The sequence below is a fragment of the Sulfitobacter sp. EhC04 genome, assembly GCF_001650875.1.
In the GTDB taxonomy this organism is placed as follows: domain Bacteria; phylum Pseudomonadota; class Alphaproteobacteria; order Rhodobacterales; family Rhodobacteraceae; genus Sulfitobacter.
In genome coordinates this window covers 113390-169239 of record NZ_LXYI01000034.1, presented here as the reverse complement: position 1 = coordinate 169239, position 55850 = coordinate 113390, and the positions used below count along the sequence as shown (strand labels likewise).

At 62.6% G+C, this 55850-nt stretch carries 57 protein-coding genes (1 of these 57 cut by a window edge); 27 read left to right on the top strand and 30 right to left on the bottom strand.

Annotation, left to right across the window (positions count from 1 at the left end; all coding sequences use genetic code 11):
* The 4 genes in view from A8B82_RS15640 to phnN are tightly spaced (at most 47 nt apart) and all read left to right on the top strand, a layout consistent with a single transcriptional unit that may run on beyond the window.
* On the top strand, nucleotides 1-337 hold the 3' end of the coding sequence (locus A8B82_RS15640) for an alpha-D-ribose 1-methylphosphonate 5-phosphate C-P-lyase PhnJ (RefSeq protein ID WP_067294368.1). It extends 539 nt beyond the left edge of the window; 337 of the gene's 876 nt are visible here — the last part of the coding sequence; its start codon lies off the left edge, out of view; the stop codon is at nucleotides 335-337.
* Nucleotides 334-1104: a phosphonate C-P lyase system protein PhnK gene (phnK, locus tag A8B82_RS15635; protein WP_067294366.1), complete on the top strand. Its 771-nt coding sequence runs from the start codon at nucleotides 334-336 to the stop codon at nucleotides 1102-1104. The genes A8B82_RS15640 and phnK overlap by 4 nt, the downstream gene beginning before the upstream one ends.
* Before the next feature lie 47 nt (nucleotides 1105-1151).
* Nucleotides 1152-1835 carry a phosphonate C-P lyase system protein PhnL gene (gene phnL / locus A8B82_RS15630; RefSeq protein ID WP_443069343.1) on the top strand — a complete coding sequence of 228 codons (684 nt, stop codon included), beginning with the start codon at nucleotides 1152-1154 and terminating at the stop codon, nucleotides 1833-1835.
* Complete coding sequence (gene phnN, locus A8B82_RS15625) at nucleotides 1832-2377, top strand: phosphonate metabolism protein/1,5-bisphosphokinase (PRPP-forming) PhnN (protein ID WP_067294362.1); 546 nt, start codon at nucleotides 1832-1834, stop codon at nucleotides 2375-2377. The genes phnL and phnN overlap by 4 nt, the downstream gene beginning before the upstream one ends.
* Here the strand turns inward: phnN and A8B82_RS15620 are convergent.
* Nucleotides 2359-3027 carry a DUF1045 domain-containing protein gene (locus tag A8B82_RS15620; RefSeq protein ID WP_067294359.1) on the bottom strand — a complete coding sequence of 223 codons (669 nt, stop codon included), beginning with the start codon at nucleotides 3025-3027 and terminating at the stop codon, nucleotides 2359-2361. The two genes, phnN and A8B82_RS15620, sit on opposite strands and share 19 nt — an antisense overlap.
* A 56-nt stretch (nucleotides 3028-3083) precedes the next feature.
* Here A8B82_RS15620 and A8B82_RS15615 point away from each other — a divergent pair, with 56 nt between their 5' ends.
* The 5 genes from A8B82_RS15615 to A8B82_RS15595 all read left to right on the top strand — a co-directional run bounded on the left by A8B82_RS15615 (nucleotide 3084) and on the right by A8B82_RS15595 (nucleotide 7853).
* A complete protein-coding gene (locus A8B82_RS15615) occupies nucleotides 3084-4229 on the top strand; it encodes an alpha-D-ribose 1-methylphosphonate 5-triphosphate diphosphatase (RefSeq protein ID WP_067294357.1) in 1146 nt (381 codons plus the stop codon).
* 345 nt (nucleotides 4230-4574) lie between these two features.
* Entirely contained in the window at nucleotides 4575-5594 is a 1020-nt protein-coding gene (locus A8B82_RS15610; protein WP_067294355.1) for an extracellular solute-binding protein, read from the top strand.
* Nucleotides 5595-5713: 119 nt separating this feature from the next.
* Nucleotides 5714-6532, top strand: coding sequence for a ChaN family lipoprotein (locus tag A8B82_RS15605; protein WP_067294352.1), 819 nt, complete (start codon nucleotides 5714-5716; stop codon nucleotides 6530-6532).
* A 9-nt stretch (nucleotides 6533-6541) separates the two neighbouring features.
* Entirely contained in the window at nucleotides 6542-6853 is a 312-nt protein-coding gene (locus A8B82_RS15600) for an antibiotic biosynthesis monooxygenase family protein (RefSeq protein WP_067294349.1), read from the top strand.
* Between the two features lie 79 nt (nucleotides 6854-6932).
* Nucleotides 6933-7853, top strand: a complete 921-nt coding sequence (locus A8B82_RS15595) for an MBL fold metallo-hydrolase (RefSeq protein ID WP_067294346.1) — start codon at nucleotides 6933-6935, stop codon at nucleotides 7851-7853.
* 16 nt (nucleotides 7854-7869) lie between these two features.
* Here the strand turns inward: A8B82_RS15595 and A8B82_RS15590 are convergent, their stop codons facing one another.
* The 13 genes from A8B82_RS15590 to A8B82_RS15530 form a co-directional block, all read right to left on the bottom strand.
* Entirely contained in the window at nucleotides 7870-8319 is a 450-nt protein-coding gene (locus A8B82_RS15590; protein ID WP_067294343.1) for a methyltransferase family protein, read from the bottom strand.
* Entirely contained in the window at nucleotides 8319-8747 is a 429-nt protein-coding gene (locus A8B82_RS15585) for a DUF302 domain-containing protein (protein ID WP_067294340.1), read from the bottom strand. The genes A8B82_RS15590 and A8B82_RS15585 overlap by 1 nt, the downstream gene beginning before the upstream one ends.
* A gap of 84 nt (nucleotides 8748-8831) precedes the next feature.
* Entirely contained in the window at nucleotides 8832-10097 is a 1266-nt protein-coding gene (locus tag A8B82_RS15580; RefSeq protein WP_067294337.1) for an NAD(P)/FAD-dependent oxidoreductase, read from the bottom strand.
* A gap of 23 nt (nucleotides 10098-10120) precedes the next feature.
* A complete protein-coding gene (locus A8B82_RS15575; RefSeq protein WP_067294334.1) occupies nucleotides 10121-10795 on the bottom strand; it encodes a c-type cytochrome in 675 nt (224 codons plus the stop codon).
* 4 nt (nucleotides 10796-10799) lie between these two features.
* A complete protein-coding gene (locus A8B82_RS15570; RefSeq protein ID WP_067294331.1) occupies nucleotides 10800-11840 on the bottom strand; it encodes a c-type cytochrome in 1041 nt (346 codons plus the stop codon).
* Nucleotides 11824-13104 carry a sulfite dehydrogenase gene (gene soxC, locus A8B82_RS15565; RefSeq protein ID WP_067294329.1) on the bottom strand — a complete coding sequence of 427 codons (1281 nt, stop codon included), beginning with the start codon at nucleotides 13102-13104 and terminating at the stop codon, nucleotides 11824-11826. The genes A8B82_RS15570 and soxC overlap by 17 nt, the downstream gene beginning before the upstream one ends.
* Before the next feature lie 26 nt (nucleotides 13105-13130).
* Nucleotides 13131-14834, bottom strand: a complete 1704-nt coding sequence (soxB, locus tag A8B82_RS15560) for a thiosulfohydrolase SoxB (protein ID WP_067294326.1) — start codon at nucleotides 14832-14834, stop codon at nucleotides 13131-13133.
* 91 nt (nucleotides 14835-14925) lie between these two features.
* Nucleotides 14926-15777 carry a sulfur oxidation c-type cytochrome SoxA gene (gene soxA / locus A8B82_RS15555; RefSeq protein ID WP_067294323.1) on the bottom strand — a complete coding sequence of 284 codons (852 nt, stop codon included), beginning with the start codon at nucleotides 15775-15777 and terminating at the stop codon, nucleotides 14926-14928.
* Between the two features lie 27 nt (nucleotides 15778-15804).
* Complete coding sequence (soxZ, locus tag A8B82_RS15550; RefSeq protein ID WP_067294320.1) at nucleotides 15805-16134, bottom strand: thiosulfate oxidation carrier complex protein SoxZ; 330 nt, start codon at nucleotides 16132-16134, stop codon at nucleotides 15805-15807.
* Nucleotides 16135-16154: 20 nt separating this feature from the next.
* Nucleotides 16155-16571: a thiosulfate oxidation carrier protein SoxY gene (gene soxY, locus A8B82_RS15545; protein ID WP_067294318.1), complete on the bottom strand. Its 417-nt coding sequence runs from the start codon at nucleotides 16569-16571 to the stop codon at nucleotides 16155-16157.
* A gap of 69 nt (nucleotides 16572-16640) precedes the next feature.
* On the bottom strand, nucleotides 16641-17114 hold the full coding sequence (soxX, locus tag A8B82_RS15540) for a sulfur oxidation c-type cytochrome SoxX (RefSeq protein WP_067294315.1): 474 nt from the start codon (nucleotides 17112-17114) through the stop codon (nucleotides 16641-16643).
* A 226-nt stretch (nucleotides 17115-17340) separates the two neighbouring features.
* Complete coding sequence (locus tag A8B82_RS15535) at nucleotides 17341-17901, bottom strand: thioredoxin family protein (protein WP_067294313.1); 561 nt, start codon at nucleotides 17899-17901, stop codon at nucleotides 17341-17343.
* 13 nt (nucleotides 17902-17914) lie between these two features.
* Nucleotides 17915-18655, bottom strand: coding sequence for a cytochrome c biogenesis CcdA family protein (locus A8B82_RS15530; RefSeq protein WP_067294311.1), 741 nt, complete (start codon nucleotides 18653-18655; stop codon nucleotides 17915-17917).
* A gap of 71 nt (nucleotides 18656-18726) precedes the next feature.
* Here A8B82_RS15530 and A8B82_RS15525 point away from each other — a divergent pair, with 71 nt between their 5' ends.
* From A8B82_RS15525 to A8B82_RS15505, 5 genes are all read left to right on the top strand, one after another.
* Nucleotides 18727-19098: a hypothetical protein gene (locus tag A8B82_RS15525; RefSeq protein ID WP_067294308.1), complete on the top strand. Its 372-nt coding sequence runs from the start codon at nucleotides 18727-18729 to the stop codon at nucleotides 19096-19098.
* A 64-nt stretch (nucleotides 19099-19162) separates the two neighbouring features.
* Nucleotides 19163-19498: an ArsR/SmtB family transcription factor gene (locus A8B82_RS15520; RefSeq protein ID WP_067294401.1), complete on the top strand. Its 336-nt coding sequence runs from the start codon at nucleotides 19163-19165 to the stop codon at nucleotides 19496-19498.
* Between the two features lie 307 nt (nucleotides 19499-19805).
* Nucleotides 19806-20861, top strand: a complete 1056-nt coding sequence (locus tag A8B82_RS15515; protein WP_067294307.1) for a YeeE/YedE family protein — start codon at nucleotides 19806-19808, stop codon at nucleotides 20859-20861.
* Nucleotides 20862-21023: 162 nt separating this feature from the next.
* Nucleotides 21024-22190, top strand: a complete 1167-nt coding sequence (locus A8B82_RS15510; protein ID WP_067294304.1) for a nucleotide sugar dehydrogenase — start codon at nucleotides 21024-21026, stop codon at nucleotides 22188-22190.
* A gap of 62 nt (nucleotides 22191-22252) precedes the next feature.
* Nucleotides 22253-23515 carry a glycerate kinase type-2 family protein gene (locus A8B82_RS15505; RefSeq protein ID WP_067294302.1) on the top strand — a complete coding sequence of 421 codons (1263 nt, stop codon included), beginning with the start codon at nucleotides 22253-22255 and terminating at the stop codon, nucleotides 23513-23515.
* A 217-nt stretch (nucleotides 23516-23732) separates the two neighbouring features.
* Here the strand turns inward: A8B82_RS15505 and leuD are convergent, their stop codons facing one another.
* A complete protein-coding gene (gene leuD, locus A8B82_RS15500) occupies nucleotides 23733-24338 on the bottom strand; it encodes a 3-isopropylmalate dehydratase small subunit (RefSeq protein ID WP_067294299.1) in 606 nt (201 codons plus the stop codon).
* Entirely contained in the window at nucleotides 24338-25741 is a 1404-nt protein-coding gene (gene leuC / locus A8B82_RS15495) for a 3-isopropylmalate dehydratase large subunit (RefSeq protein WP_067294398.1), read from the bottom strand. Before leuC ends, leuD begins: the two co-directional genes overlap by 1 nt.
* 120 nt (nucleotides 25742-25861) lie before the next feature.
* Between leuC and A8B82_RS15490 the strand changes: the two genes are divergently transcribed.
* Genes A8B82_RS15490 through A8B82_RS15475 form a run of 4 tightly spaced genes read left to right on the top strand, consistent with a single transcriptional unit; the run spans nucleotide 25862 to nucleotide 31131 of the window.
* Nucleotides 25862-27556, top strand: a complete 1695-nt coding sequence (locus A8B82_RS15490) for a hydantoinase B/oxoprolinase family protein (RefSeq protein ID WP_067294296.1) — start codon at nucleotides 25862-25864, stop codon at nucleotides 27554-27556.
* A gap of 52 nt (nucleotides 27557-27608) precedes the next feature.
* Nucleotides 27609-29663, top strand: coding sequence for a hydantoinase/oxoprolinase family protein (locus tag A8B82_RS15485; protein ID WP_067294293.1), 2055 nt, complete (start codon nucleotides 27609-27611; stop codon nucleotides 29661-29663).
* Nucleotides 29660-30277, top strand: a complete 618-nt coding sequence (locus A8B82_RS15480) for a cysteine hydrolase family protein (protein ID WP_067294290.1) — start codon at nucleotides 29660-29662, stop codon at nucleotides 30275-30277. The genes A8B82_RS15485 and A8B82_RS15480 overlap by 4 nt, the downstream gene beginning before the upstream one ends.
* The gene (locus tag A8B82_RS15475; RefSeq protein WP_067294288.1) at nucleotides 30274-31131 is read left to right on the top strand and encodes an isocitrate lyase/PEP mutase family protein; all 858 of its coding nucleotides are present in this window, start codon (nucleotides 30274-30276) and stop codon (nucleotides 31129-31131) included. The genes A8B82_RS15480 and A8B82_RS15475 overlap by 4 nt, the downstream gene beginning before the upstream one ends.
* Nucleotides 31132-31314: 183 nt before the next feature.
* Here the strand turns inward: A8B82_RS15475 and A8B82_RS15470 are convergent, their stop codons facing one another.
* Together A8B82_RS15470 and A8B82_RS15465 are read right to left on the bottom strand one after the other, a co-directional pair.
* Nucleotides 31315-31788, bottom strand: coding sequence for an aromatic-ring-hydroxylating dioxygenase subunit beta (locus A8B82_RS15470; RefSeq protein WP_067294285.1), 474 nt, complete (start codon nucleotides 31786-31788; stop codon nucleotides 31315-31317).
* Nucleotides 31785-33125 carry an aromatic ring-hydroxylating dioxygenase subunit alpha gene (locus tag A8B82_RS15465; RefSeq protein ID WP_067294282.1) on the bottom strand — a complete coding sequence of 447 codons (1341 nt, stop codon included), beginning with the start codon at nucleotides 33123-33125 and terminating at the stop codon, nucleotides 31785-31787. The genes A8B82_RS15470 and A8B82_RS15465 overlap by 4 nt, the downstream gene beginning before the upstream one ends.
* Before the next feature lie 227 nt (nucleotides 33126-33352).
* Here A8B82_RS15465 and A8B82_RS15460 point away from each other — a divergent pair, with 227 nt between their 5' ends.
* The 5 genes from A8B82_RS15460 to A8B82_RS15440 all read left to right on the top strand — a co-directional run bounded on the left by A8B82_RS15460 (nucleotide 33353) and on the right by A8B82_RS15440 (nucleotide 37632).
* On the top strand, nucleotides 33353-33886 hold the full coding sequence (locus A8B82_RS15460; protein ID WP_082899332.1) for a MarR family winged helix-turn-helix transcriptional regulator: 534 nt from the start codon (nucleotides 33353-33355) through the stop codon (nucleotides 33884-33886).
* Nucleotides 33887-33964: 78 nt separating this feature from the next.
* A complete protein-coding gene (locus A8B82_RS15455; RefSeq protein WP_067294280.1) occupies nucleotides 33965-34984 on the top strand; it encodes a TRAP transporter substrate-binding protein in 1020 nt (339 codons plus the stop codon).
* Nucleotides 34985-35034: 50 nt separating this feature from the next.
* Nucleotides 35035-35541, top strand: a complete 507-nt coding sequence (locus A8B82_RS15450) for a TRAP transporter small permease (protein ID WP_067294277.1) — start codon at nucleotides 35035-35037, stop codon at nucleotides 35539-35541.
* A complete protein-coding gene (locus A8B82_RS15445) occupies nucleotides 35534-36847 on the top strand; it encodes a TRAP transporter large permease (protein WP_067294275.1) in 1314 nt (437 codons plus the stop codon). Before A8B82_RS15450 ends, A8B82_RS15445 begins: the two co-directional genes overlap by 8 nt.
* An 11-nt stretch (nucleotides 36848-36858) precedes the next feature.
* Entirely contained in the window at nucleotides 36859-37632 is a 774-nt protein-coding gene (locus A8B82_RS15440; protein WP_067294272.1) for an aspartate/glutamate racemase family protein, read from the top strand.
* Between the two features lie 76 nt (nucleotides 37633-37708).
* Here the strand turns inward: A8B82_RS15440 and A8B82_RS15435 are convergent, their stop codons facing one another.
* The 3 genes from A8B82_RS15435 to dctP are packed head-to-tail and all read right to left on the bottom strand — an operon-like array spanning nucleotide 37709 to nucleotide 40635.
* Nucleotides 37709-39046, bottom strand: a complete 1338-nt coding sequence (locus tag A8B82_RS15435; protein ID WP_067294269.1) for a TRAP transporter large permease — start codon at nucleotides 39044-39046, stop codon at nucleotides 37709-37711.
* Between the two features lie 18 nt (nucleotides 39047-39064).
* Nucleotides 39065-39562, bottom strand: coding sequence for a TRAP transporter small permease (locus A8B82_RS15430; RefSeq protein WP_067294267.1), 498 nt, complete (start codon nucleotides 39560-39562; stop codon nucleotides 39065-39067).
* Nucleotides 39563-39621: 59 nt separating this feature from the next.
* A complete protein-coding gene (dctP, locus tag A8B82_RS15425) occupies nucleotides 39622-40635 on the bottom strand; it encodes a TRAP transporter substrate-binding protein DctP (RefSeq protein ID WP_082899331.1) in 1014 nt (337 codons plus the stop codon).
* A gap of 166 nt (nucleotides 40636-40801) precedes the next feature.
* On the opposite strand from dctP, the gene A8B82_RS15420 reads away from it, so the two are divergent.
* Entirely contained in the window at nucleotides 40802-41887 is a 1086-nt protein-coding gene (locus tag A8B82_RS15420; protein ID WP_067294265.1) for an NAD/NADP-dependent octopine/nopaline dehydrogenase family protein, read from the top strand.
* A complete protein-coding gene (locus tag A8B82_RS15415; RefSeq protein WP_067294262.1) occupies nucleotides 41887-42867 on the top strand; it encodes a 3-hydroxybutyryl-CoA dehydrogenase in 981 nt (326 codons plus the stop codon). The genes A8B82_RS15420 and A8B82_RS15415 overlap by 1 nt, the downstream gene beginning before the upstream one ends.
* A 112-nt stretch (nucleotides 42868-42979) precedes the next feature.
* Here the strand turns inward: A8B82_RS15415 and A8B82_RS15410 are convergent, their stop codons facing one another.
* Together A8B82_RS15410 and A8B82_RS15405 are read right to left on the bottom strand one after the other, a co-directional pair.
* The gene (locus A8B82_RS15410) at nucleotides 42980-44089 is read right to left on the bottom strand and encodes a pyridoxal phosphate-dependent aminotransferase (RefSeq protein WP_067294260.1); all 1110 of its coding nucleotides are present in this window, start codon (nucleotides 44087-44089) and stop codon (nucleotides 42980-42982) included.
* A gap of 1 nt (nucleotide 44090) precedes the next feature.
* Nucleotides 44091-45008, bottom strand: coding sequence for an aminotransferase class IV (locus tag A8B82_RS15405; protein WP_067294257.1), 918 nt, complete (start codon nucleotides 45006-45008; stop codon nucleotides 44091-44093).
* Nucleotides 45009-45146: 138 nt separating this feature from the next.
* On the opposite strand from A8B82_RS15405, the gene A8B82_RS15400 reads away from it, so the two are divergent.
* Together A8B82_RS15400 and rpe are read left to right on the top strand one after the other, a co-directional pair.
* Nucleotides 45147-46508, top strand: coding sequence for an MmgE/PrpD family protein (locus A8B82_RS15400; RefSeq protein WP_067294254.1), 1362 nt, complete (start codon nucleotides 45147-45149; stop codon nucleotides 46506-46508).
* A 146-nt stretch (nucleotides 46509-46654) separates the two neighbouring features.
* Nucleotides 46655-47344: a ribulose-phosphate 3-epimerase gene (gene rpe, locus A8B82_RS15395; protein WP_067294251.1), complete on the top strand. Its 690-nt coding sequence runs from the start codon at nucleotides 46655-46657 to the stop codon at nucleotides 47342-47344.
* A gap of 10 nt (nucleotides 47345-47354) precedes the next feature.
* On the opposite strand, the gene A8B82_RS15390 is transcribed toward rpe, so the two are convergent.
* Genes A8B82_RS15390 through A8B82_RS15360 form a run of 7 tightly spaced genes read right to left on the bottom strand, consistent with a single transcriptional unit; the run spans nucleotide 47355 to nucleotide 55334 of the window.
* Nucleotides 47355-48851 carry a class I adenylate-forming enzyme family protein gene (locus A8B82_RS15390; protein ID WP_067294241.1) on the bottom strand — a complete coding sequence of 499 codons (1497 nt, stop codon included), beginning with the start codon at nucleotides 48849-48851 and terminating at the stop codon, nucleotides 47355-47357.
* Between the two features lie 24 nt (nucleotides 48852-48875).
* Nucleotides 48876-49646, bottom strand: coding sequence for an oxepin-CoA hydrolase, alternative type (locus A8B82_RS15385; RefSeq protein ID WP_067294239.1), 771 nt, complete (start codon nucleotides 49644-49646; stop codon nucleotides 48876-48878).
* Entirely contained in the window at nucleotides 49643-50077 is a 435-nt protein-coding gene (locus A8B82_RS15380; RefSeq protein ID WP_067294237.1) for a PaaI family thioesterase, read from the bottom strand. The genes A8B82_RS15385 and A8B82_RS15380 overlap by 4 nt, the downstream gene beginning before the upstream one ends.
* Complete coding sequence (locus A8B82_RS15375) at nucleotides 50058-51191, bottom strand: acyl-CoA dehydrogenase family protein (RefSeq protein WP_067294234.1); 1134 nt, start codon at nucleotides 51189-51191, stop codon at nucleotides 50058-50060. The genes A8B82_RS15380 and A8B82_RS15375 overlap by 20 nt, the downstream gene beginning before the upstream one ends.
* A 3-nt stretch (nucleotides 51192-51194) precedes the next feature.
* Entirely contained in the window at nucleotides 51195-52388 is a 1194-nt protein-coding gene (locus A8B82_RS15370; RefSeq protein WP_067294232.1) for an acyl-CoA dehydrogenase family protein, read from the bottom strand.
* Nucleotides 52389-52426: 38 nt separating this feature from the next.
* The gene (locus tag A8B82_RS15365; RefSeq protein ID WP_067294230.1) at nucleotides 52427-54517 is read right to left on the bottom strand and encodes a 3-hydroxyacyl-CoA dehydrogenase NAD-binding domain-containing protein; all 2091 of its coding nucleotides are present in this window, start codon (nucleotides 54515-54517) and stop codon (nucleotides 52427-52429) included.
* A 19-nt stretch (nucleotides 54518-54536) separates the two neighbouring features.
* Nucleotides 54537-55334, bottom strand: a complete 798-nt coding sequence (locus tag A8B82_RS15360) for an IclR family transcriptional regulator (protein WP_235604710.1) — start codon at nucleotides 55332-55334, stop codon at nucleotides 54537-54539.
* Nucleotides 55335-55850 lie beyond the last annotated feature (516 nt).

The window sequence follows — 55850 nt, the reverse complement described above, 5'->3', positions numbered from 1 at the left end:
TGTCATGGACCCTTCGCCGATCCCGAAATTCGACAATCCGAAACTGACCATGGATGCCATCCAGCTGTTCGGCGCGGGGCGCGAGCAGCGTATCTATGCATTGCCACCCCATACGCAGGTCGTCAGCCTTGATTTCGAGGATTTCCCCTTTGAGGCCAGCAAGGCGGATCATGCCTGCGATCTTTGTGGGGCCGTGGACAGCTATCTCGATGAGCTGATTGTCGATGACGCGGGGGGGCGATTGTTCATGTGTTCGGACACCGATTATTGCAGTACCCGCCGCGCGGCAGGCCATGTGGGCGCCCAGGGTGTTCCGGTGAAGGAGGATGTGGCATGACCCCGTTGTTGCAGGTTGAAGCCGTTTCGAAATTCTATGGTGCGCGGATCGGCTGCACGGATGTGTCGTTCGACCTCTATCCGGGCGAGGTCATGGGCATCGTCGGTGAAAGCGGATCGGGCAAGTCGACACTGCTCAATTGTCTGGCAGGGCATTTGCCGCCCGACGCCGGTGCGGTCCGGTTTGATACCCGCGCCGATGGATTGCGCGATACCGTGACGATGAACGAACCGGAGCGGCGCATGCTGGGGCGCACCGACTGGGCCTTTGTCCATCAGCATGCCCGCGACGGGCTGCGCATGAACGTGAGTGCCGGCGGCAATGTGGGTGAGCGATTGATGGCGGTGGGCGCACGCCATTATGGCGATATCCGCAACACCGCGACGGACTGGCTGGGCCGGGTGGAGATTGCCGCCGATCGGATCGACGACCGCCCCAGCGCCTTTTCGGGGGGCATGCAGCAGCGGTTGCAGATTGCGCGCAACCTGGTCACCGGGCCACGGCTGGTGTTCATGGACGAGCCGACGGGGGGGCTTGATGTTTCGGTGCAGGCCCGGTTGCTTGATCTGATGCGGGGTCTGGTCCGCGAGATGGGATTGAGTGCCATCATCGTGACCCATGACCTTGCCGTGGTGCGGCTGTTGGCCGACCGGCTGATGGTAATGAAAGACGGTCATGTGGTCGAGACCGGCCTGACGGACCAGGTGCTGGATGATCCCCAGCATGGCTATACGCAACTGCTGGTCTCTTCGGTCCTCCAGGTATGAGACAGGTTTCGCCGCGAAACCTTTCTGTTTGTTAACAACAGGTTAATATGATGATCCAAGTTGAGAAACTCTGCAAGTCCTTCACCCTGCACAACCAGGGTGGCGCGGTCATCCCGGTGATGCAGGATGCGCAGTTTGACGTCGCACCGGGCGAATGCGTCGGGCTGATCGGGGCCTCCGGTGCCGGGAAGTCGACCCTGATGCGCATGCTTTACGGGAATTACCTGGCGGCCTCGGGCCATATCCGGATTGGCGGGGTCGATGTGGCCCGCGCCGAACCGCGCGAGATCCTGGCGCTGCGCCGGGACAGGCTGGGCTATGTCAGCCAGTTCCTGCGGGTGGTGCCGCGGGTGTCCACGCTGGACGTGGTCGCAGAACCATTGCTGCGCACGGGCTGCGCCCCGGAGAGCGCCGGGGCGCGGGCGCGGGACCTTCTGGAGCGGTTGAACATACCCCGGCATCTTTGGACGCTCAGCCCGACGACGTTCTCGGGGGGTGAACAACAGCGGGTGAACATCGCGCGCGGCTTTGCCTATGCCTATCCGGCGCTGCTGCTGGACGAGCCGACGGCAAGCCTTGATGCGGGCAACCGGGAGGTTGTGCTGGCGCTGATCGAAGAGGCCAAGGCGCGCGGGGCAGCCATTGTCGGGATCTTCCACGATGAGGCGGCGCGGCGCAGGGTCTGTGACCGTGAGGTGGACGTGGCCCGCTTTACCCCCGGACTGGCATGAGCATCGGACGCTTCATCGCTGTTGTCGGCCCTTCGGGGGTCGGCAAGGATTCCGTCATGGCCGGGATGGTGGCGCAGGCGCCGTCCCTTGTCGCCGTCCGCCGGGTCATCACCCGGTCGGCGGATGCGGGGGGCGAGGATTTCGACGCCGTGAGCGATGCCGAATTTGCGCGGCGCGTGGCGCAGGAGGCTTTTGTGTTGCAGTGGCAGGCCCACGGGTTGCGCTATGGCATCCCCGCCGGGGTCGTGGATGAGATGGCGCGCGGGCAGGATGTGCTGGCCAACCTGTCGCGGTCTGTCCTGCCAATGGCGCAAGCGCTTTTCGAGCGCTTTGAGGTTCTGTCGCTGACCGCAACGCCGGAAGTGCTGGAGGCGCGTCTGCGCGCCCGTCAGCGCGAGAATGCGGCCCAGATAGAGACCCGGCTGGCACGGGCGGATTTCGCCCTGCCTGCGGGAATCAGCGCCACGCGGATCGACAACTCCGGCGCGCTGCCGGACACTGTTGCTCGCGCGCTGGCGGCACTTTATCCGGTGAGGGCATAGCGTTGCAGGGCCTCGAACATCCCGTCATGACGCTCTCCCGCCAGGGTCAGGCTGTCCAGCAGAAACGGCTGCGGCAGGCAGTCTGCGAAATGCGCGGCGACCAGCGGGAGAGTTTGTTTCGGCTGCTCCACCCGTCCGCTCAGGGTCATGTGGAACCGGAAGGCGTCCAGCACATGGGGGTAACCCCATTCGCGCAGGTTCCGCTCCTGCTGCGGTGTCAGGTGGCGCGCCCGGCGGCGCGCCAGTTCATCTGCACCGGGCGGCGCGCGAAACCGGTCGAGCTGCATCACCGCCTCACCCGCCAGGTTGTTCAACTGCGCCTGATCCCCAACCGGAGTCAGGGCGAGGAAACCGCCCATCTGTGCTGCCTTGAGCCCATCCAGTCTGACCGGAGCAAAATGGGTGCAGAACCGCGCCAGAGCCTGCGACAGACCTGCGACATCGGTGCCTGCCGCAAGGACAAAGGGCGGTTTGATCGTGGCGTGGAACCCATATTTGCGCGGTGTCGCCGTCAGGCTGGCAAGATCCAGCCCGGCGACTTGCGGGTGGTCAGCGGCGCAGCCCGATGCGATATCCCACCCCAGCCATGCGGCCCCTTTGTCCGCCAAGGCACCCTGGGGTGTGAAATAGACCGCAAACCGTTTGAACATGAACCCTTCCTTTCAACTGGCACGCGCAAGCCGTGCCATTCAGATGTGACGTTGCTATGACACAAGAGACCGTTTTGACAAATGCCAGGATCGTCCTGCCGACAGAGGTGATCGAGGGATCGCTTCTGGTGAAGGAGGGGCTGATCGCCGATATCTCTCACGGGGGCAGCGCGGCGACCGGCGCGCAGGACTGTGGTGGAGATTACCTTTGCCCCGGATTGATCGAATTGCATACCGACAACCTTGAGCGCCACATGACGCCCCGGCCCAAGGTGGACTGGCCGCATCGCGCCGCCATTCTGGCGCATGACCGCGAGCTGGCGGGCACCGGGATCACCACGGTGTTTGACGCGATCCGCGTGGGCTCCATCGTGTCGTCCAGCAGCAGGCGGTACGGCAAATATGCGCGCCAGATGGCGGATGAAATCCTGGAAATGCGGGGGGCGGGGGTGCTGAAGATCAGCCACCACATTCACCTGCGGGCCGAGATCTGTTCGGAAACACTGGTGGAGGAGATGGCGGAATTCGGACCGGCGGACAAGATCGGGATTGTCTCGCTGATGGATCACACGCCGGGGCAGCGGCAGTTTCGCGACCTGGGCAAGTTCAGGGACTATGTTTGCGGCAAACACGGCATGTCCGCCGAAGGGTTCGACGAATACCGCGATTTTCTTTACGGGCTTCAGGCCCGGCTGGGGGCGGCCCATGAGAGCGCCGCTGTGGCCGCCGCAAAGCGGTACGGGGCCACGCTGGCCAGCCATGACGACACCACTGCGGCGCAGGTAGACAAGAGCCATGCGCAGGGCGTGAGCATCGCGGAATTTCCCACCACGGTAGAGGCCGCCGAAGCCTGCCACAGGCAGGGGATTGCCACGATCATGGGCGCGCCGAACCTGGTCAGGGGCGGGTCCCATTCGGGCAATGTGGCGGCGCGGGAGCTGGCGGAAGGGGACCGGCTGGACATCCTGTCGTCCGACTATGTGCCCGCCGCGCTGATGCAGGGCGCGCTGATGCTGAACGAGATATGGGGTGATCTGCCCCGCGCGCTGGCCACGGTCACCGCCAATCCCGCGCGTCATGTCGGGCTGGAGGATCGCGGGGCGCTGGAGGTCGGCAGGCGCGCCGATCTGGTGCGTTTCGCGACATTGGGGCATCATCCGGTGGTCAAGGCGGTCTGGGTGCAGGGCGCGCGGGTGTCGTGATGTAAGGTGCCGCCGGAACCGGGGGGTTGCGGTGATTGGTCAGACAGTGATCCGCTAGACTGCTGCCTTGCTGCCTTGCTGCCTTGCTGCCTTGCTGCCTTGAAATCCACACCCGCCACCGACGGCCTGTCCCGTCCTTCCGCCCGGCCAAACTACGCGATCCGGGAGGAGTGCCACACAGCCCACAGGACGACGGCCTATCAAATGCCGCAGCGGCTTATCCTTGTCCGCCAGCCACATTTCCCACTGCCGGGGTATTTCCGAGTATTTCGATAAGTATTGTTGCATCCTTTGTTCAGTCTGGTATCTGATCAAAAAAGTAAGGATTAAAAACTGGAGAGCCCCATGCCATTCAACGTACGTTTTACCCCCCTTGCCCTGACCGCCGTTCTGGTCGCTGGCAGTGCTGCCGCCGAGGGGGATGTGAACCTGTATTCCTCGCGCCACTATGACACCGACGAACGGTTGTATTCCGACTTTACCGAACAGACCGGCATCACCGTCAACCGGATCGAAGGCAACGCGGACGAGCTGATCGCGCGGATGCAGGCGGAAGGGGCCAATTCTCCTGCCGACGTGCTGCTGACGGTCGATACCTCGCGCCTGCAACGGGCCAAGGATGCCGGCGTTCTGCAAACCGTCGACAGCGACATTCTGGAAGACCGCATTCCCGCCAACCTGCAGGACAGCGACAACCAGTGGTTCGGATTTTCCCAGCGTGCGCGGATCATCTTTTACGACAAGAACGATGTGACCGAGCCGCCGATGGACTATCTGTCGCTGGCAGACCCCAAGTACAAGGGCATGGTGTGCCACCGCTCCTCCACCAACGTCTACAGCCAGACGCTGCTTGCCTCGGTGATCGAGAACCACGGCGCGGAAGCGGCGCGTGACTGGGCCGCCGGTGTGGTGGCCAACTTTGCCCGCGACCCCGAAGGCGGGGACACCGACCAGCTGCGCGGGCTTGTTTCCGGGCAATGCGAAATTTCCATCGCCAACAGCTATTACTTTGCCCGCGCGCTGCGCACCGACGTGGACGGCGTGACCGCAGAAGTCGATCGCATCGGCTGGATCTTTCCGGCGCAGGATGCCGAAGGGGCGCATATGAACCTGTCGGGCGGCGGCGTGGCAGCCCATGCACCGAACCGCGAGAATGCGGTGAAGTTCCTTGAGTACCTCGCGTCGGAACAGGCGCAGGAATATTTCTCTGCCGGGAACGACGAATTCCCGACGGTCGCGGGCGTCCCGCTGAGCGAGAGCGTGGCGAAGCTGGGCGAGTTCAAGGCGGATGAGGTGAACCTGTCTGCCGTGGCCCAGAACCTGCCCGAAGCGCAGAAGATCTTTAACGCAGTCGGCTGGAAGTAAGCCAAGGGTCGCATCCGGGCGGGCAAACCCGCGCCCGGATGCGACGTCACAGGGGGGGGGCCGCGCAGCTGCGGCCCTTTTGCATGGACAGCCGTGTCCGATCTTGCAGGGGGGCTGATATGCGCCACTTTCGTCACATGCTGACAGCCTGTCTGGCCGCCGTTGCGGCCAATGCCGCCATCGCAGAGGTTGACGCCGATGACATTGCGCGGATGCGGGCCGCCGATATCGTCCTCCTGGGCGAGGTCCACGACAACGCCGCACATCACCTTGGACAGGCAAAGCTGATGGCAGAGATCGCGCCGAGGGCCGTTGTTTTCGAAATGCTGACACCGGATCAGGCCGCGCAGGTCAATGCCGACAGTCGCAGCGATCTGGATGCGCTGGCACAACAGATTGGCTGGGCCGAATCGGGCTGGCCGGACTTTGCGCTGTACCGTCCGGTGTTCGAGGCGGCAGGGCAGACGCCGGTGTTCGGCGCAGCCTTGCCCCGCGACCGCGTGCGGGCCGCATTCGAGAGCGGTGCAGCCGAGGTGCTTGGGGCCGAGGCGGGCCGTTTCGGTCTGGACGCCCCCTTGCCGCAGGCGGAGCAGGAGGCGCGCGCGGCATTGCAGTTCGCCGCGCATTGCGAGGCGATGCCGATGGAGATGATGGGCGGCATGGTCGAGGCGCAGCGCCTGCGCGACGCCGCCTTTTCCGCAACGACGTTAGAGGCGCTTGCCACCTATGGCGCGCCTGTGGTGGTGATCACCGGCAACGGGCATGCGCGCAAGGACTGGGCCATGCCCGCGCTGATCGCCCGCGCCGCCCCCGATACCACAGTGCATGTGGTGGGCTTTGTCGAGGCCCCCGCAGAGGGCGGTGATCCGCGTTATGATACCACCATCGTCACCGCCCCGGCGGACAGGCCAGACCCCTGCGCCGCATTCAACAAGTAAGGACCTGTCATGTATATCGCGATGAACCGTTTTACCGTGCCGTCGGAAAACGCCGAAGCCTTTGAGGCGCTCTGGCTGGGCCGCGACAGCCATCTCAAGGAGATGGAGGGCTTTGTGGAATTTCACATGCTGCGTGGCCCCGAAAATGACGGCAAGGTGCTGTTTGCCTCGCATACGGTCTGGGCGTCGGAGGAGGCCTTTCGCAACTGGACCCGCAGCGACGCCTTCCGGGCCTCGCACAAGAGCGCGGGCACCACGGCAAAGCTGCATGAGGGTGCTCCGGTGTTCGAAGGGTTTTCGACGATCCAGCATATCGCCTGAGCGCGCCCCGGCAGGCTTGCGCTTTGCCTCCCGCCCCTTCATATTCAAAGTTACGAATTTCTTGAGAGGGGAGCAGGCGATGTCTATCACCAGGCGGAGTTTTGTCGCAGGCAGCATCGGTGCGGCGGGCATGACCGGATTTGGCCTTGGGCCACGGGCCGGACATGCGCAGATTGATCTGGGCAAGGTCCGGCTTGATGTGGTCAGCGACGGCGCGCTTGCCCTGCCGGGCAGCTTTGTCTTTGATCCGATGCCCAAGGATGAATTGCAGGCCGTGCTGGATGCGCAGGGCATTTCGCCTGACGTACTGACACCACCCTGCAATGTGACCCTGATGCGCAGCGGTGACCGGACGGTGTTGTTCGATGTCGGCGCAGGCTCGGATTTTGCGGCGACCGCCGGAACCCTGGGCGCATCGCTTGACGCATTGGGAGTCGCGCCAGAAGAGGTGACGGATGTGGTTTTTACCCATGGCCACCCTGACCACCTGTGGGGTCTGCTGGATGATTTCGGCGACCCGCTGTTTACCGGCGCGCGCTATATGATGGGCCGGGCGGAATGGGACTATTGGCTTGATCCCGAAACGGTCGATCAGATCGGCGAGGCGCGGGTTGCCTTTGCGGTGGGGGCGGAGCGGCGTTTGCGGATGATCGAAGAGGACGTGACCTTGTTCGATGACGGCGACGAGGTCTTGCCGGGTGTCCTGGCCCGCGCCACATACGGTCATACCCCAGGTCACATGGCGCTGGAGGTGCGGGACGGCACGCAATCCGTCATGGTCCTGGGCGATTGCATCGGCAACCACCATGTTGCCTTTGCCAGGCCGGAGTGGCTGTCAGGATCGGATCAGGACCAACAGCTTGCCGCCACAACGCGGGCGGCCCTGCTGGATCAGCTGGCGCATGAACAGACCCGCGTCATCGGCTTTCACCTGCCGCAGGGGTTCGGGCATGTGGAAAAGACCGCAGATGCCTATCGCTTTGTGCCGGGGGTCGGTTGACCGGGGTCAGCGACCGTCAGATCCAGCGTCTGACCCGCGCGCAATAGGCGTCGGCAGCCGGTCCGAAGGTCTGGCGCAACAGTGCCTCTTCCGGTGCGGCAAAGCGACGGTCGAGGACAAGCCAGAGCGCGCCTGCCAGCACAAGGCCCAGCAGCGAGCCTGTTCCCATGGCAAAGGACACTGTGAGCATCACCAGCGCGAGGTAGATCGGGTTGCGGGACCATTGAAATGGCCCCTCCACGATCAGGGTTTTCGGGGTGTTATGCGGCTCTATCGTGGTTTTTCGGGCAAAGAAGTACCAGGCGGACCAGACGACAAGGCCAAGCGCACCAAGAAGCACGAGCCACGACAGGGCATCCAGCCACCAGATATCCGGGTGCAGGCCCGGCGCGATGAATTTGAAAAGGTAGATGGCGGCAATGCTGCCAAGCCACCAGATTGGCGGCAGGTCTGGAAATGCACGCATCAGTCGGCCACGGCCTCTTGCACGATCTCATCCAGCAACGCCTGCACCTCCTGCATCGGGCCTTGCGGGTAGCTGCGATATCCCACGACGACCTGACCCTCGCGGTCAGCGACGAAGATGCCATAGGGGCAATGGGCGATGTTCATCGGGTCCGCCTCCATCACTTTGCGGGACAATACGGCAGAGCAGAACAGGAACACATCCGCCGCATCGAAGAGTTTGGTTTCGCTGCCGACATCACCGGCGGTGCGGTTCAGCATTTCGCCGGTATGGCTCACATAGTCAATGACCAGACCCTGACCGACAATCGCATTTTCCACGCTGAAGGTGGCGTCCTCAAAGCTGCCGTTGAAGGGATAAGTGATCGCCTCCTGTGCAAGCACCGGGGCGGCGCAGCAGATCAATGCAGAAAGGACAAGTGGTTTCATGACGTGTCTCCATTACGCGCGTTCTGCAAAGTGTAGCAGAGAACCGGGGGCGATGGGCAAGGCCAAAGCCCCCGGTCGCGTGTTTCAGCCGAACATGTCCGCGGTGATCCCGGCGTACCAGCCTTCGGATTCCTCGTAAGTCGCCTTGCGCAGTTCCGCGCTTTCCCCGGTTTCGGAGATAAAGCCGTCCACCTGGGCGATCTTTTCATCCGTCGCCTCATAGGTTGCGCCAACCTTGACGCCGTCATCGGTATCGATCAGCGACCAGCAGGTGTTGGAGTACCGGGCCGGGAACACACTGGACCCGGTCAGTGCGCCGCGCACCGCGTTGGCGCAGACCTTGGCCTGCGAATTGGCGGAGAACCCTGATTTCGGCATGTCGCCCTGTTCAGCGGAATCGCCCAGCACATAGATGTCGGGATCAGCCTTGCTGGACATGTCGATGGCATTGACCGGGGCCCAGTTCCCGTCGGTGACGCCTGCCATTTCCGCGATGCGGCCTGCCTTCATCGCCGGGATCACGTTGCAGACATCGACCTTGGTTTCTTCGCCATCAATGGTCAGGGTCATGGCGGCCGGGTCAACCGATACGTTGCCGCCACCGAATTCCTCGCCGATCCAGTCGATCATGCCCGAGTAATGGTCCCCCCACCCTTCCTGAAACAATGCCTGCTTGGAGAATTTCCCCTTGGGGTCGGCCACGATGATCTTGGCAGTCGGATTGTTCGCCTTGAGGTAGTGCGCCACCATCGACACCCGTTCATAGGGGCCGGGGGGGCAGCGATAGGGGTTCGGTGGTGCCACCATCGCGAATGTGCCGCCCTCGGGCATCGCCATGATCTGCGCCTTGAGCAGTTCAGTCTGCGAACCGCCCTTGTAGGCGTGCGGCATGGCGTTCTGGGCCGCTACGTCCCAGCCTTCGACCGCGCCATCAACGAAATCAATGCCGGGGCTGAGGATCAGCTTGTCATAAGGGACCGAACCTCCCCCCGCGAGCGCCACGGTGCGTGCATCGCGGTCCACGCCCACGGCCCAGTCATGCACGACATTCACGCCACCAGCCGCCAGCCCACCGTAGCTGTGACCAAGATCGCCCATTTCCTTGAACCCGCCCAGATAGAGGTTCGAGAAAAAGCAGGTATAGTACATGCGCGTGGGTTCGATCAGCATCACGTCGATTTCGCCCTTGCTGTCCTTGGCGATATAGCGCGCGGCGGTGGCACCGCCTGCGCCGCCCCCCACGACGACAACGCGGGGTTTGCCATGCCCCGCCGCAAAGACATCGGGCGCCGACAAGGCAGCCGTGGCCGCAGCCCCGGTACCGATAAAAGCACGTCTGTTCAGTGTCATGGTCTTCCTCCCTGAAACGACCCCTAGTCGAGGTCCTTGAAATATGCCGCAAGCGCGGCAATCTCCTCGTTCGTCAGACGGCCCGCCATCATCTGCATGACAGGGTGCGGTCTGAGCTTGTTCTTGTAGGCGTGCATGGCCACCACAAAATCCTTGACCGGCCAGCCGGTAATTGATGGGATGCCATCTTCCGCCCCATCGGGTTGGTGGCAGGTCGTGCAATCACCGGCCAAGTATGCGCCGTATTCCACATCCCCCACAAGCGCGAGGATCGCGGGGTCCAGGGCCTGTGTTTCTGGCGCATCCGCCGTGTCGCCCGAGGCGCGCCGCAGAAAAGCCAGCAGATCGGCGCGGTCCTGCGCGTCGTCCAGGCCCGTGAAATTCATCCGTGTCTTCAGGATCATTGCCTTCGGGTTCTTGATAAAGGCGTCCAGGGTCCGATCGCTCCAGGTCAGCCCGTCCTTGCCAGCCCGGACCATGGCGTCGGAATATGTGAAACCGCCGACCGTGCCCGCCACACGGCCATGGATACCGTTCAGATGTGGGCCGACGCGGTTTTCGGCATCCGGCCCGAGCTGATGGCAGGCCGCACATTTGCGAAATACCTTTTCCCCCGCTTCGGCATCCCCTTCGGCCTGGGCCGCGACCGGGCCCAGCAAGGCAAGATACAGCAGTGCCGGGAGAGCGGACCGCGGCACCGGGTCAGTTCCCGACCGACTTGAGGTATTCAATCACCGCGGTCAGGTCTTCTTGCTTGTTCAGCCCACGAAACGACATCCGGGTGCCTTTCATGTAGCTTTTCGGTGCCGCGAGAAAGCTGGACAGTTCCGCCTCGTTCCAGACCAGACCGTCCTTTGCGGCCGATTTCATCGCGCCGGAGTACTTAAAACCGGCCACGGCAGCGGCGGGAGCGCCCACAACATTGGTCAGGATCGGGCCGGATCGGTTCTTGGCTCCCTCGCCGATCTGGTGGCAGGATTTGCATTTGCGAAAGACCTTCTCGCCCGCTTTGGCCAGTTCCGGATCAAAGGCGGCGGCGGCCGATGGCTCAGTTTCGGTACTGTCGGATGCGGCGACAGGCTCAGCGGCGGCTTCGGGTTCGGCTGCTTCCTCTTGCGGGGTCACGTCCAGCACCATGGCGCGCATGGTGACCTTGGCGGGGGCGTCCTTGCAGTTTTCCATACAGGGCGCCCCCTGCCATTGGGCGTATTCGGCTTTGGCCCGGTCATCCACGATGAACCCGTCGGCGTTGGGCATTTTCACATCCAGCAGGTTCTGATCTGACAGTTCAAATTCATCATCGACCAGATCGTTGGAATACAAAATGTAGGCGGTGATCGCATAGACCTCGTCATCGGTCAGCGTGCCTGCGTTGCCATAGGGCATGGACCGGCGGATATAGTCGAAAGCCGTGGTCAGATGTGGCCAGTAGGACCCAACGGTCTTGAGCGGATCGTCACGGTCCAGCGTGCCCCTGCCCCCGGCCAGTTTTGGCCAGTTCCCGATGCCTTCGGCAAAGTCGCCATGACAGGAGGCGCATTTCTCGGCAAAGATTTCCTCACCGCCAAGGACAGTGCCAGCGCCTGTCGGCAGATCCGCGCCGGAGGGGCCGATGTCGTGGTTCCAGGCCGCGATCTCTTCGGGAAGGGCGGGACGGCCAAGGCCGAAACCCTGTGCAAGACCGGGGCTGGCGCTGGCTGCGAGCAGTGTGATGAGGGCTGCGGACTTAAGAAACCTCGACATTCTCCGCCTCCCCGTTGGCGCGCACCAGCCATGTCTGGATGCAATTGTTGTGATAGATCGAATTCAGCCCGCGCACCGCGCGCAGTTGCGCCTTGGTCGGCTGGACATAGCCGGTGTCGTCCATGGCGCGTGATTGCAGCATCATCTCTTGTCCGTCCCAGGTGGTGTCCAGGTAGAAGCGCGTCAGCGCCATCTTTTCCCCCGGCCTGGCCAGGCGCGCGGTTTCCCATGTCATGCCGCCGTCCCTGGAAACATCGACGCGGGTAATCGCACCGCGCCCGGACCAGGCCAGGCCGGTAATCACCAGCGGGCCGGAGCCGTGGGCAATCGGGGCCTGCGGGCTGGGCGACGTGACAACGGATTTTGCATCCATCGCCCATGTCCATTTGCGGCTGGTGCCATCGGCCAGCGTATCGGTGTATTTCGATGTTTCCTCGCGGCTTTCCACCGGGCCATCGGTGACCTCGATCCGGCGGATCCATTTGACCCACATGTTGCCTTCCCACCCTGGCACGACGAGGCGCACTGGATACCCGTGCTCTTTACGCAATGCCTCGCCGTTGGCCTTGAACGCGATGAGCACATCGTCCAGGGCCTTTTCCATCGGGATGGACCGCCCGTTGGAAGACGCATCGGCCCCTTCCACAAAGACCCATTTGTCCTTGAGGTCACCAGCGGCATCCAGCCCCGCTTCCTCCAGCATGCTGCGCAGTGGCACGCCGGTGTATTCCATGTTGTGGATCATGCCGTGGGTGAACTGTGCGCCGTTCAGTTGTGCGCCGGCCCATTCCATCCCGGTATTGGCCGCGCATTCGCAGAAATAGACGTGGTTCTCGCGCGGGAAGCGTTCCAGATCGGCGTAGGTGAAGACCAGCGGTTGATCGACCAGCCCGTTGATCATCAGCCGGTAATCTTCCTTGCGCAGCTCAATCGCGCCCGAGTGGTGCCGTTCAAAAGCGCAGCCCTGCGGGGTGATCGTGCCGTCCAGCGCGTGAATCGGGGTGAAGTTGATGGAACTGACGGTATCGGCGGTCAGCCAATCCACATTGCGGCGGATCACGTCATCTTCGAACCGGATCGGCAGGCCATAGGGGGTCGCATCCACACCGTCACCGAATTCCTGTGCCCAGGGCTGGATTTCGGTGATCAGCGGGTCAGGCGTTTGGGCCCGCGCCGTGCCAGCGGCAAACGCACCGGCACCGGCAGCCGCTGCATTGCGCAGAAAGCTGCGGCGTGTCGATGATGCCTTGGTGTCATCGGTCATGGCGTTGTCTCCCTTGCTCTTCGCCCTCAAATGCCTGTCACGTCGACGGATGTGTTGGGATCAAGGCGCACCGTGCCCTGCTTTGCGATATGCGCCTCGACCACATTCCAGATCGGGGGGCCTTCGGTGCCTTCGTTGACCGATGCCCAGCCCGCGACCTGATAGGTTCTGGCCGGGTCGATCTGTTCGCCGGTCCTGAGCAGGGTCATGTCGGTGATCCGCTCGCCCTGCGGTTTGGTCACGTCGATGCGATAGCCAAGCCCGCCGGTGCGGACCATGTCGCCGCCCTGCTGGTAATAGGGGTCGGGATTGAACAGGTTGTCGGCCACATCCTCCAGCACCACATGCAGGAACTCGCCGGTCATCCCGGTCCGGTACGCCTCCGGGTAGGTCATCGACGTCACGCTCCAGATGTCTTCGCGGGTGATGTCCTGACCGGGCAGGATCGACGGCCCCCAGCGCACACCGGGGCTGAGCGCGATTTCAGCGTCGCGTTCGGACAGCAGGGCATCGCAGATCAGATCGTCCCAGGTGCCGTTGAAATTGCCGCGCCGGTAGAGGGTCTGATCCTCTGCCGTCTTGCCGATCACCTCTGACATCGCATTCAGATAGGGCGCGCGCTGTTCATCAATCAATGCGGTCATCGGCGCATCCGGGGTGATCACGTCGGAAAAGACCGGGATCAGCTTGTGGCGGAAACCCATCATGCGCCCGTCGCGCACATCCAGATCGACACGGGAAACGAATTTGCCGTTGGAGCCGGAGGCGATGATGATCGTATCCGCCACCAGCACCGGTTCGGGCAGGGCGTCATGGGTGTGGCCGGACAGAATCACGTCGATGCCGGTGACCTTGCCCGCCATCTGCTTGTCCACGTCGAACCCGTTGTGCGAAAGGCAGACCACCAGTTCAGCCCCCTCGGCGCGGACCTCATCCACCATTTCCTGCATGCGTTCATCGCGGATGCCAAAGGAATATTCCGGGAACATCCAGCCGGGGTTGGCGATGGGCATATAGGGAAAGGCCTGCCCGATCACGGCGATCTTCACGCCGCCGCGTTCAAAGAACTTGTAGGGCGGGAACAGGTCGGTCGGCTCGTCCCATTCGGCGTCAAAGATGTTCTGGCCCAGCGCGGCAAAGGGCAGGCCCTCGACAATCTCGGTCACCCGGTCAGAGCCAAGGGTGAATTCCCAGTGGAAGGTCATCGCATCCGGTTGCAGCGCGTTCATGACGTTGACCATGTCCTGCCCTTTGGTCTGATAGCAGGTATAGCTGCCATGCCAGGTGTCGCCGCCATCCAGCAGCAGCGCATCGGGGCGCTCGGCGCGGATGGCCTTGACCACGGTCGCCACGCGGTCCAGCCCGCCGACCCGTCCATATTCCCGCGCCAGGGCGGCAAAGTCATTGTAGGTCAGCGCATAGGCAGAGGGGCTGCCGTCGTCGATCCCGTAGAGCCTGCGGAAATCGGCTCCGGTGACATGGGGCACGGCCCCCTTGTTGCCACCGACGCCGATGTTGACCTCCGGCTCGCGGAAATAGACCGGCTTGAGCTGCGCGTGGATGTCCGTGACGTGGATCAGCGACACGTTGCCAAAGGTGTCGAACTCCAGCAGCTTGTCCTGCGTCAGCAGTTGCTGTGCCGCCAGCCGCGACCAGTTGCCAAAGCCGGACGCGCCATAGATCGACGCCGCAGCCATGGAAGTTTGCAGGAAGTCGCGGCGAGAGAACATGGGGGCTCCTTCACGCAGATATATATGCGCATCTATGAATTTGATTCGGGCAAAAAACCCCGTGCGACGCAGCGCACGGGGTCTTCAGTGTTCAGTTGCGGACAGAGGGGCCTTCGACCGAAAGGCCATTGCCCCGCGAGGCCACGTAAAGCTCAAGCGCCACGAACTCCGGGCTGCCGGGCGCAAAGGTTTCGGCGCGGGTGTCGCGGATACAGCCCTTGAAGCGTGAATGTGACCCGTTCAGCTTGGTATTCTTGAGGCGGTAGACCGGAAAGCCATTGATCTGGCCCTGGCTGAGGTGATCGGCGCGGATCATCCGGCCATAGTTGTCTTCGTGACAATTCGAACAGGACAGTTCCAACTGGCCCATGCGGGTGTAGTACAACTCCTTGCCCTGTTCCCAGGTCGATTGGGCCGGGCCGTCGATGGCCACGTTGACCGGCAGGCCGCGCGACACCGATGCAAGTGCGGCTTCCATGTTGATCGCGTCGCCCTTGTCGTATTTCCAGGCTTCGGCCCCCATCCGGTTGGTGCGGCAGTCATTGACCTGCATCTGCAAGGTGCGGACTTCGCCCGCGGCCTCGTTCCATTTGGGATAGGTCGCCTTGACGCCCGCCATGCTGTCGATGTCATTGTGGCAGGACGCACAGGATTTGCCCTCGGTGCCCTCGGCTGTTTCCCAGGCTTCCATCGCCTGTTCGACAAAGATCATGCCGGGATTGTCGAAATCGTCAGCCTGCATGATCCGGGTTTCATCGCCCCGGAACAGCCACCCCGACATCACCTCGTCAAACCTGTCCGAGAGGTGTGCGGGTGCCGCCGTGCGCGTCACCATATCCGTCTCTTCGTTGAGGATCAGCGTATCGTCAACCGGGTCGGCCTGCGCCGTCATCCCCATTGCGATCAGCGCACCCACGCCGGCCATTCTTGCCAGTCTTTTCATTGTCTGTCCCTCCCTGAAACGTACCGTTCAGCCGATCGCGATGGCCTTGGTTTCCTCGTAGACCGAACCGTCATCGTCATACCAGGTGAACTTGAACTCACCTTCCTCGGGCACAATGGCCTCGAATTCGAAGTAGGGGTTCGTGGAAATCGCAGGCTCCATCTTGACGTCGATGACGTTCTCGCCGTTGAAGTCGCAGACAAAGCGGTTGATGATCGAACGCGGAATGGCGTTGCCGTCATCGTCCTTGCGCTGGCCGCTTTCCATCTGGTGGCTGATCAAGGTCTTGATCGTGACCGCCTCTCCGGCGGCCGCCGTTTTGGGGACTTTGACGCGGGGTTTTACACCTGATGCCATGATAATTCTCCTTGAATGCCTTAGCCGCCGCAGCCGCCAATTGTGACCTTGACCGTTTTCGACGTCTTGGCGAAGGAACCATCGGCCATCTTTGCGATGGCGACAATGTCCTGCGTCCCGGCCAGACGAATACGGGTCGACGCCCGCTGGGACGCGGCCAGCTTGCCGAATTTGAAGGTGGCGACGGGCGGGGTCGGGTTGCCCATTGCCAGCACCAGAATCTCACTCGCGCCTTCGGCAGAGACTTCGATGGGCACGGTATTGCCGTTCTCCGCGATTTCGGGGGCCGTTAGCTCGATGCCGCCCTCGGTCATCTCGGCACCACCGGTAAAGGCCGCGATTTCCTCTTCGCCCTTGGCGAAACCCTTGATGGGCAACCCGGCGAGGACTAGGGCCCCTGCCCCGACCGCCAGCGCATTGCGTCGTGTGAATTCCATTCCGATCTCCTATCGTTCAGGCCGCGCCGGGCGCGGTTCGGTCCGTGAGTATGCCGCGCGACGCGCGGATCATTCCTTGAGCGTCGCGAGGTAGGCGACGACATCTTCGATCTGCTGGGCAGTCAGGATGGGACCAAAGGTGTCATCCGCCGCCTCACCCGTATAGGCATTGCCCGGACGGATAAATCCTTCGGTCTTGTAGAAGGAGGGCATCATGCTGTCCTCGAACATCACCTTGGCATTGGCGACGATGCCGCGCAGCTCTGCTTCGGTCCAGCGTTCGCCGGCACCATCCAGCATCGGCCCGATCTCGCCCTGAAAGGGAACTTCCGCCAGATCGCTGACCTGATGGCAGGCAACGCAATTGCCCTTTTTCTTGTTGCCGACGATATCGCGCCCCTCGGCAGGGTCGCCAGGCGCGCCTGTCAATGACGCGGCAATGGCCCCGTCATCAAAGCTGACATTGGTCGGCGCGATGATTTCTGCCACCGCCACGGTTGCCAGCAAGGCTGCGGCACCCGCAACTGTCCCTAGAATTTTCATGGTTCCTCCCTTGCCCTTCGGCTTTTGTCATAGCGTAGCGCACAGGTTCGTGAACACGCAACTACAAATTCAAAAAATCGAATGAATATAAGTTTTGATCACCAGAACCCCTTTGTTCCCAGCCTTTTTTCCTTCGCGTCAAACCTGAATCGCCGGACGCTGCCTGAAATCCTAGATTTCAACGCGTTAGGCGACAAGAGGTGCTTCGAGGAAAACGCGAATCCCCTTATTGGCTTTGCTCGGCGAATTTGCGGGCGTGGTATTTCTGAAAGCTCTCTTCCCCGTCATAGCCTTTTTCGACCACCCAGTTGAACATGTTGAAGGTCGTATGACGACCAAAAGCACCCGGCATCACGGTCACTGCGGCCTGGGCTGCGGTGGCGTCACTGCCCACCGTTTCGGGCATGAACATCACTGTGGGCGTGAACAGGACACCCCATTTGCGCACCATGTCCTTTTCCGGCAGGGCCTCGCCATCGAAATCGGTCACTTCGGTGTCACCGAACATGTTGATCTGCACGACAAAGAAATTCTCTTCGATGTAGGCGGCGATCTCGGGGATCGGATAGACCTCTTCGTGCATTTTGGTGCAATAGATACAGCCGCGCTGCTCGACCATGATCGCCATGCGCTTGCCTTCGCTGTTGGCCTCTGCCAGGTCGTCCGACAGGTCCTTGAAGGTGTCGCGCATCCAGGGGGTCTTGTGCAGCCCGTCATCGCCCACTTCCGCAAAGGCCGCTTGTGTCACTGTGATCAGGGCCGCAAGGGCCAGTGCGATTGGTCGCATGTCGTTCCTCCGGTTAGCGCAGGGTGCCGATGTCGGGCGCGATTTCAAGCATCCACTGCGCGATGTAGTTGATGGTGTTGGTGGCAATCAATATCCCGAACAGGATCAGCATCACACCCATAAGCTTTTCTATCAGGCCCAGGTGGCGGCGGAAACGGGCCATCCATCGCATGAAGGGGCCGATGAACAGTGCCGCAAGGACAAAGGGCGCGGTCATCCCCAGCCCATAGACGAACAGCAAGAGCGCACCGCTGCCCGCCGTATCTGCCCCGGCGGCGGTGAACAGGATCGCCGCCAGCACCGGCCCCACGCAGGGCGTCCAGCCAAAGGCGAAGGCCAGACCGATGACATAGGCCCCCAGCAGGCTGACGTTGGAGGTATCGCCCGCATCGGCGCGGAACTGCCTGTAGAGCAGGCCGATCCGGATCACCCCGAGAAAGTGCAGCCCCATCGCGATGATGATCGCCGCCGCGATCCAGCGCAGGATGTCGAAATATTCCCGCACGATCTGGCCGAATACCGTGGCCGCCGCACCCAGCCCCATGAAAATCGTGATCACCCCTGCCGCGAACATGCAGGCCGCCAGCACCGCGCGCCGCCGCACCGCGCTGTCGATGGGGGCGTCCGCCGATATCTGGTTCATGCCCACGCCGGCCAGATAGCTGAGGTAAAACGGCACAATCGGAAGGATACAGGGCGACAGAAAGGACAATAATCCGGCAATCAGCGCGCCTGCGAGGGTGATATCCATCATGTTCCGGGGTCCGTGCTTGAGTAATTCACATATTCATATTAGGTATTATTTAACGGAAAGGTCAAACCGACATGTTGCTGCGTGCGCTGATATTGCCTGTTTTTGTGGCCATCGGGTGGGTGCAGGTCGCATCTGCAGAGCTTGCGCTTGTGATGGTCGAGGAAAAGGGCTGCATCTGGTGCGCCAGGTGGGACCGGGAAATCGCGCAGAAATACCCAAAGACCCCCGAGGGTCAGGCAGCCCCGTTGCGGCGGTACGACATTCATACGCCGGTTCCCGGCGACCTTGAATTCGCAGGCCGCCTGAGTTTCACACCGACATTTGTGCTCGTTGAGGATGGCCGTGAACTGTCCCGGATCGAAGGATATCCGGGCGAGGATTTCTTTTGGGGTTTGCTGGGTGCGATGATCACCCGCGCCGATCCCGACATCATGATGAACTGACGGTCCGACTGGCAGCGCCGATATGGTCGCTGTCCGGCCCAAAACAACGAAGGATGCAGGTTTGATGGGGTTGCCGGTGTTTCACGACGACATGTGTGAGGAGGATATGGACAGGATGGCCGCCAGCGCGGTGCAGGCGTCCAACTTTCTCAAGGCGATCAGCCACGAGGGGCGGCTGATGATCCTGTGCCACCTCACCACCGGAGAGAAATCGGTGACGGAGCTGGAAGAATTGCTGTCGGCCCGGCAAGCGGCGGTGTCGCAGCAATTGTCGCGGCTGCGGCTGGAAGGGCTGGTCACCCCGCGACGCGATGGCAAGACAATATATTACAGCCTTGCCGACGACCGCCCGAGAAAGATCATGGAAGTGGTGTACGACCTGTTCTGCCAGGAGGATTAGGGCCTGTGGACGTTCATCTTCCGCCACCCGCGCGGGTCGGATTTTGCCGCTGGCGCCCTGATGTGAGCGCAGCAATGTGATCATTGGAAGCGAACATCCGGGATGGCAGAGGCAAAATCCGCCGCGCCCTGCAAGGGTTTCGCCAAAATTGCCCACTTCTGCGTTAAGAGAGCTTGAAATAGCTGGCTATTCCGGCGCTCTCTTGCCTGGAACTGAGCAATTTTGGACTGAAACGGGTGGTGGAAGATGAACGTCCGCAGGCCCTAGCAGGACCTTTTGATATCCAATGCGTGAAGGGAGGGGTCACGTGCTGAATTATCTGACAGAGCCGCAGACCGTAGCCCTGATCGGTGCGCTTGGCGGTCTTTTGCTGGGTCTCGCTGCGCGGATCGGGCGGTTCTGCACGCTGGGTGCCATCGAAGACGTCTATTACGGCAACTCCAGCCTGCGGCTGCGCATGTGGGGCGTTGCAATCGGGGTGGCGGTGATGGGCACCTTCGGGCTGGCCGGGTTGGGCTGGCTTGACCTGGGGCAGACCCTGTATCTGGGGCGCGGCTGGAACCCGCTGGCCTGCGTGGTCGGCGGCCTGACCTTTGGCTATGGCATGGCGCTGGCGGGCAACTGCGGCTATGGCGCGCTGGCACGTCTGGGCGGCGGCGATCTGCGGTCTTTCGTCATTGTGCTGGTGATGGGGCTGGCGGCCTATATGACCCTGGGCGGTCCGCTTTCCGGGTTGCGGTTGTGGCTGTTCGACGCCGCCGACAGGCCCGGCCCGATGCCGGGGTTTGCTGACGCGTTGTCGGCCCTGACGGGGCTGACGGTTCATGCCAGCGGCATCCTGATCGGGGCGCTGATCGTGCTGCTGACGCTGTCCCACCAGCCGATGCGCCAGGCCTATGGGCATGTCTTCTGGGGTGCGGTTGTCGGGATCGCCATCGTCTCGGGCTGGGCGGGTACGCAATGGGTTGCCAACGTCGGCTTTGATGCCACGCCGGTTCTGAGCCACACGTTCTCCGCACCGCTGGGTGAAACCATGCTTTATGCGATGACCTCTTCGGGGAACTCCATCAGCTTTGGCACGGGGTCGGTCCTGGGGGTCCTGTTGGGTGCCTTCGCCGGCAGTCTGTTCAAGGGGCATTTCCGCTGGGAGGCCTGTGACGATCCGCGCGAGCTGGGCCGCCAGATCCTGGGGGCGGGCCTGATGGGGTTTGGCGCGGTGATTACCGTCGGTTGCAGCGTCGGCCAGGGGCTTTCCGCATTTTCGGTGCTGGCCTATAGCGCACCGCTGACCCTTGCCTGCATCATGGCCGGTGCCGCAATTGGATTGCGTCAGCTTATCCTGGGATTCGCACCGGGAATTTGAGCCCGTTTCAGGCGTTAACCGCCACCGACCTGTTCACACCTTGACCTTTCACATCCGGATTTGCGAAAAAAGCCACCGTCAGGCCCGGATCGGATCGCCGGATATTGCCAGCGCGGGCCGAATATGGGAGTAGTTCGCCCGGTATTAATTGAAAGAAAATTAATGAAAATTGCTGTTTTTGGAATTGGGTATGTGGGCTTGTCAAACGCGGTCCTGCTGGCCCAGCACAACAGTGTCACGGCGGTGGATTTGTCGGCAGACCGCGTGGCGCAATTGAATGCCCGGACGTCGCCGATCGAAGACGTGGAACTGGAACAATGGCTGGCCGACAAGGAACTGGACCTGACGGCCACCATCGACGGCGCGGCCGCCTGCCGGGAGGCGCGATTCATCGTGATCGCCACCCCGACGGATTACGACCCCGAGACCAACTTCTTCAACACCTCCTCGGTCGAGGCGGTGATCAAGCTGGCGCTCGACGTCAATCCCACTGCCACCATCGTGGTCAAATCGACCGTGCCCGTCGGCTTTACCGACCGGGTGCGCAAACTGTTCGGGTCCGAGGACATCATCTTTTGCCCCGAGTTCCTGCGCGAGGGGCAGGCCCTGCACGACAACCTTTATCCCTCGCGGATCGTGGTCGGGTCGCGCCGCGAGGAGGCAAAGGTCTTTGCCGATCTGCTGGTGCAGGGGGCATTGGCCACGGATGTGCCGGTGCTTTACACCGGGCCGTCAGAGGCGGAATCGATCAAGCTTTTTGCCAATACCTACCTGGCGCTGAGGGTGGCTTTCTTCAACGAGCTTGACAGCTATGCCCTGGCCGAAGACATGAACGCGCGTGAAATCATCGAAGGGGTCGGCCTCGATCCGCGCATCGGCACCCATTACAACAATCCGTCCTTCGGCTATGGCGGCTATTGCCTGCCCAAGGACACCAAGCAGCTGCTCGCCAATTTCTCGGCGGTGCCGCAGAACCTGATGCGCGCGGTGGTGGATGCAAACCGGACCCGAAAGGATTTCATTGCCGAACGGGTGCTGGCGCGCAAACCCCAGGTGGTGGGGATTCACCGGCTGGTGATGAAGGCCGGGTCGGACAATTTCCGGCAAAGTTCCGTGCAGGGCGTGATCCGTCGCATTCTGGCCGAAGGGATCAAGGTCGTCATCTATGAACCAGCCTATGAGCAGGAGAGCTTTCTCAGCTGTGCAGTTGTGCGCGACCTGGAAAACTTCAAACGACAAAGCGATGTCATCGTGGCGAACCGCGCGTCCGATGACCTGTCGGATGTGGCAGACAAGGTCTTTACCAGGGACATCTTTGGCCTGAGCTGACAGGCAAACGGCGTTGCGGCACCGGCACAGGTGCGCATCACCACGCAAGACAACGAGGGACCATGGCAGAACATCACCGCGCCTTCCTGTCCGGGCTGTTCGATGCGGCGGTTGCCGCCGCCGACCCGTTGAATGCCCTGGGTAGCAACCTGCCCGACGCGCCGCGCGGCCGCACCGTGGTTATTGGCGCGGGCAAGGGCGCGGCCCAACTGGCGCAGGCCTTTGAAGCGCTGTGGGATGCGCCGTTCGAAGGGGTTGTGGTCACCCGCTATGGCTATGGCGCGCCGTGCCAGACGATCCGGGTACTGGAGGCGGCGCATCCGGTGCCGGACGCCGCCGGACTGGAGGCGGCGCAGGCGCTGAAATCGGCAGTCAGCGGGCTGGGGCCGGATGATCTGGTCATCGCGCTGATCTGTGGCGGGGGATCGTCGCTGTTGCCTGATCCGCCCGAGGGGCTGAGCCTGACCGATCTTCAGGAGCTGAACGCCGCCCTGCTGGAATCGGGTGCGCCGATTTCGGTGATGAATGCGATCCGCAAGCGGTTCAGCGGCATCAACGGCGGACGGCTGGCGGAACTGGCCGGGGGCGCGCGCATCTGCAACCTGATCGTGTCCGATGTGCCGGGTGACGACCCCGGCGCTGTCGCTTCCGGACCCACGGTGCCGGGACGGCCAGGCGCGGCAGAGGTCCTGGCCCTGATCGGAGCGCGGGGGTTGGCGCTGCCGCAGACCTGCATGGACCATCTGCGCCAGCAGCCGTCGGACGAGGCTGCACCGCGCACCAATGTCACGACCCGGATCATCGCGTCTGCCGCACAGTCGCTTGAGGCCGCCGCCTGCCGGGCCAGCGCCGAGGGCGTGACGCCGTGGATACTTTCGGACCGGATCGAAGGGGAAGCGCGGGAGGTGGCATTGGTTCACGCAGCCCTCGCGCGGCAAGCGGCCATCGCAGGCACACCCTATCCCGCGCCGGTTGTCCTGCTGTCAGGCGGAGAGACAACGGTCACGCTGCGCCACAAGGGCAAGGGCGGACGCAACAGCGCGTTTCAACTTGCCCTGGCGCTGGCGTTGGAGGGGGAGTCGTGGTTTCACGCGCTCGCGGCGGACACCGATGGGATTGACGGCTCCGAGGACAATGCGGGGGCCTGGGTGGACGGGACAACGGCGGCGCGGATCCGTGCGGCGGGCCTCGATCCCTTGCAGGCGTTGCAGCATGACGATTCCTATTCGGCGCTCAAAGCAGTGAATGGGCTGTTCATGACGGGGCCGACCGGGACCAACGTCAATGACTTTCGGGCCATTCTGATCGGCGCACCCAAAGGCTGATTGTCGGACGGTGCAAGCCCTTGGATGCGCGGCGGCATACCGCTGTTCCCTTGTGCCACCCCCAATGAAGACATGTCAAAAATGACATGTCTTCATTGGGGGTGGCGTATTGGGGCATATCAGGTGTTTCCGTTCACCCATGGACAGGCCGGATGGATGTGATGCACCGTCTGGTCTGAATGATACCGCTCAAGAAACCGAACAGGCACCGCCAATCTCAATCGTCCGGCAAGACCCAGACCGTGTCCGCGACCCGACGGTCCCGAAAAGACGCGATTCGCGCCGCATGCTGAAGCGTCAGGTCAATGTCATCCCAACCCTTGATCAACTTCGTCCGCCACACCTCATCCAGGTCAAAGCCAAATACCTGCCCCGCCACTTGGATTTCCCTGTTGCCCAGATCTATGCAGAGCGGCGCGCCACCATCCCCCAATTCGGCGACCAGTGCCGCAACCTCGCGCTCGCCCAAACGGGCAGGCAACAGGCCGTTGTTGATCGCATTCGCGGCAAAGATATCGCCAAAGCCGGGCGCGATCACGGCCCGAAACCCGGCATCGACCAGGGCATAAACCGCCGCCTCGCGCGAGGAACCGCTGCCAAAGTTCCGGCCCGCGATCAGGATGCTGGCAGGCTCCGGCCCGTTCAACGGGAAATCGGGGCGCAATACGCCTGCATCGTCGCGGCGCATATCATGCAACAGGAAATCGCCATAGCCCTGCACACGGGGCGTCGACATGAACCGGGCCGGAATCAACTGGTCGGTGTCCACATTGTCCTGCGGCAGGTGGACCGCCCTGCCCTCATGTGTGGTCCATCCCGCCATCAGACCCTCTCCTGCATGACTTCGCGCAGATCCGACAGCGCGCCGGTCACCGCCGCCGCCGCGACCATGGCGGGCGACATCAGATGCGTGCGTGCGCCGCGCCCCTGCCGCCCCCTGAAGTTCCGGTTGGTCGATGAGGCGCAGCGCTTGCCCGGTGCCACAAGGTCGCCATTCATGCCGACGCACATCGAACAGCCCGATGCGGCCCATTCCAGCCCGGCGTCCCGAAACACGAGGTCCAGACCCTCGGCCTCCGCTTGTTGCTTGACCAGCGCCGATCCGGGCGACACCAGCCCCGGCACCTGCGCCCTGCGGCCCCGCAGCACTGCCGCCGCCGCGCGCAGGTCCTCGATCCGCCCGTTGGTGCAGGAGCCGAGGAAGACCTGATCAACCGGCGTGCCCTTGATCGGCTGTCCCGGTGTCAGCCCCATGTAGTCATAGGCCGCCTCTGCCGCAGCCGCCTTGCCTGCACCAAGGCTTCCGGGCGCGGGCAGGACCGCGTCGATGCCGATTGCCTGCTCCGGGCTGGTTCCCCAGGTCAGGGTCGGCGCGATGTCGGCGGCGTCAATGATCACTTCGCGGGCAAAATCTGCCCCCGCGTCCGTGCGCAGGGTGCGCCACCCGTCCACTGCCCTCTCCCAGTCGCTGGCCTTGGGCGCAAAGGGGCGGCCCTTGATATAATCGAAAGTCACCTCATCGGGGGCCACCATGCCAAAGCGGGCGCCGCCCTCGATCGACAGGTTGCACAGGGTCATGCGCCCCTCCATGCTCAGCGCCTCGACCGCCGGGCCTGCGTATTCCACCGCATGTCCCTGCGCCCCGCCCGCGCCCAGCCGCGCGATCCACCCCAGCGCCATATCCTTGGCCGTGACGCCCGGTGCCAAGGCCCCCTCAAAAGTGATCCGCATCGCCGCCGGTTTGCGCTGCCAGACGGTCTGGGTCGCCAGCACATGGGCCACTTCTGTCGCCCCGATGCCAAAGGCCAGAGCGCCGAACGCGCCATGGGTCGATGTGTGGCTGTCGCCGCAGTTGATCTGAAGCCCCGGGAGGGTCAGCCCCTGTTCCGGACCGATCACATGCACAATGCCCTGTCGCGGGTCGCTCAGCCCGAATGTCTCAAGACCATGGGTTCGCGCGTTGCCCTCCAGCGTCTCGATCATGCGGGCGATGTCGGGGTCCGTGATCCTGTCGCGCTGGCGGGTCGGGGCATAATGGTCGGTGACGGCAAAGGTCAGGCGCGGCTCTGCCACTTTCTGTCCGCGCGCGGCCAGCTTGGCAAATGCGTGATGCGACCCTTCATGCACCAGATGCCGGTCCACCCAAAGCAGCGAAGTGCCATCTTCGCGGCGCAGAATTTCATGCGCGCCCCAGAGTTTGTCCAGCAGGGTGCTTGGCTTTTCCATGAAAATGCACATAAATGTCCAAAGGCTCAAATGCAACAACATGTCCCGCCTCCACCGGCATCCGGCGCGTTGACGGGCTCGATGAGATTGCAGAGGTCGGCGCAACACAAGGGGAGCAAGATGGCAGACATTGACCCGATCACGCTGGCTGTCCTTGCCGGACGGATGGAGCAGATCGCCGATGAAATGGACGCAACCCTGTTCCGCGCGGCCTTCAACCCGATCATCGCAGAGGCACATGACGCCAGCCATGGTCTCTATCACGCTTCCACGGGCGACACGCTGGTGCAGGGCAAATCCGGGCTGCCGATCTTTGTCGGCGTCATGGCATTCGCGGTCAAGGCGGTGATCGACAAGGCCGCCGCCGACGGTGATCTGGCGGATGGAGACATCTATATTTTCAACGACGCGCATATCGGCGGCACACATCTGTCGGACATGCGCCTGGTGCGGCCCTATTACCGCGAGGGCAAGCTGTTCTGCTACCTCGCCTCGGTCGGGCATTGGCACGATGTGGGGGGTGCGGTGCCTGGCAACTACAACCCCGCCGCCACGGACGTCTTTCAGGAGGCGTTCAACCTGCCTCCGGTCAAGCTGGCCCGCGCGGGCGAGATCAACCAGGACATCATCGACATCCTGCTGCGCAACACCCGGCTTCCGCAATCGGCAATGGGCGATCTGAACGGCCAGTTGGGGGCGCTGGACCTTGGCATAAAGCGGATGGATGAACTGCTGGACGCCTATGGCGCCGACACGGTGCGCGCTGCGCTGGATGCTCTGGGCGACCGGGCGGAGGCCCTGATGCGCGCCGAGCTGGAGGGGTTGCCCGATGGCCGCTGGGAGGCTACCGACTACCTCGACAATGACGGGATCACGGATGAACCTCTGGTCATCAAGGTCGCGCTGGAGATCAGGGGCGATCAAATGGTGCTGGATTTTGCAGGCTCCGCCCCGCAATGCGCAGGGCCGGTGAACATCGCCCTGCCCACCACTGTTGCCGCCGCCTATGTGGCGATCAAGCACATCTTCCCGATGCTGCCCGCCAATGCCGGCGTGATGCGCCCCATCGAGGTGCGCGTGCCGGAAGGGTCGATGCTGGCCGCACAGTTCCCCGCGCCCACCGGCGGCTATACGGAGACGATCCTGCGGATGATCGACGTCATATTTTCCGCCGCCGCACAGGCCGCCCCGGAACGGATCGTTGCCAATGCCTATGGCACGATCAATGCGCTTTCGATTGCGGGCAAGCGCAGCGACGGGCGGCCCTGGGTCATGTTCAGCTTTTACGGCGGCGGGCATGGCGGATCGCTGGAGGGCGACGGGCTGAACCACGGCAATGCGCCGATTTCCACCGCCACCATTCCGCCGATGGAGATTCTCGAAAGCGTCTATCCGGTGATGTTCCGTCAATGGGCGCTGCGCCCGGACAGTGCGGGCGATGGCATGCATCGCGGCGGGATGGGGGCCATCTATGAAATTGAGGTGCTGGAAGAAAACGGCGCGGAGGCCTTCCTGTTTGGTGAACGCGGACGGTTCGCGCCCAAGGGGATCGCGGGCGGGGCAAATGCGGCGTTGAACCTGTTTTCCTATGCCACCGATGATGGTTTCGCGCATCCGCCGCTGGTCTCCAAGATGCGGGGCATCAAGCTGCGGCAAGGGCAAACCGTGCGGCTGGAAACACCCGGCGGCGGCGGCTATGGCCCGGCCGCCGACCGCGCCGCCGATGCCGTGGCGCGGGACGTCGCGCGCGGATTGGTGTCTGCCGAACATGCGGATGAAGCCTATGGCCAAGCCTGGCGGGAGATCACGACATGAGCGCGCAAATCAGGCCCTCCGCCCGGTGCAAGCCCAGGTCTGAGGTCACAATATGAAGATCGTCGGCGTCGATGTGGGCGGCACCTTCACGGATGTCTTTGTCCTGAATGAAGCGGACGGCACGGCAGCGGTCGCCAAGGTCCCCACCACGCGCCCGGATCAATCGGGCGGCTTTCTGAACGGGATCGGCCAGCAGGTGGACGACCTTTCAAAGATCTCTGTCGTGGTACATGGCACAACAGCAGGCACCAATGCCCTGTTGGAACGCAAGGGCGCGAAAATCGGCGTGATCACCACGATGGGCCTGCGGGACGTTCTGGAAATGCGCCGCCGCGACCGCCCCCGCACCTGGGGTCTGCGCGGTGATTTCGAACCTGTCGTGGACCGGCGATATCGCCTGGAAGTGCCGGAACGCACCCTGGCGGATGGCACGATCCGCACGCCGGTCGATCTGGACGCCGTGCGCACGGCGGCAACCGCGCTTGCCGATCAGGGCTGCGCCGCCATCGCCATCCTGTTCGCCAATTCCTACGCCAACCCCCAGAACGAAACACTGGCGGTTCAGGCCGTCCGTGCCATCTGGCACAATGAACATGTTTCCTGCTCCTCGGAAATCCTGCCGGAAATCCGCGAATTCGAGCGCTTTTCCACCACCGCGCTGAACGCCTATCTGCAACCGGAAGTCTCGGGCTATCTCGACCGGCTGGAATCGGCGCTGAAGCAGGATGGGTTCGGCGGCGAATTCATGATTGTGCAGTCCAATGGCGGGGTGATGGCCGTCGATACCGCCTGCAAGGTGCCGGTGCGCACAGCACTTTCCGGCCCCGCTGCGGGTGTGATTGCGGCGGGCTATATCGCCTCCATCGCCGGTTTCCCCGATGTGATCACCGGCGACATGGGCGGCACCAGCTTTGACGTCTCGCTGATTGCGGGCGGGCAATCCATGCTCAGCCCGCAGACCTCCATCGACTTCGGCATGGTGGTACGTACCCCGATGATCGAGATCACGACCATCGGCGCGGGCGGCGGGTCCATCGCCTGGGTGGACAAGGGCGGGCTGCTGAACATCGGCCCCGAAAGCGCGGGCTCAAACCCCGGACCGGTGGCCTATGGGCTGGGCAATGACCGCCCCACGGTGACCGACGCCAATGTGGTGCTGGGCCGGATCGACCCGGACAATCCGATCGGCGGCAAGCTGACCCGGCTGGACGTGGAAGCCGCCGCGAAAGCCATCGACGCCCATGTGGGCGCGCCGCTGAACCTTGACACCCATCAGGCGGCAGAAGCGATCCTGCGCGTCGCCAACAGCCGCATGGCGGGGGCAATCCGTCTGGTCAGCATCGAACGCGGGTTTGACCCCAAACGCTTTGCCTTCATGCCCTTTGGCGGCGGCGGTGCGTTGCACGCGGGTGCCATGCTGGCCGAGGTCGGCATCGCCCGCGCCATTGTGCCCCGGTATCCGGGGGTGACATCCGCCATGGGCTGCGTGATCGCGGACATGCGACAGGACTTTGTCCAGACGATCAACGCGCTGGTGGATCAGCTGGATACTTCCGCGCTCACCGGTTTCATGCAGGATCACGTCGATCAGGGCATGGCGATGCTGCAGGCGGCGCAGACCACCTTCGAGGCGCGCAAGGCCGGGTTCGAGCTGGACATGGCCTATATCGGGCAGACCCATACGGTTGCGGTCCCGCTGGACGTCAGGGTCGAGGATGGCATCGTACAGCCCCCCACCAAGGCCCAGATCGAGGCGGCATTCGACGCCGCCTATGCCGCCACATTCGGGCGGCTCTTGAAAAACGGCGTGCGGCGCATCCTCAACCTGCGCTCAGCCGTGACAGGCACCCGGCCAAAGTTCGACCTTGAGACCCTCGCCCCGCAGACCAACGGGACCCCGGCCCCCAAGGCCACCCGACGCGTGCATTTCGGCAATACCTGGCGCGACACGGCGATCTACAACCGGCTCGCCCTGCCTGTCGGCACCAAAATCACCGGCCCCGCGATCCTGGAACAGCCCGACACCACGGTGCTGATCGAACCGGGTCTGAGCGGTCACGTGGACCGCTTCGGCAACACCATCATCACGCGATCGGAGGCAACATGAGCCATCCCGCAACATGGGACCTGACCAAAACCGGTCTGCTGACAATTGACCTGCAAAACGACTTCATCCATCCCGACGGCGCATATGGCCGCGCCGGTCAGGGGGCCGCCAGCATCGCCGCCCTGCCCGACCGCATCGCACCGCTGGTGCGGGCGCTCCGGGCGCGGGGCGGCACCTATATCTCGGCCCAGTTCACCCTGGTGCCCGGCCCGCAAGGCGCGCCGCTGATCGCACCACATCTGAAACAACTGCGCCCCTTCCTGACCAGCGGGGACTTTGCCCCCGGCAGCTTTGGCCATACCCTTGTCGATGCCCTGCACCCGGCGGATTACGTGGTGGAAAAGGTTGCCTATTCCGCTTTCTACCAGACGCGGCTGGAATATATCATGCGCGCAACCGGCATCGACAATCTCATAGTCGGCGGCATCGTGACCAACGGCGGCGTCGCTTCAACCCTGCGCGATGCGCATCTGCGCGACATCGCAACCTGCATGCTGACCGACGGCTGCGCCGCCTTTCGCGATGATGTGCATGACGCCACGATCCTGTCACTGGGCACGGTGACGCATCAGATGACCTGCGCCGAGGCGCTGAAACTGCTGGAGGACACATGACCCTGAAATCCCGGCTTGGCACTGGCAATATCCTCGTCGCCCCCGGCGTCTATGACGGGCTCACAGCCTCCATCGCGCAGGCGGCGGGGTTCGAGGCGCTGTATCTGTCAGGTGCCGCCGTGGCCTATACAAGGCTGGGGCGGCCCGACATCGGGCTGACCTCGGTCACGGAAATGGCTGATACGATGGCGCTGATTGCGGACCGTGTGGAGGTGCCGGTGATCATCGACGCCGACACCGGTTTCGGCAACGCGCTGAACGCCGAGCGCACCTTGCGGCAATACGAGCGTGCCGGCGCGGCGGCACTGCAGATCGAAGACCAGAGCTATCCCAAGCGGTGCGGCCACCTGAAGGACAAGACCCTGATCAATGCTCCGGAGATGGCCGGGAAAATCCGCGCCATGGCCGATGCCCGCCGGTCCGAAGACACGCTGATTGTGGCCCGGACCGACGCCATCGCCGTGGAAGGGTTCGACGCCGCCACCGACCGGGCAGAAAGCTATCTGGAAGCGGGTGCCGACGTGCTGTTCATTGAGGCCCCCCAGAGCCGCGCGCAATTGCAGGCCATCACCGCGCAGTTCAAAGGCCGCGTGCCCCTGCTGGCCAATATGGTCGAAGGGGGCGCAACCCCGATGCACAACGCCTCTGACCTGGAGAAACTGGGTTTCTCTGTAGTGATCTTTCCCGGCGGCATCGTGCGCACATTGGCCCGGACGGCGCAGGACTATTACGCAAGCCTCGTCACCCATGGGTCAAACGCGCCCTTCGCCGGACGGATGCATGACTTTGACAGCTTGAACAAGTTGATCGGCACCTCCGAAATGCTGGCGCGCGGCAAAGCCTATGAAGGCTGACATCGCTGACAGGCCAGGCTGGGGGCCCTGCCCCCGCCGCCGCAAGCGGCGCCTCCCCCGGTATATTTGAGGAACAATGAAACAGGATTTCCGGACTCTTTTCGCTTTCATTGTTCCAGAAATATACTGGGGTTTGGGGCAAAGCCCCAAGATTCTTTAGATCGAATGCGGCGCAGCCGCTCCTTATGGCAAGAGTTGAATATTGCGGAAGGCCGCGTCGCAATTGACGATATCGACCCGCTTGTTCGCGATCCTCAGCGACCCGTCGACCAACGCAAGGTCGTGTTTCGCGGTCAGGGCCAGCAATTGCTGTTCGTCCAGCCGCGTCTCGACGTAGTGCATGAAGGTGGTCGTCACGAAGCTATCGCCCTTCATTTCGTCCACAAACGGGCGCTGGATCACATGGTGGCAGCGGCTTTTTGGTTTCTGGCTGAAGGTGCGCGCGCCGTTCAGCCGCTCGACCCGGAGTTTCAGCATGAAGAGATCCTCATACATCAACGAGGTGACGTTCAGCGGGTCGGTCTGCTGATAATCCAGCGGCATCCAGTAGTGGCCGTCAGGCAGCCACAGGTCCAGCCATTCGGTGTAACGTCCCTCGTCCAGCATCCGTGCCTCATCATAGATGAAGTCGATCAACTGTTCTTTCGACACATTCATTCTGCCGCCTCCTGCGCGGGGGCATCCCAGGTCATGAACCTTGCCCATGCGTCGAACTGGTTGCGCATCTGGCGCTCTGTCGTGCCGTTCTCCACGACCTCTTCGGAAAAGTCCTCCTCGCCCGTGCGCAGGCGCTGGATGTTCACCCATTCAAGGCCGTCGGCCTCCAGCCCTTCCTGCGCGCGTTCGTACATCTCAAGGTCGTCATGGCCGACGATCGAGGTCGGCGCGTTGATCATGCGATTGTACATCGCCGTGCGCGCGGTCAACTCCTCCGGTGCATCGACAAGGTGGTAGATATAGCTTTCCACCAGCGTCTTGTTCGCCGCCAGCGGGATGAAAATGCGCAGCTGCTGGATCGGGCCCTTGATCATGATGTTGGGGAAATAGACCGTGTTGTGCCGGTTCTCGTCCAGGATCGCCTTGGCCTTTTCTTCGCCATGGCTTTCGACCATGGCCTCGAAATAGCCGGGGATCTGGGAATAGTTGGAGTGGATCGAGTGGTTCACGCCCGTATGCCCGTGCCCATTGGGCCAGGTGCGTATCCCCATGTTTTCAAAAAACTCATAAGGGCTCATGAAAGGCGCGATGATCTCCATCGCCGGAGGCTTGGGCGCGTCTTCGGGCAGGTTCAGCTCCTCGTAGAGCTTCACGGCGGTCCCGGCGGAGGATTCATGGGCCACCATCGGATGACAGGTATCGGTCTGGTTCTCGACCAGCATCTTCCAGTTGCAATGATGCATGTAACGCAGCGGCGGCCCTGCGACTTCCAGCCGTCCGGCGGGGGAACGGTCGACCATGTTGTCGAGCGATGACAGGCTGTCGCCAAAGAAATCTTCGAATGAAATGCCGTCTTGAGCCAGGCGGGCAAAGATGAAACCGCGGTAGTTGTGCACGGCACCCACAGCCTTCATGCCCTTGGCCCCCTCTGTCTGGTCAAGGCCGGTGTCGGAGTACCCCTTCTTCAGCGGGATGGCGAGCAGGCAACCGTCTGTCTTGAAGGACCATGCGTGATAGGGGCAGCGAAAGAACTTGCCGGTATTGCCCTGCCGGTCGATGACGATCTTGGTGCCCTTGTGGGGGCAGCGGTTGTACAGAACGTGGATGTCGCCCGTCGAATGGCGCACCTGGATCACCGGCTGGTCGCCGATGGAGGTTGCGAAGTAGTCGCCCTTTTGCGGGGTCTGGCTTTCGTGGCCTACAAAGACCCAGGCATTGGCAAAAACGTGTTTCATCTCCAGCCGGAACACCTCCGGGTCGATGTAGACATCGCGATGGACCTGATGGCCCTCGAACAATGCAGCGGCAGCGGCAGGATTACCGGAATACTTGCTCATTGGATGCTCCTTCGGATGTCCAGTATCAGACGGGTGGAAAAAGCCCGGCTGACATTGATTTGCATGATCTTGCCGGAAATGGTCTCCATCGGTTGGTCCTCCATGTCATTTAATATGAAAACTCATATATTAATCGTCAAGCTCTTTATGTGCCCCCTTCGCTTCGCTACATTGCCCTTGGCACGTTACTGCTGAACCAGAACGGCAGACAGGAAGGATTCCAATTGATGCAGGCACCGCGCGAAAACACCGATTCAGACGCTTCACCCGGCTTTGTATCGGATTATCTGCTGTACCTGCTGGCCGCCGCCAGCGACGCGGCCAGCGCACAATTCCACCAGACCGTCCGCGCGGCGGGTCTGCGGGTCCCCGAATGGCGGGTGCTGGCCTGCCTTCTGGACGAAGACGGTGCGATGATCACGCAACTGGCGACGGTTGCACTGGCCGAACAGTCTCGGCTGACCCGCATCATCCTGCAAATGGAAAAGCGCGGCCTTGTCGTGCGGCGCGGCGACGCTGCTGACAAGCGCCGGGTCCGTGTTCATCTGACCCCCCAAGGCCGGGCTCTGGCGACCGATCTGGTCACCCAGGCAAAGGTTCATGAGGCGGTACTGATCCGCAGGCTGTCCGGGGGCGACGGGGCGCGGTTGAAACCCGCCCTGCGGTCCCTGCTGGAAGTGCTCGAACCTAGCATGCCCGAAACAGCACCGCGCGAAATGCACCAGAAAACGGGTTCACAAGTCATAGAAAATATGGATTAATGAAAATGCATATAAATTCGCGGCGGGTGAGTCCGGCTTTGACAGTGGCCGCCCCTGTGAGAAAAAAGGGAGTGAAAAATGGGAAAGTTTACAAAATTCTTGACCGGCACGGCGCTGGTGTTGAGCATGGCATCAGCCGCACAGGCCGCTGAAACAATCACGATTTCCAGCTGGCTGCCTCCAAGCCACCCGGTCAACACAGGGATGCTGGAGGGCCTGATCGACATGATGGAAGCCGCCACGGGGGGCGAAGTCACCGGCGAAATCAAGATGGGCCTTGCCCCGCCACCGGCACAGATGGACCTGGTGATGGACGGCGCAGCCGATATGACGATCATCTTTCACGGCTATCAGCCGGGCCGTTTCGTCGGGTCGAAACTGATCGAAGTGCCGGGATACGAAGGCAGCGCCGAAGCTGCATCGGTGGCCTATTGGCGGGTACAGACAGAATACCTCGATGCGCTGGACGAACACCGGGGCACCAAGCTGGTGGCGCTGACCACCCATGGTCCCGGACAGGTCCACTCCAACAAGGAGGTCAAGACACTGGCCGATCTGCAAGGTCTGAAGACCCGCCTGGGCGGCGGTGTATCGGCTGATGTCGGGGCCGAGCTGGGCCTTGTCGGCATTCAGGTGCCCGCGCCGAAAGTCTATGAGACGCTGGATTCAGGGGCCGCTGATGCCGTGGCCATGAACATGGGCGAGCGGATCAGCTTCAAACTGAACGAGGTTGCCAAGAACGTCTATGAAATGCCCGGCGGCTTTTATCGCGGGTCTTTTGCGGTGATCATGAGCCAGGACAAATTCGACAGCCTGCCCGAGAACCTGCAGACCGCGCTGGACGAACAGGTGTTCGGTGAGACCGCAAGCCGGATGATGGGCAAGGTCTGGGACGAAAGCGACGCACAAGCGCGGGCGGAAACCGAAGCGGCGGCAGACAATACCATCGTGACCGCCAGCGCGGAAGACCAGGCCGCCTTTGCCGAAATGGGGCAACGCGTGCGCGAAAAGGTTCTGGCGGAGCTTGAAGCCGCCGGTGTCGATGCGCAGGCCGCCTATGAGATGGTCGTGGCAGAGATGGCCAAAGAAACCGAATGACCGGTTCGGGCAGGGTTGATCCCTGCCCTTTCCGCATCTCTTGAGGTTCTATGCAACAGGTGATCAAACTCGCCCGCCTTGGTGCCACACTGCCGATGGTGGTGGCGTCGCTTGCGCTTTTTGCGCTGATGGTGCTGACGTTCTGCGACGTGGTGCTGCGCTCGGCGCTGAATGCGCCGATCGAGGCCGCGACCGAATTGACCCGCATCGCCATTGCGATAGTGGTGTTCTCTGCCTTGCCGATCCTGTCGGCCCGCGAAGAGCATATTGCCGTCGATCTTGCCGATGGCATTTTTGACCGGCTGAACATCGCGCGGCTGCGGGATGGTTTGGTCAATCTGATCTGTGGCGTGATGCTGTACTGGCCCGCGCAGCGGGTTGTGGTGCTGGCCGAACGGGGCCGCAGCTATGGCGATGTGACAGAATACCTTTCGATCCCGACATTCTACGTAGAGTATTTCATCGCCATCATGACCTTTCTGACGGCGCTGGTGCTGATCATCAAAGGGTTGCTGCATTGGTTCGCGCCCCGCGCGCTGGAGACCCCGCATGATTGAATCCTGTATCGGCTTTGCCGCCGTTTTTGTACTGGTCCTGTGCCGTATTCCCATCGCCTTTGCCATGGGCCTGGTGGGCATGATCGGCTTTGCCTACCAGACCAATTTCACCGCCTCGATCTCGATGGTGTCACGGCTGTTGATCGACACATCGCAGGATTACGGGTTGTCCGTGGTGCCGCTGTTCATCCTGATGGGCCTGTTCGTGAACAAGGGCGGGATCAGCCGCGAGCTTTATGCCGTGTCCAACGCCTTTCTCGGGCATTTCCGCGGCGGGCTGGCGATGGCGACCATCGTGGCCTGTGGCGGGTTCGCGGCGATTTGCGGATCGTCGCTGGCCACCGCCGCAACCATGTCCAAGGTCGCCATGCCCGAGATGCGCAAGTTCGGCTATGCCGACAGCCTTTCGACCGCCTCCATCGCGGCGGGCGGGACGCTGGGCATCCTGATTCCGCCCTCGGTGATCCTGGTGATCTATGGCTTGCTGACGGAAACCTCCATCGGACAGCTTTTCATCGCAGGGATCATTCCCGGCGCGCTTGGTATCCTGCTTTATCTTGTGGCGGTCCGCTTTACCGTGGCGCGCAACCCGGAGGCCGGGCCTGCGGGCCCACGGTCGGACTGGGGCGCGCGCATGGGGGCGGTGAAAGGCGTCTGGGCGGTTCTGCTGCTCTTCGGTCTTGTCATCGGCGGGCTTTACGGGGCGCTTGATTTCTGGCCGATCCACCTGGCCTTTTCCCCGACAGAGGCAGCGGGCATGGGGGCTGCCGGTGCGTTTCTGATAGCTCTGGCGCGCGGCGGGCTGAACTGGAGCGGCCTGCGCGAAGTATTGCAGGAAACCACGCTGACCACCGCCAGCCTCTTTGCCGTGCTGATCGGGGCCTGGATATTCTCCAACTTCGTCAACCTCGCGGGCCTGCCCGAAGCCCTGCGCGCGGCTGTCAGCGCCTACGACGTGTCGCCCTGGGTCGTCATGGCGATGATCATCGCAATTTATATCGTCCTGGGCTGCATCTTTGAATCGATGTCGATGTTGCTGCTGACGGTTCCGATCTTCTTTCCCCTGGTGACCGGCCTGGGATTTGACCCGGTGTGGTTTGGCATCATCGTCGTGGTGGTCACCGAAATCAGCCTGATCACCCCGCCTGTCGGCCTCAATGTCTTTGTCCTCAAGGGCGTGGTGGGCGATGTGTCCACCGGCACCATCTTTCGCGGTGTGACGCCGTTCTGGATGGTTGATATCATTCGGCTGATCCTGCTGCTGGCGTTTCCCGCGCTGGTGCTTTTCCTGCCCTCGCAAATGTAACGGACCGCCCCATGAAAATTTGGTATCAATCGTATGTCGATCAGGAAAACGGGGCCGGATACTGGGACGTTCTGGCCCCACACCTGCGCGACAGCGCACAGCCCGGCACGCAGATTGACATCAGGGGCATCACCCCCTTCGACAGCTATGCGCATCCGCTGGTCGAGTTCCGCTGCGCGCGCGAGATGATCTGCAATGCCATTCAGGCGGAGCGCGAAGGCTATGACGCCTTCATCGTCGGCCATTTCCAGGATGCGGGCCTGTACGAGGCGCGGGCGGCGGTGGATATTCCGGTGATTGCCCTGGGCGAGGCGTCGATGCTGTATTCCTGCCAGTTGGGCCAGCGCATCGGCATCGTCACGATCAACCCCCGCTTCATCCCGTGGTTTCACCACCAGATCGGTAAATATGGCCTGCGCGAACGTGTCACCGGCGTGCATGCGATGACATTCGAACCGGGGCAAATCCTGGCGGCCTATGGCGACGCCGACAAGTCGGAGGAAGTGCGTGTCCTGTTCGAAGAACAGGCCCGCCCGCTGGTCGCCCAGGGCATTGACGTGCTGATCCCCGGCGGTGGCATCCCGATGTTGCTGTTCGCCAGCTTCCACAATCACAACGTGGATCTGGCCCCTGTCATCAACGGCATCCCCATCGCGGTGAAGATGGCAGAAATGGCGGTCAGCCTGAAGCGCCAGACAGGACAGTCAGTCAGCCGCACCGGCGATTACGTCAAGGCACCCGACCACGTGATCGAGGAATTCCTGACCCACCCCAAGGGGCTTTGACCCCACGGGCAGGCGGAGGAAAACCTTTCGAAAGGTTTTCGCCGGAATTTTCGAAAATTCCGCCCCCCGTCGTGCGCTATTCGCCCATGTTCGGCAGCCAGAGCGCGATCTGGGGGAATATGATCAGCAGCACCACCAGCAGGATCGCGCAGCCCATATAGGGCAGCGCCGCCATGTAGATGTCGCGCATCGTGGTATCGGGTGGGGCGACCCCCTTCATCACGAACAGCAGCAATCCGAAAGGTGGCGTGGTAAAGCTGATTTCAAGCGCCATCAGGATGATCACCCCGAACCAGATCAGGTCAAACCCCAGGGTCTGCGCCAGCGGGAAAAAGATCGGCACCGTCAGCAGCATCATGGAAAGCTGATCCATGAACATGCCCAGCACCAGCAGGATACAGAACATGATGACCAGCATCACAATGGGGTCAAAGTCGAACTGCGTGGCCCAGCGGATCAGCCCCGATGACGCCCCCGAAAACGCCAGCAGGGCCGAGAAGGTGGCAGAGCCGAAGATGATCAGCAGCGCCATGGTGGTCACCCGCAGCGCGCCGGTGACCGAGGCGACAAAGCTGGTCCAGGTCAGTTTGCGATAGCCGATCGCCAGCAGCAGCACCCCGACACAGCCAAAGGCCGCGGATTCCGACGGGGTCGCCCAGCCGTTCATGATCAGCAGGATCACCCCGACCACGATGGACATCATGGGCATGATGTCAAAGAACAGCAGCCGCATCTTTTCGGAGAACGCAATCTGCTCGACCTCGTAGGCCGGTGCGGCCGTCGGGTCCCACAGGCAAAGGCCCAGGATCAGGATGACATAGAAGCATGCAAGCATCAGGCCCGGCACCACGCCCGCAAGCAGCAGGTCACCCACGTCCAACGTGGCCAGCGTGGCCAGCAGGACCGCCAGCGCCGAAGGCGGGATCAGCATCGCCAGCCCCCCGGTGCCCAGGATCGGACCAATGGCCATGTGCTTCTTGTACCCCTTCGCTTCCATCTCGGGCACCATGAGCGAGCCGAGCAGCGCGGTGGACCCCAGCGAGGAACCCGACAGAGTGGCAAAGGCCGTCCCGCCCGCCACGGTCACAAAAGACAACCGACCGGGGATGCGGCCCATCAGTTTCTCCACCGCCGCGAACATCTTGTTGCCAAGGCCGGTGTGAAAGAAAATCTCGCCCATCAGCAGGAACATCGGCACCGGCATCAGGTTAAAGGTTGTCACGGTCGGCAGCGCGTTATTGACCAATTGCCCGATCCCCCGCGACATCTGCCGCAGCAGGTCACCGCTACCGCCCATGAAATAGGTCGCGCCGATCATGTTGGCGGCGATAAAGGCGAGGGCCACGGGGATGCCCATGAACATCAGGAAAAGGATCATCCCCAGCAGGAACGACAGCGCGTAATACCATTCCATCAGAACGGGCCTTTCGAATTATTCATGAACGCCCGCCTGCCCGGAATGCAAAGTCTCCGCACCAAAGACAAAGCGCAGGAAATTCAGTGCCATCAGACCAAAACAGATCGGCATGGACACCAGCAGCATCCATTTCGGCATGTCGAGTGACCGCATGTCCGCATCGCCAAAGCTATAGGCTCGCAGCGTGGTCGCGCCCGAATACCAGACCAGCACGAGACAGATCAGCACGCACAGAACCGCAACGAAGCGGGAAAACGGTTTGCCCACTGTCGTTGGCAGCGCGGCGGTGAGCAATTCGATGAACACATGCCCCTTCAGCCGGACAAGCCAGGGGGACGCCGCCATGACGATGTACAGCAGACCGTATTCCGAGAAAGTGAAGATGTGCGACGAGCCGGAATAGTTGAACGACCGTGCCGTCGCCTGGAACACGATGCCGAACATGATCGCCACCAGATAGGACCCGGCAAGGATCGCGAGAAGATTACAGATGGCGTCCAGCAGTTTCAGCACAAGCGGCCTCCGTCACGAAGAGGGGCGCGAAGACTACGCTCCGCGCCGCTTCGTTGATCTTATTCAGGGTGGTAGAGCTTGAGCATGGTCTCGTAGCTGCTGCCGTCGTCGCCCATTTCTTTCAGGCGGGTTTCCATCCGGCCCCATGCGGCATCGTTGGCCAACTTCAGATAGGCGGCAGAGCCCTCGTCGGACATGGCGACAAATTCCACTCCGCGCTTTTCAAGCTCCACACGGTCGGACTTCACCGTCTCTTGCCGGTCGTTGTAGGATTTCTCCTCCCACTCGATCACGACCTGCTCGATCAACTCCTGGCTTTCCGGGTTCAGCGCATCCCAGCTTTCCTTGTTGAAGATCACACCGATGTCGGTGTTGTAGAAGGCAGGCTCGACCGCGTATTTCATGAACTCGTCCCACTTGAGGTCCATCAAGCCGATCTCGGTCCAGGCCGCCGCGTCAACGACGCCCTTTTCCAGCGCCGCATACACTTCGGTCGAAGGCATGGAGGAGGTGGTGGCATTCAATGCTTCGAAGAAGGCGTGGTAGATCGGGTTGTCGCGCAGCTTGACGCCGGTCAGGTCCAGCACGCCGTTCTCGTCGAACTTGGGCTCCGTGGAGGTATAGATGTGGAATTTTACCCCGCCGTCGATCCAGCCAAGGTGCCGGACGCCAAAGCGTTCCTGATGCGCCATGTCCATCGCTGCCGCCCCGCCATTCGCGCGGGCCTCCAGCGGGGTCACGGTCGCGGCAACCATGGCGTCGATCTCCGGCACGGAGGCGCCGTAGAACGAGCCGGGGATATGGACCATGTCCACAACGCCATCACGCACGGCGGCAGGTTGCTGGAACATGCCGATCGCCTCGGGGCCGCCCCGCACGTCGATCTGGACGATCCCCTTCCCGCGCTCGTTGATGTCATCCACCATGGCGAGGAAAGTCTTTGTATAGACAAGGAATGTCGGGAAGGCATGTGTTGCCGACACCCGATCCTCTGCCATGGCAGCGGTTGCCGTCAGCGCAAGCGCCGCCAAACCTGTAGTGGCCCTGAAGGCCATCCTGTTGAACTTTGTCATGTCAGTACTCCCAGTTGGTCTCGTTTTTTATTCTTCCAATATATGCATTTTCATGCAACCAAGGCAACGGAAATTGCATAAGCATATCTGCTTTCAACGGCAGAGCATGAGTTTGCACATAAATTAGAGCCTAGCACAAACCGTGTGAACAGGAAGGGAGCAAAATATGGAAATCGCAGTTCTCGGGGGCGGCAATGGGTCCGCAGCGGCAGCTTTGGACTTTTCTGCCGAAGGACACCGGGTCCGGTACTGGCGGCGCAACGCCGACGGTGTGGCCGACCTGAACAAGCGCGGCAACACACTGACGCTCAAGGATTACTCCGGTGAGAAAGAGGTGCAGATCGCTGTGGTCACGGCAGATATCGAAGAGGCCGTTTCCGGTGCCGCGCTGATCGTCTGCCCCACACCGGCCACCGCCCAGCCCGATATCGCAAGGGCCATGGCCCCGTTTCTGAAGGACGGGCAGGTCATCTACCTGCCGCCCGGCACCTTTGGCAGCGTTCTGATGGCTCAGATCATCCGGGCGGCGGGCAACTCCGCCGATATCACCCTGGCGGAGGCAGGCACCCTGCCCTATCTGACGCGCAAGCACGGGGCGGACACTGTGGCCGTGACCACCCGCGCAACCCGCCTGCCATCGGGCATCTTTCCGCGCCGCAATGCGGCGCATGCCCTCAAGGTCATCGCCCAGGCCTATCCGTCGGTCGAGGACTGCGGCGATGGTCTGTCCGGCGCGCTGATGAATGCAGGCCCGATCATCCACCCACCGCTGATCCTGATGAACGCAGGACCCATCGAACATTTCGACCATTGGGACATCCACAACGAAGGCACGCAGCCAGCAATCCGCCGCGTCACCACACGGTTGGACGGCGAGCGGATGGCGCTGCGCGAGGCACTGGGATACGGCGCGCCGCATTTTCCGCTGGCGGATCACTATGACCCCGATGGCGAGGAATGGATGTATGGCAATGCGGCGCATGAAAAGCTGACGGATTCAGGGGACTGGCGCGAGAATCTGGTGCTGACCGAACACCGATACATGCGCGAGGACGTGGCCTGTGGTCTCGCGTTCCTCGTTTCGGTCGGGGATTGGGCCGGGGTGCCTGTGCCGACCGCGCGGGGCCTGCTGGCGGTGGCATCGGCCATCTGCGACACAGATTTCGAACAGACCGGAAGGACGTTGGGTTCCATGGGCCTTGCAGACCTGAGCCGCGACCAGATGAAGGCCTTGTTGCAGGAGGGCCTGTAATGGCAAACCGCGAGGTGATCGCTGCTGTCGGGGCGGGCCGGATGGGCCGTGGCATGGCCATTGCCTTTGCCTATGCCGGGCATGACGTGGTCCTGATCGACGCAAAGCACCGCGACAGCGCCGGGTTCGAAGCGCTGTGCGGCCAGATCGACACGGAATTGCGCGGCACGCTCGGGATGCTTTCAGGCTTCGGGATGTTGAGCGACACGGAGATTGACGGCGTCCTGTCGCGCATCCGCACGGTTTCGCTGACAGATTGCGCCTCGGCCCTGGCCGGGGCAGACGTGATCTTTGAAGGGGTGCCCGAGGTCATGGACGCAAAGCGCGATGCTTTTGCGATGATCTCTGAACATGCCTCGGCGGAGGCGATTGTCGCCTCGACCACGTCGACGATCCTTTCCAACGATTTGCAGGGGTTCGTCACCTCGCCCGGTCGGTTTCTGAACGCGCATTGGCTGAACCCCGCCTTCCTTGTGCCGCTGGTTGAACTGTCGCCCGGCGACCAGACCGATCCAGCGGTAACCGAGGCGTTGAAGGCGCTGCTGGAGCGCATCGGCAAGGTGCCGGTGGTCTGCGCGGCAAGCCCAGGGTATATCGTGCCGCGTATTCAGGCGCTGGCGATGAACGAGGCCGCCCGTCTGGTCGAGGAAGGTGTGGCCTCTGCCGAGGATATCGACAAGGCCACGAAATACGGTTTCGGCTTCCGCTTTGCGGTCCTGGGGCTATTGGAATTCATCGACTGGGGTGGCGGGGATATCCTGTACCATGCGAGCAACTACATGGCCGGTGCCACGGGCGAAGACCGCTTTGCCGCGCCGAAGATCGTCAAGGACAACATGGCGCAAAACCGCCGGGGCCTGCGCGATGGGCAGGGATTTCTGGATTACGAGGGGCTGGATGTGCCCGCCTATCAGAACGACAGGCTGAATGCCTTTGTCGCGATGTTGCGGCATATGGACAAGATGCCACCCAAGGGGTGATTGGCCCATCGGGTCACATGCCCCTTATCCGTTGAACGCTGCGGTTCGTGGCTGTTGCGGGCCACAGGTTGAGTATTTCTGGCATAAAGAAGCGGGGGGCGGCGGCCCCCTGTCAGGTCAGGGTTGCCGCAAAGGCGGCGGCGCTTTGCAGCAGCAGATCGTTCTGAGGGGGTGTGCCGATTGAAAACCGCAACCAGTCCTCAAGCCCTGCCTCACGGGTGCGGCTGACAATGATCCCGGCGTCGTCAAAGAAATGCACAACCAACGCCTCTGCCGCCTCGGGGCCTTTGCCATCGACGCGCACCAGCAGGAAATTCGTTCCCGATGGCAGGGCCGTAATGCCCATGTCGGCCAGCGCGGCGGCGACGCGGCGGCGCTCAGCCACGATTTCGGTCACACGCGCCTTGACCACATCCAGATCGGCCAAAGCGGCTGTCGCGGCGGCCTGGGCAAGGCGGTTGACGCTGCCCATGCCCCGCGCGGCATAGAGACTGGGCATCATGGCCGCTGGCGCATGGGCCCAGCCGCAGCGCAGGCCCGCCAGCCCGTAGGCCTTGGAAAAGGTCCGGGTCACAATGACATTCTCGCGCCCCTCGACCAATGCATGCACTGCCGCACAATGATCGAAGCCGGTGAATTCGCCATAGGCCAGGTCAAGCACGACAACCACGTCGCGCGGCATGCCCTGCAAGAGCCGCTCCAGCTCTGCTACGGGCAGCACCGTGCCGGTAGGATTGTTGGGGTTGGCCAGAAACAGCAGCCGGGTACGCGGCGTCACCGCCCCCAGCAGCGCATCCACGTCGGATGTGAAATCGGTTTCCGGGGCCTTGACCAGCGTTGCCCCTTGCCGTGCCGCAACCATTTCGAACTGGATATAGCCATAGGCCGAAATCAGCACCTCATCCCCCTGCCGCACGAAGTTGCGCGCGATCACGTCCAGCAGTTCCTCGGACCCGTTTCCGCAGATGATCCGATCCGGTTCCAGCCCGTTGGCCTGCGCCAGCGCCGCGCGCAGCCCATCGCAAAGAGGCGTGCCGTAGGAGGCAATCTGCCCAGACGCCTCGGCCACGGCTGCCGCGACCTTTGGGCTGGGGCCATAGGGCAATTCATTGAACCCCAGGTTGATCAGCGGCAGACCCTTGGGCTGGGGTTTGGATATGCGACCGCGCAGGTTGAGCGGCTCAAGGTAGGATCGTGGTCCCGATGCGCTGCTGTCTGCCATGTCACGCGGCTCCGCTTACATGTTGCTTGATCAAGTCTTTGTACATGCCCTGTATCGTCCGGGTCACGGGCCGGTCCCCGTTGCCGATGGTCTTGCCGTCGATCGTGGCAACAGGGGTCTGCGCACCGAAGGTGCCGGTCAGAAATGCCTCATCCGCGCCGTAGGCCTCGTAAAGGGAGAAGTTCTTTTCGCGCACGGGGATGCGGTTCTCGCGGCACAGGTCGATGACCTTGGCCCGTGTCACGCCGTTCATGCAGTAGTCCCCGGTCGAGGTCCAAACCTCGCCCCGGCGCACGATGAAGAAGTTGCAGGCGTTGGTCGTGTTCACAAAACCATGCGGGTCCAGCATCAGGGCCTCGTCGGCACCGGCGGCTTCGGCCTGAAGGCAGGCGATGATGCAGTTCAGCTTGGAATGGCTGTTCAGCTTTGGGTCCTGCGCATGGGGCAGCCCGCGCACCTGCGGGACAGATGCCAGCCGGATGCCCGCCGATTGCAGGCGGTCCACCGGTTTGGAATGCTCCATGATGATCACCAGCGTCGGGCCGGAGGTGCTGAGGCCCGGATGCTGGAACGGTTTGTCCTTGATCCCGCGGGTCAGCATCAGCCGGCAATGCACGTCATCGGTCATGCCGTTGGCCTCTGCCGTGCGGCGGAGGGCATCGGCGATCCCGGCCTTGTCCATGCCGACGTCCAGGTCGATGGCTTTGCAGGAGTTGAAGAAGCGGTCCATGTGTTCGTCGAAGAACGCCCAAGTGCCCTGATAGAGCCGCATCCCCTCCCAGATGCCATCACCCAGCATGAAACCCGCGTCGTAGACCGATACCTTCGCCGCGTCCCGGTGCACGATATCGCCGTTCACATAGATGCGGATATCCCGGTTGCGGCTGTCTTCGTCCGCCTCATGAGTGGTCTGGGCCATTGCCTGTTCCTTTGTTGTCCAGATGCAGTGTTAACAGGTTTGCGCCCCTGCGCCAGACACGCCGGAAAGATGTCGCAATTGGCGCATCATCCCCCTCGGGTCTGCTTATTCTGGACGCAACAGCGACAGGGAGTTGCCATGCCTCAGGCCTTGCCACGCCATATCGACCGCTTCATCCGCAGCCAGCGGACCGAAGAGTTCCCGCAGGCCGTTCTGGACCATGTGGCGCTGCTGTTGCTGGACACATTGGGCATCGCAATTGCCGCGGCCCCGATGCAGGCGGGGCAGATCGCCCGCGAAACTGCGCGGCGGCTTTACGGGGCGGGCAGCCGGGACGATACGGCCTGGATGATGTTCGACGGACGCGAGGCCAGCCTGGCCGGGGCGGCCTTTGCGACGGCAACCCAGATCGACAATCTGGACGGGCACGATGGATACAACCCGACCAAAGGGCATACCGGGGTGGCGGTGGTCCCGGCGCTGGTTTCCTTTGCGCAGCACCTGCCGGACCTGTCCGGGCGCGCAGCGCTTGCGGCATTGGTCACAGGCTACGAAGTGGCCGGGCGGGCGGCCATCGCGCTGCATGCCTCGGTCAGCGATTACCACACATCGGGGGCCTGGAATGCCCTTGGGGTCGCGGCACTGGGCGCGCGGTTGCGGGGCAGTTCGGCGGCACAATTGCGCGAGGCGCTGGGAATCGCGGAATATCACGGGCCGCGCAGCCAGATGATGCGCGAGATTGCGACCCCCACGATGCTGCACGATGGTTCGGGGATGGGGGCGCTGGTGGGGGTGTCGGCGCTGATCATGGCCGAGATGGGATTTACCGGCGCGCCCGCAATCACCGTCGAGGCGGCGGACGCGCAGGACCATTGGGCGGACCTGGGCCAGTTCTGGCAGGTGCTGCACCAATATATCAAACCCTACCCGATCTGTCGTTGGGCCCATGCCAGCATTGATGCGGCGCGCGAAATCTGCATCGCGCATGATGTCGCGGCAGAGCAGGTCGCAGCCATCGACATCCGCAGTTTTCACAATGCGGTACAGCTTTTTCCCGGCGTGCCGGAAACCACGTCGCAGGCGCAATATTCGCTGCCCTTTGCCGTGGCGGTCATGATTGCCCAGGGCGACATCAAGTTGGACCATATCGCTGGCGCAGGGCTGCAAGACCCGGTGGCGGCGGGCCTGGTGGCCAAGACGATGATGCACGTGGGGTCAGAGCATGAGGCACGCTATCCCGCCGGCCGATGGGCCGATGTCACCCTCACGCTCAAGGACGGGCGCGTGCTCGCCTCCGGCGAGGTCCACGCGCGCGGCGGGCCGGAGCGCCCATTTGCACCACAGGATATCACGGAGAAGTTCATGCGTTTTGCTGCACCCGTGATTGGCAGTGAAAGGGCAGAGGCGATCATGTCGGCCTGCATGGCGCTGCCTGCGGCTGGTGCCCGCTTTTCTGGCTTGCTTGACCTGCTGAAGGCCCCGCCGGAGCATCGGGCGTAGTCCGCCGGTTCCTGCGCTGACGCCAAAAGACACCATCAACGGGCGGCCACCGCTTCCACGTCTCAAAAATTCCTTGAAACGCCCTATCCTCCGGCGCGCCTGCAGGCTATGACGCGGAGCATGTCTCAGCTGCCGGAAAGACTGCCATGACTTTTGACCGTTCCGTGAAAATCGCCCCCTCGATCCTTGCCGCCGATTTCGCCAATTTCGGCGCGGAATGCGCTGCGGTGGAAGCGCAGGGTGCGGACTGGATTCATGTTGACGTGATGGACGGGCATTTCGTGCCGAACATCAGCTTTGGCCCGACCACATGCGCCGCGATCCGGCCCCATATCAAGGGTGTGATGGACGTGCATCTGATGATCGCGCCGGTCGATCCCTACATCGACGCCTTTGCCAAGGCCGGTGCCGACATCATCACCGCCCATGTTGAGGCGGGGCCGCATATTCACCGAACCCTCCAGGCGATCCGGGGTGCCGGGTGCAAGGCCGGTGTGGCGCTGAACCCCGGCACCCCGGCCAGCGCGGTAGAGACCCTGCTGGATGATGCCGACCTGGTCTGCGTGATGACGGTGAACCCCGGCTTTGGCGGACAAAAGTTCATCCCCCTTGCCCGCAAGATCGCGACCCTGCGCGACATGATCGGCGACCGTCCCGTACATATCGAGATTGACGGCGGCGTCACCGTCGACACCGCCCCCGGCTGCGTCGCCGCCGGTGCGGATGTGCTGGTCGCGGGGTCGGCGGTGTTCAAGGGTGGCTCGGTCGACAATCCCGCGCCTTATGGCGACAATATCCGCGCCATCCGGCAGGCGGCATTGGGCACCTACGTCTGAAGTCTGCCGATCAGTCCTTGATCTGATCGGCAAAGGCGTCGAGCAGCCTGTGCTTGAGAATCTTTCCCGTGGGTGCCGCAGGCAGGCTGGTGCCGATGATGATCTGGCTGGGCCGTTTGTAGCCCGCCAGCCTTTCCTTGACAAAATCCCGCAATTCCCCGGCATCGGGGAGGTCGCCTTCGGCCACCTGCACGAAGGCCAGAACCTCCTCGTCGCCGTCCCTCATCCGGCCGATCACGGCAGACTGGATCACCTGCGGATGGTCGTTCAGCGCCGCCTCCACCTCGGGCGGATAGACGTTGAAGCCGCCGTGGATGATCAGCTCCTTTGATCGTCCCAGGATGTGCAGACGCCCTTCGGCGTCGATCTTGCCCAGATCGCCGGTATGCAGCCAGCCATCGGCATCCACCGCCTTGGCGGTTTCCTCGGGGTTGCGGTAATAGCCTTTCATCACATGGGGGCCGCGGATCAGCACCTCGCCCTGCCCGTCGCCGCCGCCGGGCACGGTTTCGTCGATCATCGCCTCGGTGCCGGGGGTCACGGGCCCCACAGATGTATCGGGCGAGCCGATCGCATTGACCGTGGCCGACGCTCCGGAGGTCGTTTCGGTCATGCCAAAACCGTTCTGCAGGGGCAGTTCGTAAAAAGCCTCCGCCTTGCGTTTCCAGGCCGGGTCCAGCGGCGCGCCGCCGGATGAAACATAGCGCAGGGTCGGTGAGCCCAGCGTATCCAGCCCTTTTTCCTTGGTGTATTGCATCACCAGCGCGTGCATCTGCGGCACCGCCGGGATGATCGTGACGCCGTCATGGGCCGCCTCGAACAGCTTTTGCGCAGAAAACCGCGCCTCCAGCCGCACATGGGTGCCCGCATAACAGGCCCCTGTGATGACAGAGACAAGGCCGAAGACATGGCTCATCGGCAGTGCGCCATAGATCACATCGTCATGGGTCATGCGCCGCAGCGCGGCAGAGGCCTGACCGCCAAAGCGCATCCCCGAATGGGTCAGCATCACGCCCTTGGGGTCGCCCGTGGTCCCTGTGGTATAAAGCAGCACCGCAACGTCGCTCAGCGTGGCGTCAGGGTTGCTGGGACCGGGTGTGGCAATGTGCATTGCGCCGAACTTGCCGGTGATCTCGCGCGCCTGCATCTGTTCGGCATGTTTGGCAGCGTCGCCGGACACCGCGCTTGTCATCAGCACGGCAGCGGGGGTGGCGTGGTTGACGATCCGCGCGATTTCGGCCTCGGTCTGGCGGGCGTTGAAGGGGATGATCACCGCCCCCAGTTTCCATGCCGCGTGCAAGGCCGAGACGGCGGCGGCGCAATTTTCGGCCAACAGCAGGACGCGGTCATTGGTTTGGACACCGGCATCCTGCAATTCCGCCGCGAGCGCGTCGCTGGCCGCGTCCAGGTCGGCAAAGGTCCATCGCACACCCGTGCTGTCGCTAAGCGCCGTGGACAGGGGGGCGCGTGCCACCTGATCGGCGAGAAATTTCTCCACCCGTGCCATTGTCACTCCTCCCCTCGAAACCGGCTAGCGATATGAGGGTTTGCGTTTTTCCAAAAAGGCCGCAATCCCTTCGGCGGCTTCATCCTTGCCTGACGCAGCGGCCATTGCGTTGCGCTCGGCATCCAGTTGTGCCGCCTCTGTGGCCTCATAGGCTTCGGCGACCAACCCCCGGATTAGGCTCAGGGCATCGCGCGGGCCTTCGGCCAGCGTGTCTGCCAGCGTCAGTGCTTCCTCCATCGCCTTGCCGGGTTTGCAGATGCGGTTGACCGCCCCCAGATCGGCAAAGCGGTGCGCGTTCACCGGACGGCCCATCAGGCACATTTCCATCGCCAGGGGACGCGGCAGCATCCGTGCCATGGCAGAGGTCAGCCCGCCATCCGGCACCAGCCCCGCCTTGACATAGGCGGCGGTAAACCGCGCCTCTTCCGAGGCGACAATCATGTCGCAGGCCAGTGCGATGGACAGGCCTGCACCTGCGGCACCGCCCTCAACAGCGGCGATGACAGGCACCGGGCAGGACCGTATCGCGCGGATAAGATCGTGAAGGCCGTCGATCTTCTCGCGGCGTTCCGGCTCGCTCAGCCCGCGCCGTTCGATCAAGACGTTCAGATCGCCCCCCGCACAGAAAAACGGCCCTTCGGAGGTGAGGATAACCGCGCGAATGCGCCGGTCCTGCGCCTGTTCCATCGCCTGCAGGATGCAGCTGTAAAGCTCGGGGCTGAGCGCCCCGCGTTTGGCGGTATTGCCATTCCAGACAATCAGGCGGTCGCCCTTGTCCTCCAGCCGTGCATTCATTTCAGTTTCTCCTGTGGCACGCGTTTGAACACACCGGTCCCCGATGCGATCAACCGCCCGCTGTCATCCACCAGATCGGCGGCAATAAACATCGTGCTGCGACCGCCGCCGACGATGCGGCCTGTGGCGGTGACCCTGCTGCCTGCCTGCGCAGGTGCCACGAACTGCACATTCATCGAAATGGTCAGGAAGGGCGCCTTGCCGGTCGCATCCACCGTCAGCGACCCGGTGGTGCCGCAGGCATTGTCGATCACCGCCGTTGCGATGCCGCCATGCAGGACATTGTGCCGGTTCGTGTGCTGCGGGCCGATGTCCAGCCAACAGCGCGCGCCGCCATCCGGGTCGCTGACATCGACGACATAACCGATCAATGTCTGCGTCCCGGTCTCGTTCTCGATCAGGTGAGAGGTCTCAGGCTGCGGAGAGGGCAATGAAACGCTCCAGATGGTGATCGGTGTCGCCAAAGCGGTGATCGGCCATCACGATCCGTTTGGCGATATGCGCGAGCTCATATTCCTGCGTCATGGCAATGCCGCCATGCATCTGGATCGAATCCTCCGCCACCAGACGGCCCGCACGGCCCAGCAGGTTCTTGGCTGCCGAGACATGGCTTTCGCGTGCGGCGCGGTCGGAATCCAGGTGGCCCGCCGCGTTGATCACGGCAGAGCGTGCCTGCTCCAGCTCGATCAGCAGGTCGGACATGCGGTGCGCCAGTGCCTGGAACGTGCCAATGGGTCGGCCGAATTGCTTGCGGGTCCCCAGATAGTCCTTGGTCAGCCGGGTCGCGGTTTCCATCGCCCCCAGCGTTTCGGCAACCTGAGCCACAGAGGCCGCTGCAACCCGTGCTTCGATTGCGTCAAACGCCTTGCCGGCCTCACCAAGACGGGCAGAGGCGGGGAGTTTCACATCGTCCAGCATCACTTCGGCCGCGCGGCCACCCGCCAGCAGCCCATAGCCCTGAATTGTCACGCCCTTGGTATCGGCGGGGACAAGAAACAGCGAGATGCCCTCGTTGTCGCCCGGCTCGCCACTTTCGCGGGCCGAAACCACCAGCAGGTCGGCAGCTTCTGCGTTGACCACAACAGCCTTGTGGCCGTTCAGCACGATATCGTCGCCATCCGCCTTGGCCGTGGCTTGCACCCGGTTCAGGTCATAACGGCTGGTTGGCTCGCCATGGGCAAAGGCTAATTGCAGGCTGCCTGCGATGATCTCTTCCACATGGGCCTGCTGGTCATCGTTGCCCAGATCCGCGATCAGCCCACCGGCCAGCACGCCGGTATCCAGGAAAGGTTCGACCACGCCTGCGCGGCCCAACTCCTCAAACACTGTGGTGATGTCAAAGCCCTTGCCGCCGAAACCGCCCTGCTCTTCGGTAAAAAGCGCGCCGATCACGCCAAGCTCGGCCAGTTCAGCCCAGATCTTGGTGCTGTAGCCCGCCTCACTCTCGATGATCTTGTTGCGGGTTGCGGTGTCGTATTTCTCACGCAGGTAGCGGCGCAGGGTGTCCTGCAGCATCTGGCGTTCTTCAGTCAGATCAAAGTTCATCTGTTATCCTCCCATCGTGACTTTGGCGATGATGCCACGCTGGATTTCGTTGGAGCCGCCGAAGATCGACAGCTTGCGGTTGTTGAAGTACTGCGCGGCCACAGGGCCGGCGGCCAGCGGGTCTGGCAGGCCCGCGTTGGAGCCTTCGATGGCTTCGGACGCAAAGGGCATTGCATAGATCCCCGCCGCCCGGCGTGCCAGATCGTTGATTTCCTGACGGATGATGGTGCCCTTGACCTTGAGCATGGAGCTTTCCACGCCGGGGGCCGTGCCCGCCGCCGCCTTGGAAATGATGCGCAGGTTGGTTGTGGACATGGCTTTCAGGTCAATCTCGACCTGCGCCAGACGCGCCGCGAAATGCGGGTTCTGGATCAAGGGCTTGCCGCCCGCGATCTCGGCCTTGGCAAGACGCTTGACCGCTGTCAGCCCGGCCTGAGAGAACCCGGTGCCCGCAATGTTGGTACGCTCATGGGTCAGCAGGTACTTGGCATAGGTCCAGCCCTTGTTTTCCTCGCCCACGAGGTTTTCCACGGGCACTTTGACGTCCGTGAACCAGACCTCGTTCACCTCGGCCCCGCCGTCCAGCAGGACAATCGGGCGCACTTCGATGCCGGGCGTGTCCATGTCGATCAACAGGAACGAGATGCCCTCCTGCTGTTTGACCTCCTTGTCGGTGCGCACAAGGCAGAAGATCATGTTGGCGTGCTGGCCCAGCGTGGTCCAGGTCTTCTGACCGTTGACGACATAGTGGTCCCCATGGCGCACCGCCGTCGTCTTGAGCGAGGCAAGGTCGGACCCGGCACCGGGCTCGGAGTAGCCCTGACACCACCAGTCTTCGCCCGACAGGATGCGGGGCAGCCAGTAGTCCTGCTGTTCCTTGGAACCGAACTTCTGCAACACGGGGGCCAGCATCGACAGGCCGAAGGGTATGATGCGCGGCGCGTGATGGGCGGCGGCCTCTTCTTCGAAGATGTGGCGCTGTACGGCGTTCCACTCGGCGCCGCCAAATTTCTTGGGCCAGTTTGGTGCCAGCCAGCCCTGTTCGTTCAGGATGGCATGCCAGCGTTCGATGTCGGCCTTGCCCAGTTCATCGCCGCCGCGCACCTTGTCGCTCAGCTCCTTGGGCAGTTTGTTTTTCAGAAACGTGCGGACTTCCTCGCGGAAGGCTTTTTCTTCGTCGGAATAGCTCAGATCCATGTCGATGCTCCTATCGTTGAATCGGGTGGTCCATGGGGTCAGGTGGCCTTGTTCAAGTCATCGAATGTACGGCCTTCGGCCACGAGTTCTTGCAGCAGCGGGGCGGGTTTCCAGAACCACGCATCCTCCGCCGCATAGCGTTCGATGTCGGCCAGCACCTTGTCCAGGCCCTGAATATCCGCCCATTTCATCGGTCCCCCCCAATAGCGTGGAAAGCCGTAGCCGAAGAGCAGAACCATATCGACGTCCAGAGGACGGCGCGCGATGCCTTCGCCAACAACCTTGGCCGCTTCGTTCACCATGGCACACATGTAGCGCCGCACAATCTCTTCGTCTGTGAAATCACGTGGCGTAATTCCGCGCTCTGCCTGTTCATCGGCGACCAGCCTGGCGATCTTGGGGTTCGGCGTGCCGCCGCGCTTGCCCTTTTCGTAGATGTAGTAACCTTCGCCGGTCTTCTGGCCGAAATGACCTTCCTCGCAGAGCCGGTCGATATAGGTCGGCACACGTTCTGCCGGGTGGCGGTCGGGGGCCTTGCGCTTGCGTGTGGCCCAACCAATGTCGAGGCCGGCAAGGTCCGCGACGGCAAAGGGGCCCATGGCAAAACCGAAGTCGGTGAGGGCCTTGTCGATCTGATAGGGTGATGCGCCGTCCAGTACCATGTGATCGGCCGCCGTGCGATAGACTGCGAGGATTCGGTTGCCGATAAAGCCGTCACAGACGCCCGCGCGCACGCTGACCTTGCCCAGCGCGCGGCCCAGCGCAAAGCCCGTCGCGACGACATCCGGCGCGGTCTTGTCCGCCACCACGACCTCAAGCAGTTTCATCACATGCGCGGGCGAGAAGAAGTGCAGGCCGATCACGTCTGCGGGACGCGAGGTGGCGGCGGCGATTTCGTCCACGTCCAGATAAGAGGTGTTGGACGCCAGCACGCAGCCCGGTTTGCAAACCGCGTCGAGCTTGCCAAAAACCTCGCGTTTCACGCCCATATCCTCGAACACCGCCTCGACCACCAAATCGACGTCGCGCAGGCTGTCGTAGTTGATCGACACTTCCAGCCCGGTGGTCATCATCGCGTCGTATTTGCTCTGGGAAATCTTGCCGCGTTTCAGCGCGCCCTGAAGGTTGCCGGCAATGCGTTCCCGCGCGGCATCCGCCGCGTCCTGCTTCATCTCGATCAGGATGACATTCATGCCGGCCAACAGGGCGGCTGTTGCGATGCCCGCCCCCATCGTCCCGCCGCCGATGACGCCGACGGATTGCAGGGCGCGCGGCTCGACCCCCTTGAGCTCGGGCAGGTTGCCCACGGCGCGCTCGTTGAAAAAAGCGTGGATCATGCCCTTGCGCTGATCCGTCTGCATCAGGTCCATGAAATGCGCCCGCTCGCGCTTCATCCCTTCGGCGAAGGGTTGCTCGGCACTGTCCTGAACCGCCCGCACGGCGGTGGCCGGGCTGATCTGGCCGCGGCCCTTCTTCAGCACCGCGTCATAGGTGGCATCCCAGTCGATGGGGTCCGGTCCGGGCAGTTCGCTGACCGGGCGGCGCGGCGCATCGGTGCTGAGCAACTCGCGGGCATAGGCAAGGCCGACGGCCTCGGGGTCGCCTTCGACCACGCGGTCGATCAGGCCCATCTCCTGCGCCTCTGCCGCCATGATCTGACGACCGGAGGTGATCATCTCGATCGCCTTTTCCGCGCCGGTCAGCCGTGGCACTCGCTGCGTCCCGCCCGCGCCGGGGATCAGGCCCAGGTGCACCTCGGGCAGGCCCACCCGCGCGTCGGGCTGTGCGATCCGGTAATGCGCGCCCAGCGCCACCTCAAGCCCGCCGCCCAGCGACACGCCGTGCATGGACGCCACAACCAGCAGCGGCGATCCTTCGATCCTTGTGCAGAGGTCCGGCAGAAAGGGTTCCTGCGGGGGTTTGCCGAATTCAGTGATGTCCGCACCCGCGATAAACGCACGTCCCTCTCCGACGATCAGGACCGCCTTCACGCCATCCTCGGCCTCGGCCCTGTCCATGGCGTCGGACAACCCCTGGCGCACCGCCTGCGACAGCGCGTTGACGGGCGGATTCCGGATGCGCAGCACGGCGATGTCGTCCTGTCGGGAATAGTCGATCTTGTCGGTCATTTCGGGTCTCCTTGAATTCTCAACCGCGCCGTACCAGCGCGGAGGCATGTCCGGTGTTCTGCTCAAGCGCGCGCACGGTATCCCGCAGGGCAGGACCGACCTGCGCCAACATACGGTGGGTCGGCAAGTCGCACGGTGATGCGCCGCAGGTAAAGGCAACGGATTCACCAAATTCATTTGCAAAATAGGGCACGCTCACTGCGTTGACAGTACTTGTATAGCGTATGTCACGCGGGGTTATGACAAAGCCCTGTCCCAGCAATTGGTCGTAGCCCTGTCTGCGAAAGGACGCCAATGCATCCGCATTTTCAAGCGCCGCGAACCTATCATCATCCATCGAGGCAAGCACGGCCATTCCAGAGGAGGATCCGAACATCGGAATGCGATGACCGGGCTCCAGCCAGATGGTCGATTTCCCTTCCGGTCGCCAGGTCTTGGCCAGCAGCATCCGCGCGCTGTCGCGCACGGCAATCAGCGCCAGCGTGCCCGTCTGGTCCGCAAGCGCCTGCATCTGCTCCGAAGCATGATCGACAAAACTGACGGCAAGCCCGGCAACAGACCCAAGGGCCACTGCCGCCGGGCCCAGGTGAAACCGCTCGTTGCGCCCGCCATGGGCCAGGTAGCCCAGTTCGCAGAGCGTATAGGTCAGCCGCGAGATCGTCGGCTTGGGCAGCCCGGTCCGCTTGGCAATTTCGGCGTGGGTCAGCCCGTTGTCGCTGGCACGAAAAGCACGCAGCACGCCGAGGCCGCGGGCAAGCGTGTTGGCAAACTTGCGGTCGGTTGTGCCAGCATCTGTCTGACCGGATGTCACTGGCACACAGACGCTCCCCTACCGACGCTACATGGCCGCTCACACGGCCCGGCAACGGCGACCGATCGGATCGCTGTTGCCCTGTGCAGTCTCAGCGATGCGGGCAATCCCGGCAAAGCAACCCCCCAATTTCTGTTTCGCATTGCAAAACACTGTTTCGCAAAATTCATCGGAACATAGGTTCATGGTTTGAAAGGCACAAGTCCTAAAACGGGCGACCCGGTTTTGCCTCTGCCTGTTGATTGCCCCGCAGGGATCAAGGCGTTTCGACTGCGCCTGGGCAGGGACCGGAAAATGCGCGATGCCTGTTGCGCGCGGGTGAGCCTTCGGAACCCGACCTTCGGCTGCACCAAATTTGCAACCCTCCCGTGATGACATGTCATTTTTGACATGTCATCACGGGAGGGTCTTGTGTTTGCACGGCATGACCCTGGGGGCCGCAACCGCTGCATGTATCCACCTGGTGGGGCTGGCGGCACCCGAACCGGCCCTGTCACCCATCAACAGCCATTTGCCGGGCGG

Coding starts and splice junctions, on each gene's coding strand:
- A8B82_RS15520 (WP_067294401.1), top strand. CDS start 19,163: ATGGGGTTGCCGGTGTTTCACGACGACATGTGTGAGGAGGATATGGAC.
- phnK (WP_067294366.1), top strand. CDS start 334: ATGACCCCGTTGTTGCAGGTTGAAGCCGTTTCGAAATTCTATGGTGCG.
- A8B82_RS15460 (WP_082899332.1), top strand. CDS start 33,353: ATGCAGGCACCGCGCGAAAACACCGATTCAGACGCTTCACCCGGCTTT.
- A8B82_RS15475 (WP_067294288.1), top strand. CDS start 30,274: ATGACCCTGAAATCCCGGCTTGGCACTGGCAATATCCTCGTCGCCCCC.
- A8B82_RS15530 (WP_067294311.1), bottom strand. CDS start 18,655: ATGATGGATATCACCCTCGCAGGCGCGCTGATTGCCGGATTATTGTCC.
- A8B82_RS15585 (WP_067294340.1), bottom strand. CDS start 8,747: ATGAAACCACTTGTCCTTTCTGCATTGATCTGCTGCGCCGCCCCGGTG.
- A8B82_RS15450 (WP_067294277.1), top strand. CDS start 35,035: ATGCAACAGGTGATCAAACTCGCCCGCCTTGGTGCCACACTGCCGATG.
- A8B82_RS15580 (WP_067294337.1), bottom strand. CDS start 10,097: ATGACACTGAACAGACGTGCTTTTATCGGTACCGGGGCTGCGGCCACG.
- A8B82_RS15455 (WP_067294280.1), top strand. CDS start 33,965: ATGGGAAAGTTTACAAAATTCTTGACCGGCACGGCGCTGGTGTTGAGC.
- A8B82_RS15470 (WP_067294285.1), bottom strand. CDS start 31,788: ATGAATGTGTCGAAAGAACAGTTGATCGACTTCATCTATGATGAGGCA.
- A8B82_RS15390 (WP_067294241.1), bottom strand. CDS start 48,851: ATGGCACGGGTGGAGAAATTTCTCGCCGATCAGGTGGCACGCGCCCCC.
- A8B82_RS15420 (WP_067294265.1), top strand. CDS start 40,802: ATGGAAATCGCAGTTCTCGGGGGCGGCAATGGGTCCGCAGCGGCAGCT.
- A8B82_RS15435 (WP_067294269.1), bottom strand. CDS start 39,046: ATGGAATGGTATTACGCGCTGTCGTTCCTGCTGGGGATGATCCTTTTC.
- soxA (WP_067294323.1), bottom strand. CDS start 15,777: ATGAAAAGACTGGCAAGAATGGCCGGCGTGGGTGCGCTGATCGCAATG.
- A8B82_RS15600 (WP_067294349.1), top strand. CDS start 6,542: ATGTATATCGCGATGAACCGTTTTACCGTGCCGTCGGAAAACGCCGAA.
- A8B82_RS15445 (WP_067294275.1), top strand. CDS start 35,534: ATGATTGAATCCTGTATCGGCTTTGCCGCCGTTTTTGTACTGGTCCTG.
- leuC (WP_067294398.1), bottom strand. CDS start 25,741: ATGGAAAAGCCAAGCACCCTGCTGGACAAACTCTGGGGCGCGCATGAA.
- A8B82_RS15405 (WP_067294257.1), bottom strand. CDS start 45,008: ATGGCCCAGACCACTCATGAGGCGGACGAAGACAGCCGCAACCGGGAT.
- phnN (WP_067294362.1), top strand. CDS start 1,832: ATGAGCATCGGACGCTTCATCGCTGTTGTCGGCCCTTCGGGGGTCGGC.
- soxC (WP_067294329.1), bottom strand. CDS start 13,104: ATGACCGATGACACCAAGGCATCATCGACACGCCGCAGCTTTCTGCGC.
- A8B82_RS15410 (WP_067294260.1), bottom strand. CDS start 44,089: ATGGCAGACAGCAGCGCATCGGGACCACGATCCTACCTTGAGCCGCTC.
- soxB (WP_067294326.1), bottom strand. CDS start 14,834: ATGTTCTCTCGCCGCGACTTCCTGCAAACTTCCATGGCTGCGGCGTCG.
- A8B82_RS15365 (WP_067294230.1), bottom strand. CDS start 54,517: ATGACCGACAAGATCGACTATTCCCGACAGGACGACATCGCCGTGCTG.
- leuD (WP_067294299.1), bottom strand. CDS start 24,338: ATGGCGGGATGGACCACACATGAGGGCAGGGCGGTCCACCTGCCGCAG.
- A8B82_RS15510 (WP_067294304.1), top strand. CDS start 21,024: ATGAAAATTGCTGTTTTTGGAATTGGGTATGTGGGCTTGTCAAACGCG.
- A8B82_RS15615 (WP_067294357.1), top strand. CDS start 3,084: ATGACACAAGAGACCGTTTTGACAAATGCCAGGATCGTCCTGCCGACA.
- A8B82_RS15490 (WP_067294296.1), top strand. CDS start 25,862: ATGGCAGACATTGACCCGATCACGCTGGCTGTCCTTGCCGGACGGATG.
- soxZ (WP_067294320.1), bottom strand. CDS start 16,134: ATGGCATCAGGTGTAAAACCCCGCGTCAAAGTCCCCAAAACGGCGGCC.
- A8B82_RS15525 (WP_067294308.1), top strand. CDS start 18,727: ATGTTGCTGCGTGCGCTGATATTGCCTGTTTTTGTGGCCATCGGGTGG.
- A8B82_RS15400 (WP_067294254.1), top strand. CDS start 45,147: ATGCCTCAGGCCTTGCCACGCCATATCGACCGCTTCATCCGCAGCCAG.
- A8B82_RS15570 (WP_067294331.1), bottom strand. CDS start 11,840: ATGTCGAGGTTTCTTAAGTCCGCAGCCCTCATCACACTGCTCGCAGCC.
- A8B82_RS15415 (WP_067294262.1), top strand. CDS start 41,887: ATGGCAAACCGCGAGGTGATCGCTGCTGTCGGGGCGGGCCGGATGGGC.
- A8B82_RS15485 (WP_067294293.1), top strand. CDS start 27,609: ATGAAGATCGTCGGCGTCGATGTGGGCGGCACCTTCACGGATGTCTTT.
- A8B82_RS15375 (WP_067294234.1), bottom strand. CDS start 51,191: ATGAACTTTGATCTGACTGAAGAACGCCAGATGCTGCAGGACACCCTG.
- soxY (WP_067294318.1), bottom strand. CDS start 16,571: ATGGAATTCACACGACGCAATGCGCTGGCGGTCGGGGCAGGGGCCCTA.
- A8B82_RS15440 (WP_067294272.1), top strand. CDS start 36,859: ATGAAAATTTGGTATCAATCGTATGTCGATCAGGAAAACGGGGCCGGA.
- A8B82_RS15590 (WP_067294343.1), bottom strand. CDS start 8,319: ATGCGTGCATTTCCAGACCTGCCGCCAATCTGGTGGCTTGGCAGCATT.
- A8B82_RS15465 (WP_067294282.1), bottom strand. CDS start 33,125: ATGAGCAAGTATTCCGGTAATCCTGCCGCTGCCGCTGCATTGTTCGAG.
- A8B82_RS15385 (WP_067294239.1), bottom strand. CDS start 49,646: ATGAATGCACGGCTGGAGGACAAGGGCGACCGCCTGATTGTCTGGAAT.
- A8B82_RS15610 (WP_067294355.1), top strand. CDS start 4,575: ATGCCATTCAACGTACGTTTTACCCCCCTTGCCCTGACCGCCGTTCTG.
- soxX (WP_067294315.1), bottom strand. CDS start 17,114: ATGAAAATTCTAGGGACAGTTGCGGGTGCCGCAGCCTTGCTGGCAACC.
- A8B82_RS15535 (WP_067294313.1), bottom strand. CDS start 17,901: ATGCGACCAATCGCACTGGCCCTTGCGGCCCTGATCACAGTGACACAA.
- A8B82_RS15605 (WP_067294352.1), top strand. CDS start 5,714: ATGCGCCACTTTCGTCACATGCTGACAGCCTGTCTGGCCGCCGTTGCG.
- A8B82_RS15620 (WP_067294359.1), bottom strand. CDS start 3,027: ATGTTCAAACGGTTTGCGGTCTATTTCACACCCCAGGGTGCCTTGGCG.
- A8B82_RS15505 (WP_067294302.1), top strand. CDS start 22,253: ATGGCAGAACATCACCGCGCCTTCCTGTCCGGGCTGTTCGATGCGGCG.
- rpe (WP_067294251.1), top strand. CDS start 46,655: ATGACTTTTGACCGTTCCGTGAAAATCGCCCCCTCGATCCTTGCCGCC.
- dctP (WP_082899331.1), bottom strand. CDS start 40,635: ATGACAAAGTTCAACAGGATGGCCTTCAGGGCCACTACAGGTTTGGCG.
- A8B82_RS15480 (WP_067294290.1), top strand. CDS start 29,660: ATGAGCCATCCCGCAACATGGGACCTGACCAAAACCGGTCTGCTGACA.
- phnL (WP_443069343.1), top strand. CDS start 1,152: ATGATGATCCAAGTTGAGAAACTCTGCAAGTCCTTCACCCTGCACAAC.
- A8B82_RS15595 (WP_067294346.1), top strand. CDS start 6,933: ATGTCTATCACCAGGCGGAGTTTTGTCGCAGGCAGCATCGGTGCGGCG.
- A8B82_RS15370 (WP_067294232.1), bottom strand. CDS start 52,388: ATGGATCTGAGCTATTCCGACGAAGAAAAAGCCTTCCGCGAGGAAGTC.